The organism is Agrobacterium sp. CFBP 3001 (assembly GCF_027871605.1).
Taxonomy (GTDB): Bacteria; Pseudomonadota; Alphaproteobacteria; order Rhizobiales; family Rhizobiaceae; genus Agrobacterium; species Agrobacterium leguminum.
The window spans coordinates 1-57,671 of the sequence record NZ_JAQAHD010000021.1 but is presented as its reverse complement, the minus strand read 5'-3'; the positions used below and the strand labels follow the sequence as shown (position 1 = coordinate 57,671).

Annotated in this window: 48 protein-coding genes and 1 pseudogene (1 of these 49 running past the window's edge); 29 read left to right on the top strand and 20 right to left on the bottom strand. The window is 59.4% G+C overall.

The window, feature by feature from the left end; all coding sequences use genetic code 11:
- The 5 genes from PH605_RS21105 to PH605_RS21085 form a co-directional block, all read left to right on the top strand.
- Positions 1 to 677 carry the 3' portion of a LysR family transcriptional regulator gene (locus tag PH605_RS21105; protein ID WP_125146124.1) on the top strand. It extends 217 nt beyond the left edge of the window, so only the last 677 of its 894 coding nucleotides appear in the window; the start codon falls outside the window, past its left edge; it ends in the stop codon at positions 675 to 677.
- Positions 678 to 1,433: 756 nt separating this feature from the next.
- Entirely contained in the window at positions 1,434 to 4,403 is a 2,970-nt protein-coding gene (locus PH605_RS21100; protein ID WP_142845946.1) for a beta strand repeat-containing protein, read from the top strand.
- A 392-nt stretch (positions 4,404 to 4,795) separates the two neighbouring features.
- Positions 4,796 to 6,841, top strand: coding sequence for an O-linked N-acetylglucosamine transferase, SPINDLY family protein (locus PH605_RS21095; RefSeq protein ID WP_081308043.1), 2,046 nt, complete (start codon positions 4,796 to 4,798; stop codon positions 6,839 to 6,841).
- A 102-nt stretch (positions 6,842 to 6,943) separates the two neighbouring features.
- On the top strand, positions 6,944 to 8,101 hold the full coding sequence (glf, locus tag PH605_RS21090) for a UDP-galactopyranose mutase (protein WP_142845945.1): 1,158 nt from the start codon (positions 6,944 to 6,946) through the stop codon (positions 8,099 to 8,101).
- Between the two features lie 155 nt (positions 8,102 to 8,256).
- On the top strand, positions 8,257 to 13,443 hold the full coding sequence (locus PH605_RS21085) for a beta strand repeat-containing protein (RefSeq protein ID WP_142845944.1): 5,187 nt from the start codon (positions 8,257 to 8,259) through the stop codon (positions 13,441 to 13,443).
- A gap of 100 nt (positions 13,444 to 13,543) precedes the next feature.
- Here the strand turns inward: PH605_RS21085 and PH605_RS21080 are convergent, their stop codons facing one another.
- The 9 genes from PH605_RS21080 to PH605_RS21040 all read right to left on the bottom strand — a co-directional run bounded on the left by PH605_RS21080 (position 13,544) and on the right by PH605_RS21040 (position 23,560).
- Complete coding sequence (locus tag PH605_RS21080; RefSeq protein WP_142845943.1) at positions 13,544 to 14,971, bottom strand: FAD/NAD(P)-binding protein; 1,428 nt, start codon at positions 14,969 to 14,971, stop codon at positions 13,544 to 13,546.
- Between the two features lie 183 nt (positions 14,972 to 15,154).
- The gene (gene sfnG / locus PH605_RS21075; RefSeq protein ID WP_142845942.1) at positions 15,155 to 16,258 is read right to left on the bottom strand and encodes a dimethylsulfone monooxygenase SfnG; all 1,104 of its coding nucleotides are present in this window, start codon (positions 16,256 to 16,258) and stop codon (positions 15,155 to 15,157) included.
- 22 nt (positions 16,259 to 16,280) lie between these two features.
- Complete coding sequence (msuE, locus tag PH605_RS21070; RefSeq protein WP_142845941.1) at positions 16,281 to 16,871, bottom strand: FMN reductase; 591 nt, start codon at positions 16,869 to 16,871, stop codon at positions 16,281 to 16,283.
- Between the two features lie 294 nt (positions 16,872 to 17,165).
- Positions 17,166 to 19,109, bottom strand: a complete 1,944-nt coding sequence (locus PH605_RS21065; RefSeq protein WP_142845940.1) for a methyl-accepting chemotaxis protein — start codon at positions 19,107 to 19,109, stop codon at positions 17,166 to 17,168.
- Between the two features lie 89 nt (positions 19,110 to 19,198).
- Positions 19,199 to 19,633, bottom strand: coding sequence for a hypothetical protein (locus PH605_RS21060; RefSeq protein WP_271040159.1), 435 nt, complete (start codon positions 19,631 to 19,633; stop codon positions 19,199 to 19,201).
- A gap of 200 nt (positions 19,634 to 19,833) precedes the next feature.
- The gene (locus PH605_RS21055) at positions 19,834 to 20,610 is read right to left on the bottom strand and encodes an ABC transporter permease (RefSeq protein WP_003523941.1); all 777 of its coding nucleotides are present in this window, start codon (positions 20,608 to 20,610) and stop codon (positions 19,834 to 19,836) included.
- Positions 20,597 to 21,364 (bottom strand): ABC transporter ATP-binding protein, encoded by a 768-nt coding sequence (locus tag PH605_RS21050; protein ID WP_003510194.1) that lies wholly within the window; start codon positions 21,362 to 21,364, stop codon positions 20,597 to 20,599. Before PH605_RS21050 ends, PH605_RS21055 begins: the two co-directional genes overlap by 14 nt.
- 63 nt (positions 21,365 to 21,427) lie before the next feature.
- Complete coding sequence (locus tag PH605_RS21045) at positions 21,428 to 22,429, bottom strand: ABC transporter substrate-binding protein (RefSeq protein WP_003523942.1); 1,002 nt, start codon at positions 22,427 to 22,429, stop codon at positions 21,428 to 21,430.
- Between the two features lie 48 nt (positions 22,430 to 22,477).
- On the bottom strand, positions 22,478 to 23,560 hold the full coding sequence (locus tag PH605_RS21040) for a 4-oxalomesaconate tautomerase (RefSeq protein WP_125146116.1): 1,083 nt from the start codon (positions 23,558 to 23,560) through the stop codon (positions 22,478 to 22,480).
- Positions 23,561 to 23,665: 105 nt separating this feature from the next.
- On the opposite strand from PH605_RS21040, the gene PH605_RS21035 reads away from it, so the two are divergent.
- Positions 23,666 to 24,562 (top strand): LysR family transcriptional regulator, encoded by an 897-nt coding sequence (locus PH605_RS21035; protein WP_065657468.1) that lies wholly within the window; start codon positions 23,666 to 23,668, stop codon positions 24,560 to 24,562.
- Between the two features lie 108 nt (positions 24,563 to 24,670).
- Here the strand turns inward: PH605_RS21035 and PH605_RS21030 are convergent, their stop codons facing one another.
- Positions 24,671 to 25,216, bottom strand: a complete 546-nt coding sequence (locus PH605_RS21030) for a MarR family winged helix-turn-helix transcriptional regulator (RefSeq protein WP_142845938.1) — start codon at positions 25,214 to 25,216, stop codon at positions 24,671 to 24,673.
- 148 nt (positions 25,217 to 25,364) lie between these two features.
- On the opposite strand from PH605_RS21030, the gene PH605_RS21025 reads away from it, so the two are divergent.
- The 3 genes from PH605_RS21025 to PH605_RS21015 are packed head-to-tail and all read left to right on the top strand — an operon-like array spanning position 25,365 to position 27,527.
- The gene (locus PH605_RS21025) at positions 25,365 to 25,700 is read left to right on the top strand and encodes a cupin domain-containing protein (RefSeq protein ID WP_142845937.1); all 336 of its coding nucleotides are present in this window, start codon (positions 25,365 to 25,367) and stop codon (positions 25,698 to 25,700) included.
- A gap of 27 nt (positions 25,701 to 25,727) precedes the next feature.
- Complete coding sequence (locus tag PH605_RS21020) at positions 25,728 to 26,132, top strand: VOC family protein (protein ID WP_174037179.1); 405 nt, start codon at positions 25,728 to 25,730, stop codon at positions 26,130 to 26,132.
- A 36-nt stretch (positions 26,133 to 26,168) separates the two neighbouring features.
- The gene (locus PH605_RS21015) at positions 26,169 to 27,527 is read left to right on the top strand and encodes a peptidase S41 (RefSeq protein WP_142845936.1); all 1,359 of its coding nucleotides are present in this window, start codon (positions 26,169 to 26,171) and stop codon (positions 27,525 to 27,527) included.
- Positions 27,528 to 27,595: 68 nt separating this feature from the next.
- Here PH605_RS21015 and PH605_RS21010 read toward each other — a convergent pair whose 3' ends face one another.
- Entirely contained in the window at positions 27,596 to 28,438 is an 843-nt protein-coding gene (locus PH605_RS21010; RefSeq protein ID WP_142845935.1) for a LysR family transcriptional regulator, read from the bottom strand.
- Between the two features lie 89 nt (positions 28,439 to 28,527).
- Here PH605_RS21010 and PH605_RS21005 point away from each other — a divergent pair, with 89 nt between their 5' ends.
- On the top strand, positions 28,528 to 28,929 hold the full coding sequence (locus PH605_RS21005) for a tautomerase family protein (RefSeq protein WP_142845934.1): 402 nt from the start codon (positions 28,528 to 28,530) through the stop codon (positions 28,927 to 28,929).
- Between the two features lie 64 nt (positions 28,930 to 28,993).
- On the opposite strand, the gene PH605_RS21000 is transcribed toward PH605_RS21005, so the two are convergent.
- Positions 28,994 to 29,767: an SDR family NAD(P)-dependent oxidoreductase gene (locus tag PH605_RS21000; protein ID WP_142845933.1), complete on the bottom strand. Its 774-nt coding sequence runs from the start codon at positions 29,765 to 29,767 to the stop codon at positions 28,994 to 28,996.
- 87 nt (positions 29,768 to 29,854) lie between these two features.
- On the opposite strand from PH605_RS21000, the gene PH605_RS20995 reads away from it, so the two are divergent.
- Positions 29,855 to 30,484 carry a TetR/AcrR family transcriptional regulator gene (locus PH605_RS20995; RefSeq protein ID WP_142845932.1) on the top strand — a complete coding sequence of 210 codons (630 nt, stop codon included), beginning with the start codon at positions 29,855 to 29,857 and terminating at the stop codon, positions 30,482 to 30,484.
- A 138-nt stretch (positions 30,485 to 30,622) separates the two neighbouring features.
- Here the strand turns inward: PH605_RS20995 and PH605_RS20990 are convergent, their stop codons facing one another.
- From PH605_RS20990 to PH605_RS20975, 4 genes are read right to left on the bottom strand one after another with little or no spacing between them, the layout of a single operon-like run.
- Positions 30,623 to 31,300, bottom strand: coding sequence for a transporter substrate-binding domain-containing protein (locus PH605_RS20990; RefSeq protein WP_142845931.1), 678 nt, complete (start codon positions 31,298 to 31,300; stop codon positions 30,623 to 30,625).
- A gap of 2 nt (positions 31,301 to 31,302) precedes the next feature.
- On the bottom strand, positions 31,303 to 32,073 hold the full coding sequence (gene hpaI / locus PH605_RS20985; RefSeq protein ID WP_142845930.1) for a 4-hydroxy-2-oxoheptanedioate aldolase: 771 nt from the start codon (positions 32,071 to 32,073) through the stop codon (positions 31,303 to 31,305).
- An 8-nt stretch (positions 32,074 to 32,081) separates the two neighbouring features.
- Positions 32,082 to 32,864 (bottom strand): 2-oxo-hept-4-ene-1,7-dioate hydratase, encoded by a 783-nt coding sequence (hpaH, locus tag PH605_RS20980; protein ID WP_078053735.1) that lies wholly within the window; start codon positions 32,862 to 32,864, stop codon positions 32,082 to 32,084.
- Positions 32,865 to 32,886: 22 nt separating this feature from the next.
- Positions 32,887 to 33,780: an intradiol ring-cleavage dioxygenase gene (locus PH605_RS20975; RefSeq protein ID WP_142845929.1), complete on the bottom strand. Its 894-nt coding sequence runs from the start codon at positions 33,778 to 33,780 to the stop codon at positions 32,887 to 32,889.
- 250 nt (positions 33,781 to 34,030) lie between these two features.
- Between PH605_RS20975 and PH605_RS20970 the strand changes: the two genes are divergently transcribed.
- On the top strand, positions 34,031 to 34,762 hold the full coding sequence (locus tag PH605_RS20970; RefSeq protein ID WP_142845928.1) for a GntR family transcriptional regulator: 732 nt from the start codon (positions 34,031 to 34,033) through the stop codon (positions 34,760 to 34,762).
- Positions 34,759 to 35,643, top strand: a complete 885-nt coding sequence (locus PH605_RS20965) for a sugar phosphate isomerase/epimerase family protein (protein WP_125146107.1) — start codon at positions 34,759 to 34,761, stop codon at positions 35,641 to 35,643. Before PH605_RS20970 ends, PH605_RS20965 begins: the two co-directional genes overlap by 4 nt.
- 423 nt (positions 35,644 to 36,066) lie before the next feature.
- Here PH605_RS20965 and PH605_RS20960 read toward each other — a convergent pair whose 3' ends face one another.
- Genes PH605_RS20960 through PH605_RS20950 form a run of 3 tightly spaced genes read right to left on the bottom strand, consistent with a single transcriptional unit; the run spans position 36,067 to position 39,277 of the window.
- Complete coding sequence (locus tag PH605_RS20960) at positions 36,067 to 36,909, bottom strand: TIGR01459 family HAD-type hydrolase (protein WP_125146106.1); 843 nt, start codon at positions 36,907 to 36,909, stop codon at positions 36,067 to 36,069.
- Positions 36,906 to 38,183 (bottom strand): FGGY-family carbohydrate kinase, encoded by a 1,278-nt coding sequence (locus PH605_RS20955; protein WP_125146105.1) that lies wholly within the window; start codon positions 38,181 to 38,183, stop codon positions 36,906 to 36,908. The genes PH605_RS20960 and PH605_RS20955 overlap by 4 nt, the downstream gene beginning before the upstream one ends.
- Positions 38,180 to 39,277: a class II aldolase/adducin family protein gene (locus PH605_RS20950; protein WP_237680952.1), complete on the bottom strand. Its 1,098-nt coding sequence runs from the start codon at positions 39,275 to 39,277 to the stop codon at positions 38,180 to 38,182. The genes PH605_RS20955 and PH605_RS20950 overlap by 4 nt, the downstream gene beginning before the upstream one ends.
- A 174-nt stretch (positions 39,278 to 39,451) precedes the next feature.
- Here PH605_RS20950 and PH605_RS20945 point away from each other — a divergent pair, with 174 nt between their 5' ends.
- The 16 genes from PH605_RS20945 (at position 39,452) to PH605_RS20870 (ending at position 56,859) form a co-directional block, all read left to right on the top strand.
- A complete protein-coding gene (locus PH605_RS20945) occupies positions 39,452 to 40,231 on the top strand; it encodes a DeoR/GlpR family DNA-binding transcription regulator (RefSeq protein WP_125146103.1) in 780 nt (259 codons plus the stop codon).
- A complete protein-coding gene (locus PH605_RS20940) occupies positions 40,228 to 41,625 on the top strand; it encodes an FGGY-family carbohydrate kinase (protein ID WP_142845927.1) in 1,398 nt (465 codons plus the stop codon). Before PH605_RS20945 ends, PH605_RS20940 begins: the two co-directional genes overlap by 4 nt.
- A complete protein-coding gene (locus tag PH605_RS20935; RefSeq protein WP_162856865.1) occupies positions 41,625 to 43,133 on the top strand; it encodes a sugar ABC transporter ATP-binding protein in 1,509 nt (502 codons plus the stop codon). The genes PH605_RS20940 and PH605_RS20935 overlap by 1 nt, the downstream gene beginning before the upstream one ends.
- On the top strand, positions 43,130 to 44,134 hold the full coding sequence (locus PH605_RS20930; RefSeq protein WP_125146101.1) for an ABC transporter permease: 1,005 nt from the start codon (positions 43,130 to 43,132) through the stop codon (positions 44,132 to 44,134). Before PH605_RS20935 ends, PH605_RS20930 begins: the two co-directional genes overlap by 4 nt.
- A 5-nt stretch (positions 44,135 to 44,139) precedes the next feature.
- Positions 44,140 to 45,084 (top strand): ABC transporter permease, encoded by a 945-nt coding sequence (locus PH605_RS20925; RefSeq protein WP_125146100.1) that lies wholly within the window; start codon positions 44,140 to 44,142, stop codon positions 45,082 to 45,084.
- A gap of 60 nt (positions 45,085 to 45,144) precedes the next feature.
- Positions 45,145 to 46,251, top strand: coding sequence for a substrate-binding domain-containing protein (locus PH605_RS20920; RefSeq protein ID WP_125146099.1), 1,107 nt, complete (start codon positions 45,145 to 45,147; stop codon positions 46,249 to 46,251).
- Between the two features lie 178 nt (positions 46,252 to 46,429).
- A complete protein-coding gene (locus PH605_RS20915) occupies positions 46,430 to 47,017 on the top strand; it encodes a phosphopantetheine-binding protein (RefSeq protein WP_236781201.1) in 588 nt (195 codons plus the stop codon).
- Positions 47,014 to 47,760: a thioesterase II family protein gene (locus tag PH605_RS20910; protein ID WP_142845926.1), complete on the top strand. Its 747-nt coding sequence runs from the start codon at positions 47,014 to 47,016 to the stop codon at positions 47,758 to 47,760. The genes PH605_RS20915 and PH605_RS20910 overlap by 4 nt, the downstream gene beginning before the upstream one ends.
- Positions 47,723 to 48,619: a ferric iron reductase gene (locus tag PH605_RS20905; RefSeq protein WP_237680951.1), complete on the top strand. Its 897-nt coding sequence runs from the start codon at positions 47,723 to 47,725 to the stop codon at positions 48,617 to 48,619. Before PH605_RS20910 ends, PH605_RS20905 begins: the two co-directional genes overlap by 38 nt.
- Before the next feature lie 138 nt (positions 48,620 to 48,757).
- Positions 48,758 to 51,169 (top strand): TonB-dependent receptor domain-containing protein, encoded by a 2,412-nt coding sequence (locus PH605_RS20900; RefSeq protein ID WP_237680950.1) that lies wholly within the window; start codon positions 48,758 to 48,760, stop codon positions 51,167 to 51,169.
- A gap of 198 nt (positions 51,170 to 51,367) precedes the next feature.
- Positions 51,368 to 52,159 carry an iron-siderophore ABC transporter substrate-binding protein gene (locus PH605_RS20895; RefSeq protein WP_237680949.1) on the top strand — a complete coding sequence of 264 codons (792 nt, stop codon included), beginning with the start codon at positions 51,368 to 51,370 and terminating at the stop codon, positions 52,157 to 52,159.
- Positions 52,156 to 53,184 (top strand): FecCD family ABC transporter permease, encoded by a 1,029-nt coding sequence (locus PH605_RS20890; protein ID WP_142845925.1) that lies wholly within the window; start codon positions 52,156 to 52,158, stop codon positions 53,182 to 53,184. Before PH605_RS20895 ends, PH605_RS20890 begins: the two co-directional genes overlap by 4 nt.
- Positions 53,181 to 54,170, top strand: a complete 990-nt coding sequence (locus PH605_RS20885) for a FecCD family ABC transporter permease (RefSeq protein ID WP_125146095.1) — start codon at positions 53,181 to 53,183, stop codon at positions 54,168 to 54,170. The genes PH605_RS20890 and PH605_RS20885 overlap by 4 nt, the downstream gene beginning before the upstream one ends.
- Positions 54,157 to 54,951: an ABC transporter ATP-binding protein gene (locus PH605_RS20880; protein WP_065657504.1), complete on the top strand. Its 795-nt coding sequence runs from the start codon at positions 54,157 to 54,159 to the stop codon at positions 54,949 to 54,951. The genes PH605_RS20885 and PH605_RS20880 overlap by 14 nt, the downstream gene beginning before the upstream one ends.
- Before the next feature lie 283 nt (positions 54,952 to 55,234).
- Positions 55,235 to 55,777 (top strand): RNA polymerase sigma factor, encoded by a 543-nt coding sequence (locus tag PH605_RS20875; protein ID WP_065657505.1) that lies wholly within the window; start codon positions 55,235 to 55,237, stop codon positions 55,775 to 55,777.
- A 125-nt stretch (positions 55,778 to 55,902) separates the two neighbouring features.
- Entirely contained in the window at positions 55,903 to 56,859 is a 957-nt protein-coding gene (locus PH605_RS20870; RefSeq protein WP_142845924.1) for a FecR family protein, read from the top strand.
- A 172-nt stretch (positions 56,860 to 57,031) separates the two neighbouring features.
- On the opposite strand, the pseudogene PH605_RS20865 reads toward PH605_RS20870, so the two are convergent.
- Positions 57,032 to 57,661 (bottom strand): annotated as a pseudogene (locus PH605_RS20865) (transposase); the annotation flags it as partial.
- Positions 57,662 to 57,671 lie beyond the last annotated feature (10 nt).

The window sequence follows — 57,671 nt, the reverse complement described above, 5'->3', positions numbered from 1 at the left end:
CGCGATTTCAGGGGATCGAGGCGGATTTGGCGGACCTCGTCGCCTTTCGTGAAAAACCCTCAGGCACCGTGCGCCTCACCTTGTCCGATCACGCCCTGCAAACCACCGTCTGGCCGAAGCTGAGCCGCGTACTCACCAACTATCCTGACATCCATGTCGAACTCTATAGCGACAATGGCATGCGCAATATTGTCGAGGAACGCTTCGATGCCGGCGTGCGACTGGGCGAGAGCGTCGACAGGGACATGATTGCCGTCAGGATCGGCCCGGACTGGCGGCTCCGGGCCGTGGCTTCGCCGGACTACTTCGCCAGACACGGCATCCCTGCCACACCCCAGGATCTGGTCGGCCATGTCTGCATCAATACACGTCAGGCCACCTGGGGTGGATTTTACACCTGGGAGTTTGAAAAGGACGGGCGAGAACTGCGGGTCAGAGTTGACGGGCAACTCAGCTTCAACTCATCGATCTCCCAGATCGACGCGGCGATGAAAGGCTACGGGATCGCATATATTCCCGAAGACCTTGTCGAGGAGCACATCGCCGAAGGGAGATTGCAGGCGGTTCTGGACAATTGGAGCGCACCCTTCACCGGCTATCACCTCTATTACGCCAGCAGGCGCCAGATGTCTCCGGCGATGAAGGTAATCATCGACGCCTTGCGCCATCATGCCTGATACCGGGGATTGAAGTCTTGCCAAGGGCAGCTGGTCGCCAAATCAGCCCGTCATTGGTGGCGGGTCGTTGCGCCTTGGACACCAGTTTTCCCCATCGGCACATCGCCGAATCATCGCACGACCCGTGCCCGCCCGGCCGAAGCATTGCCGTGGCCCGGAAACCGGAAATAACAGCTTCCGCTTTAAAAAAACCAACTACACGGCACCCGAAATAAAGGCGACAAAGCAAAGCATTGGCCGATTCTGGCAGCCGTTACATAGGTGGGTCAGCGCCCGGCAAGAATCGCAGGACAGTTTTAGATGAAAATAACGGTCAAATCCTTGCGCTCTCGCCCCTCCAAACAGATACTACTTATCCGTGAGCCATCACGTCTGATTGCCCGCAGTGGAAGCTGATCGAATCGATAGTTGGCTTCGTGATTTTATACTCTACAAGACTCTAAGATACGAAAACATCAAGAATAAAATGCGACGCCTCCAAATATTAACTAGGCTTTAAATGTTGGCCTGATATGACACGCTCGTCGCGAAAATCTTAAGCGGCAGAAATTATTGAGCGGCATTCGCACAAGCTAGCGTGGAAAATCCGGGCCCCTATCTCCGGCTCGAATTGCATGAAGCGTTTCCAGCGCAGGTTCACATGAGCCATGTTCTCCACAATTTCGCTTTATTTGCGGATGTCGGACCGCTGTCATAACGGGCAGTGTCTGGCAGCAGATAGGCGTGACCATCCGCCATTCGGTAAAGGACACGTTCATGACTTCGATCCTCTCCTCATTGTCTGCTGTGCAGATTTCCAAGCTTTCGACGTCCACCATTGCCAGCCTGACGTCGGAAGACGTGAATGCTCTTGATAGCACCAAAATCAAGGCTCTTTCGTCATCTCAGATCGCGTCTTTGAGCACGGATAACCTTGCTCTTTTCAGCTCTGAGGACCTGCGCGCCATTTCCGTGACGGCAGTCAAGGGTCTGACCCTCACCCAGATGGCGAAACTGAGCTCCGCTCAGGTCAGCAGCCTGTCGTCCTCTCAGGTTACCGCCCTTTATGCCAGCCAGATTGACGCCCTTTCGACCGACCAGATCAAGGCACTCAACTCGTCTCAGGTCGCAGGCCTCAGCTTCGCTCAGGTTGCAACACTGAGCAGCGACGAACTGGCCCTCTTCTCCACCGACGAGATCAAGGCGATCAGCGCCACTGCCATCGCTGGTCTTTCCACAGCAGCCATCGCCGCCCTCAGCACCGACAATGCAGCCGCGCTGACAAAGACGCAGATCGCCGCCTTGTCTTCCACGCAGTTCAATGCGCTCAGCTCCGGCAGCCTTGCAACCTTCTCGGCAGACGAAGTCAAGGCGATCAGCACCAAGATCCTTGCTGGTCTCGATGTGACCAAGCTCAGCACCGGCAATATCGCCGCACTCAGCAAGGCGCAGGTTTCGGCGCTCTCCACTGCGCAGTTTGCGGCCATGTCGACTGATCAGATCAAGGCGCTGACATCCGAGCAGGTCTCTGGCCTCAGCTCCGCTCAGGTCGCGACGCTCAGCAGCGACGAACTGGCTCTCTTCTCGACAGACGAGATCAAAGCGATCGCCGCCAACGCCGTTGCCGGCCTTTCGTCCGCAGCCCTCGCTGTCCTTACGACCGACAATGCATCTGCCCTGACGAAGACCCAGATTGCCGGCCTTTCGTCCACGCAGCTCAACGCATTGACCTCCGCAAACCTTGCCACCTTTACGGCAGACGAGATCAAGGCGATCACCACCAAGGCGCTCTCCGGTCTCGATGTGACCAAGCTCAGCACCGACAACATCGCCGCGCTCACCAAGGCTCAGGTAACGTCGCTTTCCTCGACGCAGTTCGCCGCCATGTCGACTGATCAGATCAAGGCGCTGACATCCGAGCAGGTCTCTGGTCTGAGCTCCGCCCAGGTCGGCACACTGAGCAGCGACGAACTGGCCCTCTTCTCCACGGGAGAGATCGGCGCCTTGAGCGCCAATGCGGTCGCTGGCCTTTCCACGGCGGCTTTGGCTGCCCTTACGACCGACAACGCCACGGCCCTGACGAAGACGCAGATCGCCGGCCTCTCGTCCACGCAGCTCAACGCCCTGACCTCGGCTAGCCTCGCCACCTTCACGGCAGACGAAGTCAAGGCAATCACAACCAAGGCGCTCGCTGGCCTTGATGTCTCCAAGCTCAGCACCGGCAATATCGCCGCACTCAGCAAGGCACAGGTTTCGGCCCTCTCGACGGCACAGTTTACCGCCATGTCGACCGACCAGATCAAGGCGCTGACCTCCGATCAGGTTTCGGGTCTCAGCTCCGCTCAGGTCGCGACGCTCAGCAGCGACGAACTGGCCCTCTTCTCCACCGATGAGATCAAGGCCATCGCCGCCAACGCCGTTGCCGGCCTTTCGTCCGCAGCCCTCGCTGCCCTTACGACCGACAATGCATCTGCCCTGACGAAGACCCAGATTGCCGGCCTGTCTTCGACGCAGCTCAACGCATTGACCTCCGCAAACCTCGCCACCTTTACGGCAGACGAGATCAAGGCGATCACCACCAAGGCGCTCTCCGGTCTCGATGTGACCAAGCTCAGCACCGGCAACATCGCCGCACTGACCAAGGCTCAGGTAACGTCGCTTTCCTCGACGCAGTTCGCGGCGCTCTCGACCGACCAGATCAAGGCTCTCACCTCCGATCAGGTCGCTGGCCTCAGCTCCGCTCAGGTCGGCACGCTCAGCAGCGACGAGCTGGCTCTCTTCTCCACGGATGAGATCAAGGCTATCGCCGCCAACGCCGTTGCCGGTCTTTCTACCGCGGCCCTGGCCGCCCTCAGCACCGATAATGCAGCAGCCCTGACGAAGACCCAGATTGCGGGCCTCTCGTCCACGCAGCTCAACGCGCTAACCTCGGCTAGCCTCGCCACCTTCGCGGCAGACGAAGTCAAGGCAATCACAACCAAGGCGCTCGCTGGCCTTGATGTCTCCAAGCTCAGCACCGGCAATATCGCCGCACTCAGCAAGGCACAGGTTTCGGCCCTCTCAACGGCACAGTTTACCGCCATGTCGACCGACCAGATCAAGGCGCTGACCTCCGATCAGGTGTCCGGTCTCAGCTCCGCTCAGGTCGCGACGCTCAGCAGCGACGAACTGGCCCTCTTCTCCACCGATGAGATCAAGGCCATCGCCGCCACTGCCGTCTCCGGTCTGACGACTGCGGCTATTACGTCGCTTACCACCGACAACGCCGCAGCACTGACCAAGACCCAGATTGCGGGCCTGTCTTCGACGCAGCTCAACGCCTTCAACTCCGCGAACCTTGCCACCTTCACGGCGGACGAAGTCAAGTCGATCACCGCCAAGGCTCTCGGCGGTCTCGACGCCACCAAGCTTAGCACCGGCAATATCGCCGCACTCAGCAAGGCTCAGGCCGCAGCACTGTCCTCGACGCAGTTCGCAGCCCTCTCGACCGATCAGATCGCGGCACTGACCTCCGAACAGGTGTCTGGTCTGAATTCTGCTCAGGTCGCTACGCTCAACAGCACCGAGCTGGCGCTGTTCTCGACAGACGAGATCAAGGCTATCAGCGCCAATGCTGTCGCCGGTCTTTCCACCGCGGCTATCGGCGGCCTCAGCACCGCCCAGGCTGGAGCTCTTTCGGCCCAGCAGCTGAAAGTCATGAACGACGCACAGGTTGAAGCGGTCATCAAGGCTTACAAGGGTGTATAAAATTTAAGAAACAAGACAATCCACGACGCGGCCCGAAGCCGCGTCGTGGCACATTTGGGCTTTTCGCCGCAGAATACTTCGAAAGATTTCTGAAAAATTCGTCTGCACCGTTTATCGAAACAATGCTTTCGTCGCGCGACAGAACAATGGGCTGAGGCATTCTCGCCCGGAGAAAATATCAGCAATTGGTCCCTTGGCCTGACTGATCCGTTGCCTCCCAGGCGACCGTTTGACTGGAAGGACATTTCGCTCCTCAAAGCCCGCGGCTGATCAGCGCAAGCAACCCGGAACTCAATACATCCAGCCACAGGCAAGTTACCTGCGATAGCTAAAGACGGCCCATCAACAGGCTGCTTTATCTTAGACCCTTTGTCGCCTTGCCGCAGGATGTCATGACCGCCAACCAAGTCTCCCCATCAAATGACGACACCGCTCCGAGCGCACTCGATCTTGCGCGGAACCAGCGGCTGAGCCTCATGGATCTGCTGAGCATATCAGAGGCGCTCAATGCCGCCGGGCAACAGGCGGCGGCGGCGGAACTTTACAAGACCTGGGTCGCATTCAACGACAACAACCCGACGATCCATCTCGCCTATTTCAACTATGCCGTCATGCTCAACCAGCTGGGCGATCGGGCCGGCGCTGTACAGGCGTTCCGCGCCTGCCTGAAGGCCAACCCGGAATTCGCGCCCGGCCATATCAATCTCGGCCGCGCGCTTGAAGATGCCGGGCTGATCGGCCACGCGGTGGAGCAATGGTCGCATTATGCCGAAGCGACGAAAAGCGTCGACGCCGAGACAATCGGCCATCGGCATATGACCCTGCAGAATATGGGCAGGGTTCTAGAAGGCGCCGGAAAGCTCGAAGAGGCCGAGACCGCCTTGCTACAGGCATTCGAACTGCGGCCGGAACTGCCGGAGGCCGGCCAGCACTGGGCATCGTTGCGGCAGCGCCAGTGCAAATGGCCCATACTTGCCCCTTCGAGCCATATTCCCGTGCGCAAGATGCTCGATGCGATGTCGTCGCTGACGCTGAGCTGTTACGCCGACGACCCGATGTTCCAGCTCGCCAAGGCATATCGCCTCAGCAAGATGCTGGTCGGTGCGCGTCCAGACCTCAGCCGGTTCCCGCGCAGATCACCCAAGCAGAAATCCGGCACCGGCCAGCGTCTGCGCGTCGGCTATCTTTCGTCGGATCTTCGCGATCATGCCGTCGGCTTCGCACTCTGCGAAGTTCTGGAACTGCATGACAAAGATAGCATCGAGGTCTTCGCCTATTATTGCGGCAATGTCCGCGGCACTGACAGCACGCAGGCACGCATCAAGGCCGCGGTTCATTGCTGGCGTGATATTCACGGCATGGATGACGCCACCGCGGCATCTCAAATCATTGCCGACGAGATCGATATATTGATCGACGTGAATGGCTACACCAAGGATGCCCGCACGAAAATTTTCGCCTATCGCCCCGCACCGGTCATCGTCAGTTTCTGCGGTTACCCGGGATCGATGGGAAGTCCGTTCCATCAATATCTGATCTCAGATGGTTACATGATCCCGCCGGAGAACGAGATCTATTATTCCGAGAAGGTGCTCCGCATCGCCTGCGACCAGCCCCTCGACCGGAAGCGGTCCATCGCCCCCCGGCCGACCCGGGCAGAGGTCGGACTGCCGGAGGATGCATTCGTTTATGCCAGCTTCAACGGCATGCAGAAGATCACGGAAAACTGCTTCGCCCGCTGGATGACGATCCTGTCGGAGACGCCCGGCAGCCTGTTATGGCTGCTGGCGGGTGATGACGACGTCAATCAACGCCTGCGAGACCTTGCGGAAAAGAGCGGCGTCGCGTCCGACAGGCTCATCTTCGCACCGAAGGCCCAGAACCCGCAGCATATTGCGCGCATCGGCCTTGCCGATCTGTTTCTCGACACGTTCCCCTATGGCGCGCATTCCACGGCGTCGGATGCGATAACCTCAGGCCTGCCGGTTCTCACCATGTCCGGCAAGACCTTTGCCGCACGCTTCTGCGGCAGCATCGTCACCGCAGCAGGCGTGCCGGAGATGATCTGCTCCTCACCGGAAGATTATGTCGCCCGCGCCATCGGTTTCGAACGCGACCGTAAGAGCCTTCTGGAGGTCAGGGAATCGATCGCCCGGCAGCGCGACACCAGCGTCCTGCGCGATATTCCCGCCCTGGCGCGGCGTCTCGAAGAACTCTTCTGGCAAATGCAGGGTGAATGCGAGCGTGGCGAGACCCCTGTGCCCGACCTCAGCAATCTCGATATTTATTACGAAGCAGGTGCAGAGGCGCTGCAGGAAAACATCGAGTTCGAGGACGAACAGAGTTACCGCGAGCGCTACCTGAAGAAGCTGAGGCAATGGCACGACTATGCGCCGATCCCCTATGACCGCCGCCTCTGGCAGAAACCGGACAATTGAGCGGGGATCGAACGACACCGGCGAGGACAAGCGCCCTGCGGCGCGCCCCCCGGCAAATCTTGACCGCCCGCAAGGCGATGGATGAACAGGACTGACTTAGCAATGATTGCGGACGAAAGAATTGTCATTGTGGGTGCCGGGCTTTCCGGCGCGGTCATTGGCCGCGAGCTTGCACTGGCGGGCCACAGGGTCGATATCGTCGATGCCCGCGATCACATTGCCGGCAATTGCCACACCGAACGCGACGGTGAGACCGGCGTTATGGTGCATGTTTACGGTCCGCATATTTTCCATACCGACGACAAGGAAGTCTGGGACTATGTGAACGGCTTTCAGACATTCATGCCTTACAAGAACCGGGTCAAAACGACGAGCGGCGAGCGCGTCTATTCGCTGCCGGTCAATCTGCACACGATCAACCAGTTCTTCGGCAAGAATTTCCGGCCCGATGAAGCCAGAGCCTTTATCGAGGAAAAGGCCGACAAGTCGATTACCGATCCACAGACCTTCGAGGAGCAGGCGCTGCGCTTCGTCGGCCGCGATCTCTATGAAGCCTTCTTCAAGGGATACACCGAGAAACAATGGGGCTGCTCGCCGACGGAACTGCCGGCCTCGATCCTGAAACGCCTGCCCGTGCGCTTCAACTATGACGACAACTACTTCTTCCACAAATATCAGGGCATGCCGGAAACCGGCTATACGGACATGATCGAACGCATCCTCGATCATCCGAATATCAGCGTCAAACTTGGCACACATTTCCAGCGCGCCGAAGCGGCGGCCTCCGCACACGTCTTCTATTCCGGTCCGCTCGACGGCTATTTCGAATTCGAATTCGGCCGTCTGGCGTACCGGACGCTCAATTTCGAACGTTTCACCTATGACGGCGACTATCAGGGCTGTGCGGTGATGAATTATGGCGACGTTTCGGTGCCCTTTACTCGCATCACCGAACACAAGCACTTTTCTCCGTGGGAAGACCATGCCGGCTCCGTCTGCTACAGGGAGTTCTCCCATGAATGCGGCCCGCAGGACATTCCCTATTATCCCATCCGGCTGGTCGAGGACAAAGAACAGCTCGCCGAATATGTGGCGCGCGCCGAGCGGGAAGCGTCGGTAACCTTTGTCGGGCGGCTCGGGACCTACCGTTATCTCGACATGGATGCGACCATTCGAGAGGCGCTGGACACCGCCCGGCTCTATCTCGCCCGGCGAGCGGAGGGCGCTCCCATGCCGGCATTTCTGCATTCACCCCTTTGAGGTGACGGCGGCTGAAGCGTAGCAACTTCAGGTTCAGGCAAGCCCGATTGCGTACTCAACATCTGAAAAATGGTGGACCTGCGTAACCGATGCCCCTCTGGTGGGCTCGGGCGGAAAATCCACCTGTTGGGCCTGGACTTTAGGATTTTTCAGACATGACGTCGATCATTTCTTCCCTGAACGTCAATCAGATCAGATATCTCTCGACAGAGGCGGTCGCGGCCTGGACAACCGAGGACGTCGCGTCGCTCTCTACAACGCAGATCAAGGCGCTCTCCTCGGATCAGATCGCGGCACTGGATGTGGAGGATGTGAAAGTCCTCAACTCACAACAGTTGAGCGCCATTTCGCAGGGCGCCATCGTTGGCCTGACACTGGATCAGCTCAACATTCTCGATCAATACGCCATCAAAAGCCTGAATTCGAGCCAGATTTCTGCGCTCACCACCACCCAGCTCCATGCCCTGACGACGGAACAGGCGGAGGCTTTGACCTCATCTCAGGTGCGCGCCCTCAATGCGACGCAAATTGCCGCCCTGAGCGCTGAAGATATAGCGACGTTCTCAACCGCCGATATCGCAGCGCTCACGAGCAAAGCCATGCCGGGCTTGAGCACCGAGGTGATCGCAGGGCTGACCCCGGATCAGATCGCGGCCCTGAGCACGAGCGCCGTTGCGAGCCTGACGACCGACCAGATCGCGGTCCTGAGCCCGGAACAGGCCGAAGCCCTGTCGCCGGCGCAGGTCAAAGTGCTGAGCTCGATGCAACTCGCTGCCCTCGGCACAGACGACATAGCGACATTCTCGACCGCCGACATCGCCGCGATCACCGTCAAGGCCATGCCGGGCCTCAGCACCGAGGCAATCGCAGCGTTTAGCCCGGATCGGATCGCCGCCCTCAGCGCAAGCACGATTGCCGGCCTGACGATCGACCAGATCGAAACCCTGAGCACCGCCCAGATCGCCGCATTGACGACGGCCCAGATTGCCGCACTCAAGACGACGCACATCGCCGCCTTAAGCACCAGCCAGGTCGAAGCCCTGTCGCCGGAACAGGTGAGGTCGCTGAGCGCGGCGCAATTCGTGGCGCTGAGCGCGGAAGACATCGCGACATTCTCTACCGCCGATATAGCGGAGATCACCGGCAAAGCCATGCCCCGTCTGGGCACGGAGACGATCAGCACGCTGACCAAAGAGCAGATCGCCGCATTGACGACGGCCCAGATGAACGCCCTCGGTATAGCGCAGTTCCAGGCCTTGAGCGCGGCTCAGATCGAGGCCCTGTCAACCGCTCAGATTGCCGCCCTCAGCACCGGCGTGGTCGCCAACCTGATAGCCGACCAGATCGAAGCCTTCAGCACCCAGCAGGTCGAGGCCCTGTCCTCGGCACAGGTGAAGTTGCTGAGCTCGATCCAGCTTGCGGCCCTGAGCGCGGAGGACATAGCAACATTCTCGACCGCCGATATCGCGGCAATCACCGGCAAAGCCATGTCCGGCCTGAGCGCGGACGCAATCGCGGCGCTGTCCACCGCCCAGATCGCCGCCCTGACCACCAGCGCCATTGCCGGCCTGACGGCCGATCAGATCGAAGTTCTGAGCACCGAGCAGGTCGAGGCGCTGTCTCCGACGCAGGTGAAGTCCCTGAGTTCAGCGCAGCTTGCAGCCCTGAGCATCGAGGATCTGGCGACATTCTCGACCGCCGATATCGCAGCGATCACGAATAAAGCCATGTCGGGCTTGAACACCGATGTTATCGCGGCCTTCACCACGGCTCAGATCGGCGCCCTCACCACCAGCGCCATCACCGGCCTCACCTCCGATCAGATCGAAGCCCTGAGCGGCAATCAGGTCAGCCTTCTATCCACCGCGCAGATCAAGGCGTTGAGTTCGGTTCAGGTCGCCGCCCTGGGCAACGATGTGGCCGCCCTGTCCACCAGCCAAACCGCCGTGTTGAGCACATCGGGCATCAAGGGTCTGACCAGCGATCAGGTTGCGGCCCTCAGCATCGATCAGTTCGCGGCCCTGACCACAGCCCAGATCGCGGCTTTCGGCTCGGGACAGATTGCGGCATTGAGCACGGACAATATAGCATCGCTTTCCGTGGCCCAGCTTGCGGCAATGAGCACCTCCGGCATCCTCGGACTTTCGACCGGCCAGATCGCCGCCCTCAGCACCGATCAGGTCTCCAAGCTGTCGACCAAGCAGATGGCGCGGTTGAGCTCGGCACAAATTGCCACCCTCGGCACAGACGACATAGCCGCTCTTTCAACGGCCCAGATCGCCTCCCTGAGCGCTGCGGGCGTTACGGGACTAAGCGCGCAACAGCTGGCGACCCTCACCACCAGCCAGGCCGAAGCCTTAACGAGCGCGCAGATCGTCAATCTCGGCTCCACACAGATTTCGCAGCTGGGGACGGACGATCTGGCGAAATTCACGACCAAGGACATCGCCGCGATCACGTCCAGCGCAATCGCAGGACTGTCGGCAGAAACCCTTGCTTCCCTCACGACAGCCCAGATTGCCGCCCTGAATGTACAAAGCATCGGTGCGTTGAGCACCGCGCAGATCGCCGCCTTGAGTATCGCCCAGGTCGAGGCCTTGACCACCGCCCAGGTCGGCGCTCTCAGCTCGAAACAGATCGCCGCCTTGAGCGCGGATAACATTGCGACATTCTCGACCAAGGATATCGCCGCGATCAGTTCCAGTGCGATCTCCGGATTGTCGGCAGAGACCATCGCCTCCCTGACGACAGCCCAGATTGCCGCCCTGAACGTGCAAAGCATCGGTGCGTTGAACACCGCGCAGATCGCCGCCCTCAGCACCGCGCAGGTCGAGGCCTTGACCAGCGCTCAGGTAAGCGCTCTCAGCTCGACGCAGATAGCTGCCCTGAGCGCGGAGGATATGGCGACGTTCTCGACCAAGGACATTGCCGCCCTTAGTTCGAATGCAATCCCGGGCCTCTCCACCCAAACCATAGCGTCGCTGACGACAGCGCAGATCGCAGCGCTGAGTACGGCTGGCATTGGCGGGCTGAGCACCGGACAGGTCGCAGCGCTTACTGGCGATCAGGTGGACGTCCTGACCAGTACCCAAATCGCGGCACTCACCTCCAAACAGGTTGCGGCCTTGAGCGTGGCTGACATCGCCTCGCTTTCAGCAGCCCAGATAGCCGCCCTCAGCACGGCGGGCATAACGGGCCTGACCACTGACCAGATCGCGGCCCTCGATACCGCGCAGGTCGAGGCTTTGACCGAGACCCAGGTCGGTGCTCTCAGCTCGAAACAGATTGCGGTCTTGGGTACGGACGACATGGCAACGTTCTCGACCAAGGACATTGCCGCGATCAGTTCAAATGCCATCCCGGGCTTGTCAACGGAGACCATAGCGTCGCTGACCACGGCCCAGGTCGCAGCCTTGAGTGCGGCTGGCGTTGGAGGGTTGAACACCGGGCAGGTCGCAGTCCTGACGAGCGATCAAGTCGACGCCCTGATCAGTATCCAGGTCAGCGCCCTCACCTCCAGGCAGGTTGCCGCCCTCAGCGTGGCCAGCATCGCTTCGCTTTCGGCAACCCAGATAGCCGCTCTCAGCACGGCGGGCATAGCGGGCCTGACCACCGATCAGATCGCCGCTCTCAACACCGCTCAGGTCGAGGCCCTCACCAGTGCTCAGATCGGCGTCCTCAGCGCAAAACAGATTGCGGCCCTCAGCGCCGGTGGCCTTGATACATTCACCGCCGCCGAGCTGGCTGTCATCAGCTCGAGTGCGATCTCGGGCCTGTCGACAGCGGCAATCGCTTCGCTGACGACGGCGCAGATCGCCGCTCTGGGCGCGGCGGCAGTACCCGGCCTGACCACCGCCCAGATCGCGGCCCTCGGCACCGGTCAGGTGGATGCCCTCACCAGCGCCCAGATCGCCGCCCTCACCTCCAGACAGGTTGCGGCTCTGAGCGTGGCCAGTATCGCCTCGCTCTCGGCAGCCCAGATCGCCGCCCTCAGCACTGCGGGCACGGCGGGCCTGACCACCGATCAGATCACGGCCCTCGACACCCTTCAGGTCGAGGCCCTGACCAGTGGTCAGATCGGCACTCTCAGTTCGAAACAGATCGCGGCCCTCAGCGCCGGCGATCTCGATACATTCACTGCCGCCGAGTTGGCCGCCATCAGTTCGAATGCGGTCTCGGGCCTGTCGACAGCCACGATCGCCTCGTTGACGACCGCTCAGATCGCCGCACTCGGCGCGGCGGCAATACCGGGCCTGACCACGGATCAGATCGCGGCTCTCGGCACCGGTCAGGTAAGCGCGCTGACCAATGCCCAGATCGGCGCCCTCACCTCCAAACAGGTTGCGGCCCTGAATACGGCCGACATCGCCTCCCTTTCCGTCAGCCAGATAGCGGCTCTGGACGCCAAGGCGATTGCGGGCCTTGGCAGCGCACAGACCGGCGCGTTGAGCATTGAACAGGTCCAGACATTATCCACCCGGCAGATAGCATCGCTGAATTCGGATGCGCTCAAGGGCCTGTCCGCGGAGATGCTGGAAACCTTCTCGACGGAGGAACTCGCGGCTATCGGCTCAAGCGCGATAAAGGGACTGTCCACGGACTTTATCGCCGCTCTTTCCACCGCCGAGGTTGCGGCCCTGAGCACGGCTGGCGTCGCCGGATTGACCAGCGATCAGATCAATGCCCTCGGCAAGGACCAGATCGAAGCGCTCTCCACCAGCCAGATCGCCGCATTGAGTTCGGCCGGACTTGCGGGATTGACGGCGGACGATCTTGATACATTCTCGACCGGGGAACTCGCCGCCATCAGTTCGACGGCGATAAAGGGACTGTCCGCCACCGTCGTGGCCTCCCTGTCTTCTCAGGAGATCGCCGCTTTGACGACGGGCCAGGTGGCTGCGCTGAGCTACGGTCAGGTCGCGGCGATGGGGTCTGCGCAAATCGGAGCGCTGTCACTGTCACAGGTCAGCGTCCTCAACGCGCTGCAGGCAGCCGCGCTTGGCGGCGACGACCTGACGGCATTTTCCACCGAGCAGATCATCAGCCTGAGTTCGAGCGCGATCTCGGGATTGGGCACCGGTACGCTCGCTGCCCTGACGGCATCCCAGGCGGCAGCCTTCACGCCAGGCCAGGTCGCCGCCATGACATCGGCGCAGGTTACGGCCTTGAACAGCGCCAAGACCACCAACAGCTCTGTCCAGGATATCGCCTCCCTGATCTCAACCACCAACGAGACGACTTCGACCGAGGACAGCGCGACCAGCACATCAGTGGCGGCTTCGAGTGAAACGCAGGAGACGTCTGACGTCGCTGCAACCATTTTGTCTTATCTGGACGTCTGATTTTAGCCTGCGAACAGGAAAATAACCGGGCCGGGATAGCTGCCATCGCCTGATGGCAGCCGCCATTTCACCGCCTCACCAACCCTGCGTCAGGTTGCGATCAGACCGGGGCCGGGCTGCTCGCCGCTGGCGCAAGGTTCCGTGCGATTTCTCCGGCGACGAAGATCGCGTGCTCGGTAACCTGGGGCAGGCCCATCAGTTCACCGAAGGTTCCGCGCGCCAGCGGACCGCCGATCAGCAGCGTTTCAATGGCCTGGCCGCGGCTGTCGATGGCGCGGGATCGCTCGTCGCAGTGGATGCCCAGCCCCGTCGGGCAAAAGGTCAGAAGACCCGCCTGCTCCAGACCGGAAAGAAAAGCCTGCGATTTCAGAATTCCACCATGGGCGGGACCGGTTGTCACGACGATAGCATCGACGTCGAGCCGCGCGATTTCCCTTTTGCCGCGAAACCGCAGATCGACATGCAACGAACCGTCTTCGCCAGCCTTTGCGGACACAAGCGACCCGGCGACGATCTGTAGCTGGCCCGAAATTATGGCCTCATCCAGAAGTTTCTCCACCTGCGGCGCGATCCTGAACCGGTGCGCGTCCCAGAAGGGCCGCAGCCACCGCACCACCCTGCGCTTTTCGATCAGCGGAAGGTTCCGCCATATGTCGCGTCCCTGCAGGCGAACGGCGTCCAGAACGCCATGCCAGCTCGCACCGCCCGCTTGCGACACTCTCACAGCCTCTCGAATCCGCCGCAATAGTTCCGACGCGCTTTTGGACGGCGGATCGACAAAATCGCCGTAGGGTTCCTGCGGCAAGGCCGGATGGCCACGCGACCGCAAACCGCGGCGCGACAGCGAAACGACCCGCGCGTGATGGCCGCGCCGGTCGAGCGCGGCAAAGGCATCAGCCGCGGTCAAGCCATTGCCGACGATCAGAATGCGGTCACCCGCGGCGATATTTTCCAGCGCGGCGTCCGCATTCAAATCCGCCACCAGTTTCGGATGACCGGCAAGCGGTTTCAACACCTGCGGAAGCGCCGGCGGCGGATGGCTCGTCGCAACCACCACGATGTCCGCGAAGTGGCTCTCGCCCTCTGCGGTTTGCAGCTGCCAGCCGTCATCATGACGGGCCACATGTTCCACCGTGCTGCGCCTGTGCTCAACAATGCCCGCATCCAGCAAAGGCGCGATCTCGGCCGCGACATAGGCGCCGAAGACCCTGCGTTGCGGATAGGCCTGCCCATCAGGCAACACCGCCGCTGCATCGCCCGCAAGCGCGTTCGACCTGTCGAGATAGTGGAGGAAATTATCCGGATCATCAGGATAAAGCGTCATGCGCCCGGCCGGTACGTTGATCCGGTTGGCCGGCTCCGGTGTGGAATAGGCAAGCCCCGCGCCCAATGCCGCTCTCGGTTCGAACACCACGATCCGCACATTTTCGAACGCCCCAGCGGCTCGATGGAGATGGAGGGCAATCGCTGCCCCGCTAAATCCACCGCCTATGATGGCGACAATGGCATTCTTCCGGCTCACTGACATTTCAACTCACGCGACCTCGACGGCACGCCCCGAATAACGTCCAATTTTAGCAGCCCGGACGAAAAATTCACAGCGATGCGTGTCAGGCCGCGCAAGTTCGAACGCATGCGTCCCGTCCGGTTCGGCTGCGTCACTTTCGGCGGATGAGCGGCGAAGGCCGCCGCTCCACCTTTTCTGCCTGCGTTATTCGGCTGCAATCGCCGCGCTCTCCTCGGCCTCTTCGAGTGCGCGCACCAGCGGAATGACGTGCTTGCCGAAATACTCGACCTCCTCCTGGAAATGCAGGAAACCGAGCAGGATGAGGTCGGCGCCGGCGCGCTTCAGGCGCACGATGCGCTCCGCCACCTGTTGGGGGGTGCCGATGAGGTTTGAGCGGAAACCGTCATTGTACTGAACGAGATCCTCGAAGCTGGATTTCGCCCAGTTGCCCTGTCCTTCCGGGGAGGCCTTACCGGCATTCTTCACCTCATGGCCAAAAGCGTTGACCGCTTCCGGATTGGCCTTCTCGATGATTTCGGCAAGCACGGCCTTTGCCTCTTCCTCCGTCTCACGCACGATGGCGAAAGCATTTACGCCAACCTTGACCGAATGATTGTTCTCAGCCGCCTTGGCACGGATGTCATCGACCTGCCTTGCAATTTCTTCCGGGGTGTTGCCGTTGGTGAAATACCAGTCGGAAACGCGGGCCGCCATATCGCGGGCTGCGCGCGAAGAACCGCCCTGAAAGATTTCAGGCTGCGGATCGATCGGTTTCGGCTTCAGGGAATAATTGTTGAATCGATAGAAATCGCCGCGGAAGGTGAAGCTGTCTTCCGTCCAGATGCCGCGCAATGCACGGATGAACTCCTCCGAGCGGCGATAGCGTTCGTCGTGGTCGAGCCACGGTTCGCCGATGGCATGGAACTCGCCGCGAAACCAGCCGCTGACAATGTTGACCGCAACGCGGCCATTGGTGAGGTGGTTAATCGTGGCGATCTGTTTTGCAGCGAGCGCCGGGTTCCACGGCCCCGGCAGAATGGCGGCTATGACCTTCAGCGTCTTTGTCGACTCCAGCAGGGAATGGCTGAAAGACACGGATTCATGCTGGAACTCGGCGCCGTAACCGGCCGTGAATCGAATCTGGCTCAGCGCATAATCAAAACCGCTCGCTTCCGCGATCTGCGCGAGCTTGCGGTTATAGTCGATGGTCCAGCTGGTGCGTTGCTCGATATTCGAGATGACGAGGCCACCGGAAACATTCGGCACCCAATAGGCGAATTTAACGGGCTCGGCTGTGCGTGCGGTCATGATAAATTCCTCTCTTGCAATCTCAGTTGGCAGCCGCTTCGCGTGAAACGACGGAAAGGGTCGGATGGTGATCGCCGCCGCCAAACGCTTTGGCGGGTAAAAGCTCGAACAGATCGGCGACGGCGCGCTCAATGCGCGCTTCGACGGCCGGGTTTGAAAGCGTGTATCCCGTAAAATCCGCCTCGATGGCATAAACCGTCGTCGGCACGGTGACAGCGCCGAAGAAGCCGAACAGCGGACGGAACTGGTGTTCCAGCATCAGGCCATGCAGCGGCGAGCCGCCGGTCGCGGCAAGGATCACGCGTCGAGCCTGCAGGGCACGAAAATCGACGAGATCGAATAAATGCTTGAGCGCGCCCGTATAGGACGCGCGATAGACCGGCGAACCGACGACGAGCACATCGGCAGCCTCCACCGCATCAACAATCGCACGCCCGGCCTCGTCGAGCTCATCTGCGCGCAATGCCCGAAATAGAACCGGGGCGGCATCGGCAAGATCGATGAGGTCGGTTTCAACCTTCGCCGTCCGCCCGATCGCGGCAACAATTCGTTCAACGACGTGCGCCGTGCGGGACGGCCGCTTCACACTACCGGAAATGCCAAGGATCTTCATATCCGTTCGCCCTTCTTTTGTGTGTATTTTCTATGTTTTTAATAGGCTATCAAAGGCGCTCATTCCAAAAGCCGCATATTTTGAGAAATGCTTTCGCGTATTTGGGCCGAAGCACGACTGGTTCACACAGGGCAAGGCGGTCGCTGCAAGCGCCGGAGCGGAAAGCCGCTCATGCCCTCAACGGGCGGATATCGCCCAAAAGCAGGACACCGGGGATCTCCGATCCCCGGTGTCAATATCTAGGGCGATGCTTTCAGCGCCTCAACCGAGCGCGACGTAAAGGCAGGGCAAGGATCAAAACTCCTCCCAGTTGTCGGGGGCGGTATTCAACGCGGCATTGCCTGAAAACGCCGCCCTTATCCTGCCGCCAAGCGCACGCGCGGGAGAGGCTGCGGGCCTGTCGGCGACCGATGCCGTGCGCACGGGCGCGGAGGCCTCGCCATAACCGCCTTCGGACAGTTTGAACTGTGCGATCAGCCCGTTCAGCGAAGACGCCTCGCGTGCAAGCCCGTGGCTGGCGGCCGTGCTTTCCTCCACCATGGCGGCGTTCTTCTGGGTGTCCTGATCCATCTGGTTCACGGCCGTATTGATCTGCTGAAGGCCGGAGGATTGCTCCTGTGCTGATTCCGCGATGGCGGCAACGTGCCGGTTGATTTCCTGCACCTCCGTCACGATCAGTTCCAGCGCCTTGCCGGTTTCACCAACCAGCTGCACGCCCTGCTGAACCTGACCGTTGGAAGTCGTGATCAGGTTCTTGATCTCCTTGGCCGCACCGGCAGAGCGTTGCGCCAGTTCGCGAACTTCCTGCGCGACAACGGCAAAGCCCTTGCCCGCCTCACCCGCACGGGCAGCTTCCACGCCGGCATTCAGCGCCAGAAGGTTTGTCTGGAACGCGATCTCGTCGATCACGCCGATGATGTTGGAAATCTCATTGGCGGATGTCGCGATCTGCTCCATTGCAGCGACGGCCTGCTGCACCACCTCTCCGGATTTTTCAGCGCCGACTTTTGCACGGCCGACGAGGTGACCCGCTTCCTGCGCCCGTTTCGCGGCGTCCTTCACCGTCGTGGTGATCTCTTCCAACGCAGCCGCAGTCTCTTCAACGGCGGCAGCCTGCTGCTCCGTACGCCTCGCCAGATCGTCCGCCGCAGACCTTATCTCGTTGGCGCCGGCGTCGATGCCGCGCGCGTTCTGCGCCACCTGGCTCAAGGTCGACTGCAACTGTTCCGCAGCCCGGTTGAAATCGCCGCGGATTCCGTCAAGACCGGAGACGAACGGCTGAACGATCCGGTAAGTAACGTCGCCCTGGGCGATCTTCGAAAGGGCCGTGGCAAGATTGTCGACGGCAAACTGTACGTCGGCAGCTTCCCTGGCCTTCTGTTTCTCGCGCTCGATCCGGTCCTTTTCAGAAGTCGACCGGTTGGCCTCCGTTTCATTCTCAAGCCGGAGGCGTTCGATTGCGCTTTCGCGAAACGCCTGAACCGCAGCGGCCATCTGGCCGACTTCATCCCTGCGATCCATTCCGGAAATTTCGCTTACCGTATCACCGGCCGCGAGCGATTCCATACGCGCGCGAAGCCGCGCAATCGGGGTGGTGATGCCCCGGGAGGAAATGAGCAGGCCAAGTGCGATAACGGCCAGCGAAACGAGCGCGAGCGTAATCAGGCCCGTCCAGATCGTCGTATTGGTGCTGGCTGTAAGGCGTTCTCTCCCCTCATTCATCACCTGGATGAGCTGCTCATTGCCGGCGCTGATCTTTGGCGAGACTTCGGCAATTTTCCGAAGCACGTTGAGCGCCATCTGCTGCGCTTCGGCGCGTTGCCCTGCCTGCATGAGGGCGATGACCTGATTGCCGATCTCCTCGACTTCGACGACACCCTTGAGGATATCGCGGGCGGCATCCGTGCGCGCCGGCACCAGTTCCATGATCTTGTTCTGGCGTTCCTCGAGCTGCTTACGGTCTGCTCTGAAGGTTTTGACGGCAGCTTCGAAATCAGCGCTGGCCGGGTCGTTAAGGCTGGCGCGAAGCATCTGCATGCCAAGTGCATTGAGGTTCCCGCTGGTTCTGGCGTTCAGAACTGCAGCAAGGGCCTCATGGCCGATGAAATCGCTATAGACGCTGTCGGTGCCTTTATATTGCAGGCTGACGTAGCTTATTCCGGAAAGCGACATCAGGCTCATCAACGAGATGACAAAAACGACCTTCGTTTTTATCTTGGTATTGTTCAGGAAAGACATGAATGGCCTCAAGGCAAGCACTCCTCCAGCCGCCCTCTCAGGAGGCCGGGGAATAATAATGAAACATCGCGGGTAGCTGTTGCCCCTCCTCATAGGGCGACAAGCGGATGCCTTTTTCGAGCCGCCGCCGGGCGGGTCGTCATGGGTCCGCTTGTTCTACCGGCTCCGCCGATGAAACCTTGGAACCTGCGTATTTTAGATTTCACAAAATCACTAAATGAAGTGTTACCCGGGATAGGCAAGTGCTGACAATTCGCCGCGCCGCTGACCGGTTCGAGCTCGTCGGCAAGGGCGGGAACCTTGTCGGCCTCAAACAATATTCCATCCGAAACCGGTGGGGGCGCTACTGCCGCATAGGCTCGCAGGACCATCAGCCCGTAAAAGACCCATGACAGCGCCGGCAAGGCAAGAAGCACCAGCAACACAAGCAAAAGAGGTGACGGGATATCCACGCCGCCTTCCATCGACGTCTGCCCGCCGGGCCTTGTCGAACAGGGCTGGAAGCGAACGGTGCGCATCGACATCGATGGAGCCGGCGAATTCCAGGCAGCCCGGGTCCGAGTGTATGACGGTGGTGTCGAAATCAGCGTAGTAGATGTCCAGCATGTGCAATTTGTCCAGCGGATGGAATGATTTGGACGTCCCCATTTCGCTTGGAAGGCTCAGCCATTTTAAAAGGGGCGATCACGGACCGCCCCACGGAAATAATCTTGTTTCAGTCCGCTTACGCGGGACGCTCCTCGCCTGCATTGGGTCGCCAGGTAATCAACCTCTTCTCCGCAAAATCCAGAATGAGGTCAATAACAAGAACGAACACCGCCAGGATGATGATGCCTGCGAAGACGCCGACCGCATCGAAGTTGCCTTCCGAGCGGGCGATCAGGTAGCCGAGACCGGCGGAAGCTCCCAGATATTCACCGATGATTGCGCCGACCACTGCAAATCCGACGGAGGTGCGCAGCGACGACAGAATCCAGCTCGCCGCCGCCGGGAAATAGACGTGACGCAGCAGATCCGAACGCTTGGCGCCCAGAATGCGGGTATTGGAAAGCACGACCGGGTTCACTTCACGCACGCCCTGCATGGCGTTGAAGAAGGTGACGAAGAAGACGAGCGTAACCGCAAGCGCAACCTTAGACCACAGGCCAAGACCGAGCCAGAGCACGAAGATCGGAGCCAGAACGACACGCGGAATGGCGTTCACGGCCTTGATGAACGGATCGAGCACCCGCGCGACGAAGGGGCTGAGGCCCAGCCAGACGCCGGCGCCGACACCGAGACCTGTACCGATGAGATAGCCCAGCACCGTTTCGCTCAGCGTGATGCCGACATGTTTGTAAAAACCGGCATCGGCAACCCAGTCAATCACCTGTTTGACGATGTCATAGGGTGCCGGAAAGAAGAAGCGGTCGATGGCGCCCGAGGTCACACCGAGCTGCCACCCGCCCAAAAGCACGACCAGAAGAGCGATCTGGATGATACGAACATTAACGGCTTGCATAGCTTTTCTCCACTTCGCCACGCAGGGACGCCCATATATCGCGATAGAGCGTCATGAATTTTGGATCGAGTTTGATTTCCGCGACATTGCGGGGCCGCTCAAGATCGACAGGGAAGCTCTCGATGACGCGGCTCTTCGGGCCGGCAGCGAGAACGACAACCCGGTCTCCGAGCGCAATCGCCTCTTCCAGATCATGGGTGATCATGACCACCGCACGGCGGTCCTCCTGCCACAGGCGAAGCAACTCGTTCTGCATGAGGTGGCGGGTGTGGATATCCAATGCGGAGAAGGGTTCATCCATCAGGATGACCTTCGGCTCGGTGATGAGCGCCTGCGCCATCTGCACGCGTTTGCGCTGTCCGCCGGAGAGCTGATGCGGAAAGCGGTCTCCGAAGCCCTTGAGGCCGACCTTTTCAAGCCAGGCCTGAACCTTGGCGCGCCGCTCATTTTCGGGAACGCCCCGGAACATCAAGCCAAGCTCGACATTCTGAAACGCGGTCTTCCAGGGAAGAAGCGCGTCCTGCTGGAACAGATATCCGATGTTGTTCTGTACGCCCTTAACGAGCGAACCGTCGATGGAAACCTTGCCCTGCGCTGGCTTCAATAGGCCTGCGATGGCGTTGAGAATGGTGGACTTTCCGCATCCCGTCGGCCCAACGATGGAGAGAAACTCGCCATCGCCGACCTTGAGATTGACGTTTTGAACCGCAACAAACGAACCGAACGCCATGGTCACGTCGTCGATTGCCACCATCGGCTGGGGTTCGAGTTGCGTCACGGGTTCTAGCTTTCTGGCTGGCGAAGACATGGCGGCCTCTCAGTTTGCGGCCTTCGAGGCCGCAGCCTCGACGAACTTGTTGGTGTAGGTGGTGTTGAGATCGATCGTCGCCTTGGCGACCGCATCATTGAAGCTTTTCAGAACAGCGAGCGGTGTTTCGAGATCCGCAGGCTCAAACTTGCCATCTTCGGAGAAGATCGCCTTGGCCGCTTCAACGGCCTTGATGTAGGTCTGCTTGTCGCCGGACACGAAATCATCGGGCAGCTTTGCGACGATTTCCTCCGCAGAATGCTGCTTCATCCAGTGCAGCGCCCGAACCGTCGCATTGGTGACCTTCTGGATCACTTCCGGATTGGCGTTGATATAGTCCTGCGTGGCGTAAAGGACCGAGGTGGGATAGATGCCGCCATAGACATCCCTTGCGCCCTGATCGCTACGGGCATCGATGAGGATCTTGCCCAGCCCGCGCTCCACGACGATGGTTGCGGCAGGGTCGTAATTGACGAGCAGATCGATCTTGCCCTGCTGCAGGGCTGCAACGGCCGCAGCGCCCGAACCGACGCCGATGATGGAGATGTCGTTGTCGCTGAGATTATGCTGCTTCATGTAATAGCGAATGAAGAAGTCCGAAGAGGAGCCGGGCGACGTGATGCCGACCTTCTTGCCCTTGATCGTCTCGGGCTTGGCCGGATCGAAATCCGTGTCGTTCTTGCCGGCGAGAACGAGGCCCGAGTTGCGGGCAAGCTGCACAAAGCCTACCACGTGCTTGTTCTGTGACTGCATCTGGATCGTATGATCGTAGAAGCCCACGGCAACGTCCGTGGAACCCGCGACAAGCGCCTGCAGAACCTTCGATCCGCCCTGGGCAAAGTTCTCGGTCGTTACATCAAGGCCCTCCTCCTTGTAGAAGCCAAGGCTCGCCGCCACGGGGAAAGGCAGGTTGTTGAGGTTGTACGAGCCAACGCTCATCCTGACGGATTCGGCATTGGCAGATGCCGCCAGCGCACAGAGCGCCGCGGTTGCAAGCAGATATTTACGCATAAGGGTCTCCTCCCGGTTTGACTATATTTTGCGCCACTATGGCCGCGTCTAGGCTGCGTCTTCAATCGCAGCGGTTGGTTTGGCGAAGGCAAAGCCTTCAAAAAGCCTGCGCGCCGTTCTTACGAGGCCGGCCGTTATTGCGCCGTTTCGCATCTCCAGCTGCACGTCGAGGCGGCCGGCGGGATGTTCGATGCGGATCTGGGTCGGCACCGAAAGGCCTCCGGCCACATCATAAGCGATGGAGCCTTTGGTGACAGCCGCGGTTGCGATGCCAACGGCACCGGTCGTCGCCAGTGCAGGATGACACTCGTTGGGCATGAAATACCGTACCGAAAGAGTGCCGCCTCTGCGGGCAGGTGCAATGAGCACCGGTTTCGGAATGACCATGTCTTTCACATCACCCATTCCCATCAACTTTCCGGCCTCGATGCGGATGCGGGTCATTCGTGCGATGAGATCCTCGTTAGCGCTCAGGGTTTGCGGATCCTCGTACCCCGTCACGCCGAGATCGGCTGCGCGGATGAGAACCATCGGAATGGCGCAGTCTATGGCCGTCACGTTGACGCCATCGATCAGATCGACCGGCTTTCCGGTGGGCAGAAGCTTGCCGGTTTTCGCACCTGCCGCATCCATGAATGTCAATGCGATGGGCGCCGCCAGACCCGGAACTCCGTCGATCGAGGCGTCGCCGAGATAAATAACCTCGCGGCCGCGTGTCGGAACCTTCGCCTCGATCAGCTTGCCGGTATTCACGTTATGGATTCGCACAAGAGTATCCTTGCCCTGCGCTTCGACAAGCCCCGCTTCGATGGCAAAGGGCCCAACGGCGGCCAGCATGTTTCCGCAGTTGGGCGAATAGTCGACATACTGCCTGTCGGTCCGAACCTGCGCAAACAGATAGTCGATGTCAGCGCCCCTGACCGTGGAAGGGCCGATAATCGCAACTTTGGACGTGACCGGATTGCCCCCGCCAATGCCGTCGATCTGCAACGGATGGCCAGACCCCATGATGGAAAGAAGGGCCGCGTCCCGGTCTGCTCGATCACGGGGAAGATCGGATGCGAGAAAGAACGGTCCACGCGACGTTCCACCGCGCATCAGCACACAGGGTATCTTCAGCAGATCGTTCATGGGTTGCCTCAATATTGCATTTGTCGGATCAATGCGCCGTGTTGTTGCAATATGAGCAAAAGAGTCTAATCTGTTAAATGCAATGTTTTGGAGTTTTATTGCGGTATGAGCATCAATTGTGAAATTCTGGATTTGCGGGCGTTTCAAGCGGTGGTTGAACTGGCCAGTTTCCACAGGGCCGCCGAGGCGCTGCATATCTCGCAACCGGCGCTTACCCGCCGTATCCAGAAGCTGGAGCAGGCCATCGGCGCGCCACTTCTGGAAAGAACGACGCGCCACGTTGCCCCCACCGCCATGGGACAGGAAGTCATGCCGCTCGTTCGGCGCATGCTCGAGGAGTTTGACGGATCGCTTTTTGCCATGAAGGACGGCGCGCAACGGCGCGGGCTTATCACCATGGCCTGCGTTCCCACCGCCGCCTTTTACTTTCTTCCCACCGTCATCAAGACCTTCAGCCAGCAGTATCCCCATATAAGGCTGCGGATCAGGGATCTGACAGCCAATGAAGGTCTGCAGGCGGTCGCCAGAGGCGAGGTGGAATTCGGCATCAACCTGATGGGCAATTCTGATCCCGAGCTTTCATTCGAGCCGCTCATCGATGACCCCTTCGTGCTGGCAATGAGGAAAGACCACCCTCTGGCAGCCTTCGAAACGATTGAGTGGGGCCAGCTGGAGGCCTATCCACTGGTCGTCGTGGACCGTTCGAGCGGCAACAGGACGCTTCTCGACAGCGCGCTTGCACGACACAATCTAAAATTGAACTGGTTTTATGAGGTGACGCACCTCAACACGTCGCTCGGTCTCGTCGAAGCCGGACTTGGCATTTCCGTCCTGCCGCGGCTGGCAACACCGCAGGACGATCACCCATTCCTTATCACCCGGCCAATCGTCAACCCGGTGGTCTCCCGTACGATAGGCATCGTGCAAAGGCGAAGCAGCGCTCTTTCCCCAGCCGCCGAAAAATTTGTGCGGATGCTGCTCGAGACCTGGAAAACACAGTGATCGCGCGAAAAAAATGGGCCTGCTACGGCCGGCAGCGGCGCGAACCGCAGGTGCCGGCAAACAGCCTTTGATTTGCAGATCGCTCGAATAAAAGAACTGCGTCAGAAGCTAAAGACGGGCCTCGATATCCAGCACCAGCTTTTTCAGCAGCGCCGCGAGGTTGTCGCGCTCGTCCGGAGTGAGCCCTTGCAGGAAACTCAGTTCGCTTTTCATGTCCTTACGAAACGCCTTTTCCGCCAGCTCTATGCCCGCCGGCATGAGGCAGACAACGACACTGCGCCCATCAAGCTTCGATTTTCTGCGCTCGATAAGCCCGGCCTTTTCCAATCGATCAAGCCGGTGCGTCAGGCCGCCTGAGGAGAGCATCAGCGTCGTATACATTTCCGTCGGCGTCAGCTGGTAGGGCGGTCCTGACCGGCGCAATGTTGCGATGACATCGAACTCGCCGCGGTCGAGACCGAAACCGGCAAATGTCTCCTCGATTGATGGCGCCAGAAGGTTGCTGAGCCGCTTGGCGCGCCCGAAGATGGCCATCGGTTCTGTGTCGATATCAGGCAGTTCCCGCACCCACTGGCCACGGAGACGGTCGACATGATCTTCCCCGTCAGCTTCCATCGTCCGATCGGTCGTTGTCTCCGGCATCGCCTGCTTCATCTCATCACCCCATTGCCACGTCGAAAACCATATACGGCTTTGCCTGCTTCGTGAATATATCTTTGCGAGAAGATAGATATCTTGACAGGAAGATAAATTGCACATATATCTTCTCGCGAAGATAGTTTTGTCTCAGGGAGGAGACCAGATGTTTTTCATACGCCGCCATCAGGAACCGAACCCCGGCCAGAGCCGGACGGTGCGTTATGAAGGATGCGAATACGGAAGCGCCGTATCCATCTTTCTCGTCAATGCCGATCCGGGTCGCGGCCCTGATCTGCATGTTCATCCCTATGCCGAAACCTGGGTGGTGCGCAAAGGCGAGGCCGAGTTCACAATCGGCGATCAACGGGCGCGCGGCTCGTCGGGAGACATCGTCGTTGGGCCTGCCAATATCCCCCATCGCTTCGAAAATATCGGCACTGACCGGCTGGAGATCATCTGCATCCATCCGAGCGAGACCTTTCAGCAGACTTTTCTGTAACCCCGTTCCACCATGAGGAGAAAGACAATGGCCAAGATGATTTTCCTGAACCTGCCGGTGAAAGACCTGACCGTTTCGACCGCCTTCTATGAGGCAATCGGCTGCGTGAAGAACGAAGAGTTTTCCAACGAAGACGCAAGCTCGATGGTGTGGTCGGAGACCATCACCTTCCAGCTTCTGCGGCACGATTATTACAAGACCTTCACCGCCAAACCGCTCGCCGATGCCCATACAACAAGCGGCATGCTGATCGCTCTTTCGCGCGACAGCCGCGAAGAGGTCGACGCCATGGTTGACGCCGCGGCAAAAGCGGGTGGGCAAGCGGATGTCCGCGAACCCCAGGATCTGGGTTTCATGTATCTCCGCACCTTCGCCGATCCCGATGGCCACGAATTTGAACCCGCTTACATGGATTTAAGCAATGCGGGCTGACGTCATCATTCACGCACGTGGCGAGGGGTTGTTCCCATGAGAACGGCCTCCCGTCACAAGCTTGTCCTTGGCTTTCTCGCGATCCTGCCGCTTACGGGATATGCAAACGAGAATTCACTGACGGCCCGGCAGATGCGGGAGGATTTGTCGGCGCTTAAACAACAATGGGCGCCCCTCGATAAAAGCTTCAGCCCGGATCAACGGCAGGCATTCGAGCGCCATGTCAGCTCTATCGAAAGCGAAGTTGATCGCTTGAGCCCGGAAGCTTTCGCAATGGAGATCATGCGATCTGTCGCGATTGCCCGGAACGGCCATACGAACGCCAATATCGGCGCTTTTCTGGGCGGCGACCTGCCCATTCGCCTGTGGTGGTTCGCCGACGGCCTCTATGTCGTAAAGGCCCATCCGTACTATGCGCATCTGCTCGGTGCACGTATAGAAAAGATCGGCTCGCTCACGGCAGCAGAGGCGGAAAACCGACTCAAGCCCTATCTTGCGGGCACAGATCAGAGAATCCACTTTCTCAGTCCCGGTTATCTGGTAACGCCGAGGGTGCTGCGGCATATAGGCGCCATTGACGACACCGCGAAAACACCGCTGACGCTGAATCTGGGCTCCGGAACGCTGGAGACGGTGGATTTGCCTGTTGTAGCGAAAGACCCGGGCGATGAGCGCAGCACCGGGCTAAACAGAGGCTATGCGGTTCTCGTCCCGGATGCGGAAGGGACCGCAGGACGCTGGCCGCATGTGCTCGATCAGCTAAAAGAAAGGCCTCGCTTATACAGCAAACGAAGCGATGTAACCGCGTCTTTTCTCGATGACGGAAAAACCACGCTCTACATTCGAAACGATACGGCGCGGAGTGTCGACGATAAGCCGCTCGTCGAAAAATTCGGCGGCATCATTCACAAAGACATCCTGCCTTTCCAGCCGAGGCACATCGTCGTCGATCTCCGTTTCAACAACGGCGGCGACTTCTTCAACAGCATTCTCTTTGCACAGGCACTGCCACGACTTCTCCCTGATAAGGGGCGGATTTCTGTCCTTGTGGGACGCGCGACCTTCTCCGCCGGCATCGTCACCGCAGCCTTGATAAAGGGAAGCGGAGGCGAGCGGGTATCTCTGATCGGCGAAAAAATGGGGGATGGCGGCAGGTTCTGGGCGGAAGGCAATAAAATAACGCTGCCAAACTCAGGGATAAGCGTCCGATATAGCTCCGAATTCGAAGACTACGAGCAAGGCTGCAGCGATGTCCGAACCTGCTACTGGGCGACCGTCGCATTTGGGCCCCGCAATATCTCCCTTTCACCCGAAATCTCTGTTGATCTCAGCTTCGACGATTATATGCGCGGTCGTGATCCGGTGCTGGAAAAGGCATTGGAGCCAACGCGATAGGTAGCCGGCGAACTTAATGACGGGCTGGAGCGGAAATACCTAAAAGCGGCGGAGAACCGCTCCTCAACCTAGTCGCCGGTGCCCGATACGGCTGCGGCCAGGGCTCTGATCGCCGATGCATGCGCGGGCGTTCTTGCGCGGGAAAGAAGAACGATATCGGAAGGCGGCAACGAAGGCAGCCCCAGTTCCACGCCCCTGTCAGGCAGGCCACGGGCGCTAATATCGCCCATCGGCGCGACGCCCGCACCTGCAAGAATTCCTTCATGGAGCACCGAACAGCTTCCGGCGGTGAAAGCATCGCGCCACTCCACGCCGGCTCTTCTAAGCTCCGACACCGCAATTTCCCGGACACCACACCCGGACCCCAGCGACACGAGCGGAATGGCGCTGTTTGAGCGTGGCCGCCAGCCCGGGGCGACCCGCCATCCCAGCCTGTCGGTCCGCAGGATTTCGCCGTCTGAGCCGCCGCCGTTACGCCGGATAATGGCCGCGTCAGCCTGTCCGGACGCGAAACTTTCCTTCACGTGAAGGGAAAAGCCAATATTCACGTCAATCACCGCATTGGCGGGGAGTGCCGCCCGCATCGCCCGTATGGCCGTCGAAAGGCGGCCCCCGATCGCGTGGTCACTGGCGGCCAGGCTAAAGTGCAGCGGCGATTCATGACCGAAGGTCAGTGCTTCCTCGTGTTTGGCGAGTAGCTCGCGAGCCTTCGGTAGGAACACCTGGCCATCCTCCGTGAGCCGCAGATGCCGTGGCGAACGGTCGATCAGCCGCCGGCCGACACGCTGCTCCAGCATCTTCAATTTTTGGCTGACGACCGGTTGCACGGTTCCTGCCGCCTCCGCCGCCTTTGTCAGGCTGCCGAGCTCTACGGAGAAAATGAACAGGCGAACGCTTTCGAGATCAATCATATAAAATCGCTATGTATGGAATATTCAATACCATATTCTCATTATGAATAAATTTGCGCAAGGTGTCTCGGCAACAAGGAGACAAGACCATGCCCATGATCAAAGCGCGCTACACCAAACCCCGGAATGGACGCGACCCAAAGCTGGAAGTCGCGGCTCTTCTTTCTCGCCTCACGGCGGAAATCCTGCAAAAGGACCCGGCTGTCACCGCGGTTCTCGTCGAGAGCGCCGATCCCAATGACTGGATCATCGCCGGATCGAGCGTCGCCGACCAGAAGATCGGAAGCTTCTATGTCGAGGTTTCGATTACGGAACACACCAACATAAAGGACGAGACGACCGAATGGGTCCGGCGGGTCTATAACGATATGAACGCTCTGCTGGGCCCCGTGCACGAGGCGAGCTATGTGCTGGTTCACGCCGTCGATGGCGATGCCTATGGTTATGGCGGGCAAACCCAGAATCTGCGGTGGGCGCGCAAGCACGGCTAGTATCGGCAGGCGTCAGGCGAAACCGCCCGACGCCGCTCGCCCAGGGATATTTGCTATGCCTGGATCAAATCCGCGCACCGCCTGTCGCATCAATCATCTGTCCAGTCGTCCAGCGGGCATCGTTCGAGGCAAGGAATGTGATGACGTCCGCAATATCGTCGGCGCGTCCGACGCGCGAGAAGACAGAGAGGGCTTCAGCACCGGCACGGGCCTCCGGCGCTGCCAGCCATTCGGCGTTCATGTCGGTTTCAGTGACACCCGGCAGCACCGAATTGACCGTAATTCCGCGTCGGCCGAATTCCGGGGCGAGCGCCAGCGTCAATGTTTCAAGCGCACCTTTTGAAGCCGCATAGGCGGGGTGCGTTGGCGCCGCGATGCGCGTGAAACCGGTCGAGACATTGATGATGCGGCCATTGTCGCGGAGATGATCGGCAACGGCTTGAATGAGAAAGAATGGCGCCTTGAAGTTGATCGTCATCAACGCGTCGAACGCGGCTTCCGTTGTTTCTTTCAACGGTGTCGCCGGGGCAATGCCCGCATTATTGACGAGAATATCAAGCGATGGCGAGCCGGTGAAAGCGACAGCGGCTTCCCTGAACTGCTCCCACAAGCTGTCCGTCGCCGCTTTCCCGGCCCGCAGATCGGCATTGAGAGCGACCGCCTTCGAACCGAGAGCCTCGATCTCGCGGATCGTTGCCTGCGCCGCATCGGGGTTCGCACCATAATGGACGCCGATAAGACCGGCACCCTCTTTCGCAAACGCCAGGGCCGCCGCACGGCCGATACCGCGGGAACTGCCCGTTATGAGGGCGACTTTGTTCGATAGTTTCTGAGACATGGATCACTCCGTTGCGATTTAACTAGTGATCGTTATAATAAAATCCGGCCATGGTCTGTCAATATTTTTATAGTGATCGATACAAAAATGTCTGAAACGACGGGAAAACAACGCGGTAGACCGCGCCTGCTTGATCGGAATGCCGGGCTCGATGTCGCAGCCCGGCTGTTCTGGGAACACGGCTATGAGGGAACCTCGATAGCGGACCTCACCCAGGCGATGGGCATCACCCCGCCGTCCCTCTACGCGACCTTCGGTTCAAAGGAAGAATTATTCCGGCTGGCGCTCGATCATAGCATTGCACAGCAAAGCGAACTCCGCGCCGAGGTGCTGCAGGCGCAAATACCCGCCTACGAGGCGCTCGCCTCTTACCTTTACGATATTGCTGAAGGACATACCCAGCCCGACAAACCGCGCGGATGCATCGTGTCCACCGCCGTTCTCCAGCATTCGGAAGCAAACGCCTCCGTCGCCCGCACAACGGCAGGACTGCGCGAGGCGGCAATACAGATTCTCAAGACGCGGTTCGACCGCGCCGTCAGCGAGGGCGAACTACCCACGCAAACCGACACGGATACGCTCGCCCGCTTTTACGGCGCCATCATTCAAGGCATGTCTGCGCAGGCTTGCGACGGCGCATGTACGGCCAGGTTAAAGGCTTTGGTCGACGTCGCGCTGACAGCCTGGCCCGGAAAGCGTGGGGCCGCCGGCCCTTAAGGTTAAATCGGAATCTCTTGAACAGGGCCGTCCGAGGACCGCCTGCCCGGCAAGCTTCAAGGAACGAAGGGCCGGGCGCGTAAAACTCTTGACTGAACTGGCGACCGCCAACTGCCGTCACAATCTATCTCATGGTGGTTATGGGACGAAAGAATTCTTGACGTACGTGCCCACAAAATCCGACACGAACGGCGCTGCTTTTGTCCCTTTCCGGATAGCAACAGTTTGCGGAATCTCGAGAAACGTGTCCTCTAATGTGCGCAATCGCTCACCTTGCGCTGCAGCGTCCTGGAGGAAATCTCTTAATCCCGCGGTCGCATCGCATCCTCCAGTCTTCAGCATTTCAATCGCAGCCGTTGGGCTTTCAGTATAAAAGATTGCGGCATGCTTAAGCAGTCTTTCAAGCTGCTTGGTATACGCCGCCTCCCCTGCCGCCGAGATTCGGCAGCCGGGAACGTCGACTTCAGCGACCGAGTAAATATGAGAATCTCGTAGGACAAGATAGGTTGCGGCGACGAACGCGTACGGCGGCGAGAAATCAAAGCGGTCTGCGCGCGATGGATCAGCCGCAATGAATGCTATATCCCAGTCATTCCGTTCGTATGCCGCCATGATCGCCGCGGCAGACGGGTACGCTTTGACCAAAAGCTGGCAGCCGATTTCGGCCGCCAACGATTTCGCAAGATCGACGCTTGGTCCTGTCAGTTCGCCGGTTCGCTCCTCGAAACGAACCAGAGCGGCATTTGCGATGTTCACAGCCGCGCGTATCGACCCCGTCGGCGCGATTTCACCGATATCGAAGGCGAGAGCGGGCATGTTTACGTTGGCCCCACAAACCGGCCCGCCAGCTTCTCCGCACCGCGAGCAAGGAGGGCGACGTCGACCCCGACTGCGGTGAACAGCGTTCCCAACTCGATGCAGCGGGCTGCAAAGGTCTCATCAGGCGTGAGAATACCGGCCGGGACCCCGAGGCGCTTCAGCTTGGCGATCGTCGCTTCGATCGCAGCGACCACTTCCGGGTGACCGGGTTGGCCCGGGTACCCAAAGCTCGCCGCGAGATCGGCCGGGCCGATGAATACGCCATCGACGCCGTCAACCGAGGCTATGGCCTCGACGTGCGCCAAGGCTTCCCGTGTTTCAACCTGCACAAGAACACACAGCTCCTGGACGGCATTCTGCGCGTAATTCTTGACCCGCCCAAAACGCGTTGCTCGCGTTAGAGCCGAGACGCCACGAATACCCGCAGGCGGATAGCGCGTGCTATCCACGGCGGCCCTAGCTTCCTCCGCGTTCTGAATATAAGGGATCAGGAGCGTCTGGACGCCGATATCGAGGAAGCGCTTGATCAGCACCGGATCGTTGACCGCGGGCCGCACCACCGGCGACACCTGATAGGGTGCCACCGCCTGCAACTGGGGAAGCACCGTCAGTACGTCGCTGGGGGAGTGCTCGGTATCGAAGAGGAGCCAGTCGAAGCCGGCCGGTGCGACGATCTCTGCCGCGTAGCTTCCTGGGAGCCCGCACCACAGTCCGATTTGACTTTTGCCTGCGCGCAGCTTCGCTTTAAACTGATTGACAGGAAGTTCCATTTTCAACCTCACACGAAAGAAACACCGATTGAGCCAACAGGACCATAGTCGGCCTGGATGACATCACCCTTGAGGATATCGACCGGCCGGGTAAACGAACCCGCAAGGACGATTTGCCCCTTTTTCAAGCCGCCGCCAACGGCGTGCAATTTGTTGACCAGCCAAGCGACACCCGCGGCAGGGTGACCCATGATCGCCGCCGACACTCCGGACTCTTCAATGATCCCGTTTTTTGAAAGCGTTGCCCCGACCCAACGGATATCGATATCCATGGGGCGTATCACGCGCCCGCCGACGACAATTGCTCCAAAGGCGGCATTGTCGGCGATCGTATCGGTGATGGCGCGCGGCACCTCAGTCCGGTAGTCGATAATCTCAAGCGCCGGCACGATGAACTCCGTTGCCCGCATGACGTCGTAGATACGGGTGCCCGTGCCTTCAAGGTCTTCACCCATGATGAACGCCAGCTCGACCTCCAGACGCGGCTTAATGAACAGGTCGGACCTGATTTGAGATCCGTCGTTGTAAAGCGCGTCGTCTAGAATGACACCATAATCGGGTTCGGTCATCTTCGACGCCATCTGCATGGCGCGCGAAGTCAGACCTATCTTATGGCCAATAATGCGTGCGCCGCGAGAGACACGCGACTGCGCCCAGAGCGCCTGGATGCGATAAGCATCTTCCAGATCGAGGTCAGGATAGGTCTTGCTCGGCTGGACGATCGGCTTGCGATCGGTCTCTGCCTTCAATATGGCATCTGCCGCCGCCTGGCGCAGGTCTTCGCTGATCATGATGAGACTCCAGAAACAATATCTATTTGATCGGTGGGCGCGGCAAGACAGCTTCACCGGGCTCCATCACATAGGTGTAGTCGAGCGAGAACCACGGCCTCTCAATGTCTTCATCCGTGGGATGCGGTTCGTCATGGCGGACGAAATCACCTGTCAGCGCCGAGGTGACCCCGAACTGAACGTCGGACTCGATGTTGGGGTCGCTCGGATCGAAGACCTGCGAGATCAGCGTTTTGTAACCGTGCTTGAAAATCAGTGCATGCAGATGCGCCGGTCGATAAGGATGGCGACCCTGAGCCTTGAGAAGACGCCCGACGACGCCGTCCACCGGGATCGGATAACCGACCATCTTCACGGTTCTGAACCAGAACCGTCCTCGTTCGTCGGTCATAAACTTTCCGCGAAGATTCATCTCCGCCTGGTCGGGATCCTGGTTTTCATAGAGGCCGACTGGAGACGCATGCCACACATCGACCTCCGCTCCCGGAATCGGCCTGCCTTCGCGATCAAACACGTTCGCTCTGACAAACAGCGGTGCGCCGGGCGTGTCGGAGCGAATAATGGTCCCGCCATTTTCGACCCGAGGAGAATTAAGGCGCCAGAACGGGCCGAGAAGCGATTGCGAGGTTTCGGTCTGCCCCCTGTCGCCGTTGTTAAGAAGGCAAACAAGAGAAGACACGCCAAGAGAGCCGGACATCAAAACGAATTCGTTATGGCTATCGGTCTGCAGCTGGCCAATCTCGTTCAGGATGGCGGTTGCCTCCCGGAATTCAACTTCGGTCAGCCGCACTTCCCGCACAAACGCATGGAGATGTTTCACCAGCGCCGTCAGAATTTCCCGGGCCCGCGGATTGGATGTCTGTTCCATTACTGCCAGCACGGCAGGAGTCACGTCGCTCTCAGTCTTGATTACCATTGGCGCACCTCCACGACGGCATCGATACTTTGATAATCGATTATCCGTCAAGACCCTTTTGTCTTTGGTGAAAGATCTCCACCAATCTGAATGAGATGAGTATATGTAACTATATGGTATAGCAGATAAAAAATTTCGACATCGCCTCACTTCCGAGGCGTAGGCAGAAATACAGCTCGCTATCGTTGACATAAATAATCGTTTATCATAACGATCGTCGATGAGGCGCGAATGTGTTCTGGGAGGTTTTATGACTCAGGCTGAGGCCCCAAATTCACTAAACGAGCAGTCTGGAAACGGTGGCTTTTCCGATGACGGGAAGAACACGATCGGCAGCCAGCTGGCATTTCGATTGCGGGAAGCGATCATCTCAGGTGAACTTGAAGCCGGCAGCAAGATCCATCTCGACAGGGCTCGACAGTCGTTCAATGTCAGTCTTAGCCCTCTGCGCGAAGGTCTTGCCCGGTTGATTTCCGACGGCCTTGTCGAGTTCGAGGACAATCGCGGTTATCGCGTGTCGCCGATTTCGCTGGCCAATCTCGAGGAGATCACCAGCCTGCGCGAAGAGCTGGAGGTGTTCGCCCTGAGGGAATCAATCCGGGTCGGCGACGTGGAGTGGGAAAGCAATGTCATGCGTGTGCTCCACAAGCTCAACCGCACGGAACGAGATGCCAGCAGACCGGAGACGCTGGAGCATTGGGAGGCGGCCCATCGCGATTTCCACCTCGCCCTTATTTCAGGGTGCGGGAAGCCTCTTCTGCTGCACTTCTGCAAAACGCTCCTCAACCTTAACGACCGCTATCGCCGAATATTCCTGACGCAGACGTCGGGCGACCGAAACGTCGGCCAGGAACACAGCGAAATCGCCCAGGGCGCGGTCGCGAGGGACCTGGATTATGCCACGGACAAGCTCCGCCAGCACATCCATCGCACCGGTAAAAACCTGCTTGAGCATCTCGCGCGGACGGGGGTCGTGCGATGAAAAATCTTTCCGACATGGAAAGAGCTCCAATCGGGGTCGCGCACTTTTCCGCGATTCAACTGCCTCCGGTGCAATTCGTGGAGCAGGCTGCAGCAGCAGGTTTCAACGCGGTCGGGCTTCGGCTTCACCCCGCCTTTCCCGGGGCACCTTTTTATGAATTGCCGCAAGGCAGTAGGGCCGCATCAGAATTTCGGGCCGTACTCGACGGCGAAGGCATGAAAGTCTTCGATATCGAATTCTTTATTCTCGGGGCGGATTTTAACGCGGCCTCGGTCGAACACATCGTTGCGGCTGCGGCCGATATCGGAGCCAAGCGCTTGAGTGCTTGTGGCGACGATGATGACCACGAACGTTTGATCGGCAACCTCGTCGCGTTGTGCCAACTGGCCGCCCGTTACGGCATGGGGGTCGATATCGAAAACATGGGCTGGCGCACGATCAATACATATGCTCGCAGCGCTGCACTGGTCGACGGTTGCGAGCAAGCAAACGCAGGTGTTTTAGTTGATGCCATCCACTTTTTCCGGAACGGTGGGAACGTCAGCGAAATCAATGCTGACATCGTGAACCACCTGCAGCTCTGCGACGTGACGGGTCCAGTCCCCTCGCGGCCCGAAGACATGGTGAATGAAGCACGGGCAGGTCGGTTGGCCCCAGGCGACGGCATTCTTGCGCTCAAAGACCTGCTTGCCAAACTTGCCGGCAAAGCTGCGATATCAGTGGAGGTTCCGCTCGTGGGCGACGTCACTCCGCTGGCACATCTGAGAGATCTGAACTTGAAGACGCGGAGAGTTCTGCAGTCGGCAAGTGGTTGTCGTGATGCTGGTCGGCGGGCCCGAGCAAAGAACGCTTCCCCGCGAAATGTTTTCCGCCGTTCGTGAGAACTTGTCGCCCACGATTGCAGCCGCCGCAACTGTCATGACCGTACTTGCGATCATACTTGTAATTTGGGTCCAAATTCTTCGCCGTAAACATGAATAGAAATTCTGTTCAACCGAAGCAATGATCCGTTATCAATGGTCTTTTTTGAACCCTATTGAACCTGTAATAAGTAGTCTTCCTACACCCAATCCAAGGCAAAGTTCCGACGGCAACCTTCACCAGCGCGAGCAATTGGTTGATGCTGGCAAACTTGCCCACTTCGCGACGAAGTGGCCTACGGCCTCACGACATGAGGTCATGTACAAAGGCCTTCTGTTCGAGCGTAACAAGGCCGAGCAGTACGGACTCATAAAACTCCAGTGATCCACCACCTCATTCCCGGTCACGCATCCGGGGATACGGCAAGCCGTGTCTTTAATTGCTCACACCATGAACCGATCCATCAGCAAATCGGGACGAACACCATATCCGGCGGCAATCTCAGCCAGATCGACCTCGGAGTTTTCTGCCAGGATGCCGGTCCTGACAAGGCAAGAGGTAAGGCTCGCACCGGAGGCTCCGGCAATGTCGTGTTCAAGGCTGTCACCAATACACACAATGCGACCAGGAGACAGGTCACCTAGAAGCCCCTGCGCATGTTCGTAAATCGTGGGATAAGGCTTGCCGAACCAGCGAACTGAACCGCCAAGCTCCTGATAGGCAAGCGCGATACTACCGGCGCCCGGCGCAACACGTCCGCCAGCCGTGAGCTTGTGGCGATCAGGATTGGTGCAGTAGCACGGCACATCGCGCCGTGCGGCCGGTTCGAGCCTTGCGCGGTAAGCCGAAAGCGGGATCGTTTCGGCTTCGCTTCCGGAAATAACCACAATGTCGGCGATTTCAGCATCCTCGACACTTTCGAAACCGAGACGGTCAGCGAGATTGCGGTCGAAGCCACTGGAAATGGTAAGGCAGCTTATGCGCCCGGACCGCCCCGCGGCTTCCCGGGCCAGAACATTATGGGCGACATCGCCAGAGGTCAGGAAATGATCGAAACCCGCGCGATCAAAACCAAGTCTGACCAGCCGCTCCGCGTTGTAATCTCCGCTCCGGCCGGAATTCGAAAGAATGACGACGGCCTTCCCCAAAGATTTCAGGTAAAGCAGTGCATCGTTGGCACCCGGATAAGCGCGCTCGTCATCCCGCAACACGCCGAACTGATCGATGAGGAATGCATCGTAGCGGGCAGCCAGTGCAGCGAGAGTCGTATATGGCGCAATGCTCATGACCAGCGGGCCTTTCCGGCGAGGACCAGCGAAGCGGTGCCGACGGCAGCCTCCGCCGAGCGAGAGGGGAGAAAGGGCACGCCGAGCGCATTTTCCCGCAGGCGGGTCCAAGCCGGGTTTACCGCGCCGCCGCCAACCGAGCGCACGGATCGCACGGCGGGGCCGCCAAGCGCCGCCAGCCGATCGTAGCCCGACTTTTCGATGGCGGTGATGCCTTCCAGGATAGCCTGAAAGAAAACGAGATCATCGCCCGGGCGCGGTTCCAGTCTTGGCGGATGGGCGGCATCGTTTACCGGGAAACGTTCCCCCGGCTTCAAAAGCGGATAGTAACCGAGACCCGTCGGCTCATCCGGCCGAAGATGCGGCGTCATCACTTTCAGCTGCGCATTATCGAAGAAGCTTCTGATGACCGCACCACCGGAATTGGAAGCGCCGCCCGCAAGCCAGAAGTCGAGAATGCGATGCGAATAGATGCCATACTCCGCAGCATTGATGGGCCGGGAGGAGGCAAGCTTGACAACCAGGGTCGAACCGAGCGCGGTGACACCATCGCCCGTTGCGGCAGCACCCGTCGCAAGGAAGGAAGCACAACCGTCCGTCGTGCCCGCATGATAACGGCAGCCAGAGGGTAGACCGAGGGATCGCCCCGTCGCGCCGACCTCCGACAGCACCGCGCCCGCGCGCCGGACCGTCGGCAGAAGGGCGATATCCATACCACAGGCTTCCAGCCATTGAGGCCAGACCTCGGCAGTGAGGTCGTAACCGGTTTTGAGCGCATTGTTCTCGTCGCTCGATGGCACATGGAGGCCGAGTTGCATGAGAATCCAGTCGGCTTGATGCACGATCGCGCACGCGCCCGGTCGCCGCGAAAGGTGAATGGCGCGAGCAAGCGCCGATGTCGCTCCCCGCGCAGGGCTGTCGTCCGGCGCATACCTTGCAATTCTGTCCACGATACTAGCATCCGGACAAGCGTCGTTATACATCAGGACATCGCCGACAGGCGCGCCCCTGGCATCCACCGCAAGCACTGTGCCCGAGGTGCCGTCAACCGCAATTCCCTCCACATCAACAAGGGAGAGGCGTGAAACAAGTTCGGTCAGACAGGTCCTTACGCCGTACCACCAGACAGACGGCAAGCGGGCAGCCACGGCGTCGGGAAAGGCAAAGGTAACCATCTCCAACGGCGTTCCATCGGCTGCGAGCGCCGCAACGCGCACCCCGGATGTGCCGATGTCGATCCCCAGAGCAACGGCGGATTTCAGCGCTCGGATCATGCCGTCCGACTCGCCTTGCGGTCGAGCGCCTGACGGTACTGCTCGGCCTCCCAGTGGGTCAGTTCATGCTCCTGGGCGGAATCCAGATACACGACAGGCGCACCCTCAGGGATACGGGAAACCACTTCGGCGAGACAACGCGCCATCACACGTCCGCCATTCGTCAACGCGTTGGATAGCAACACCCCCTGCCCCGGCGCGAGCAACATCTTGGGAACGGCAAGGCCCCGCAAACGGCGTTGACCGACATAGATAGCGACGGTCTCACTCTCGGCAAGAACGCCAATTTCCGTACCGAGAAAAATGATATGGTCAGGGTAAAGCGAGCCGGCGGTCGCGATCGTCACGCTTGCCGGATTGAGCGCCGTCTTGTGGCTCCCGGCATCCTCGGCCGCGTGAAAATCAGACCCGGCGGCCATTGCTTCAAGTCTCACCGTGTCGACTGGCGTCGAGGGTCGCTCTTCCACGCGAAGCGCCGCCATCACCCTTTCGACGCGATCCCGCACCTCCGCCACCGTCTCTCCCGTGACGATAATGCCATGGTTGAACAGGATCAGTACATCCGGCCTGCTTGCGGCAACACGGTCGATCTCATGGGCGAGCGGAGTGCCTGGGCGGCGGTAGGGTATTGTGACGAAGGTGAGATCGGGCAAGGCCGCCATCCGCTCCGCAACAACACGCTCGCGGTCCTCCAGCACGGAAAGCGCAATCGCCTCTACGCAATGATAATGGGCAATCACTGTCTGCGGCAGCACAGCGTGAAAACTCGTCTCGATCGATGGACGCAGGCCCGATGTATTGAGTTCCGCCACAACAAAATCGGTTGCCTTCTCGGCGGCCGGATTGCCTGACCGTAGTGCTTCCACCAGGGGGGCTACCCTGACAGGCACCATGATATCCCGCTGCCCTGCTTGGGCGAGCCACGTACCGGAAGCCTTAACCCACATCACCCCATCGCGTTTGAAGGACGTGTTGCCGCCGGCCCCTTGCGTTTTCAAAATATCGCTGCCTATCGCCCTTGAAAGCGCGAGAAATGCTTCAAAGGCAGAAACATCTCCCGGCGATATATCGGAATCCATGGCTGCATCCTCCAAATGCCTCTTCAGCTCGCTACATTTCGCGAAAGAGATGAGCTAACTTTTACAAAAAATGTATTACCATGATTAAATTACGTCAATAATGAAAATTTATTCTCGTTATATTGACATAAATTGCGCATCATGAGCATTCTTCCTCATCGGCACGGGAGAGCCGGAAGAGGAGCAGAGATGAACGACACCGAGCGCCAGAAGGCCATTGTCGAGCTTTTGCGCGAAACGCCATTCGCATCGGTTCGCGATCTTCAGCAGCGCCTCGAGGCATCTCCGGCCACCATTCGCCGTGATATCGAAAAGCTGCATGAGTTCGGCCAGGCCAGAAAGGTCTATGGCGGCGTTTCGGCGCTCGAGACTGGCGACAGCGCGCGGCTTTCAGCGCGCCCCTATGACGAGAACCGCGACATCGCCGTCGAGGCCAAACGGGCGATTGCCGCGAGGGCGGCTGAACTGGTGCGGGACGGCGACGCCATCATCGTCAATGGCGGCTCCACCTGCTACCAGCTCGGCACGCTGCTGGCCCGGCGAAATGTTCGCATCTGGACCAACTCCATGCCGCTCGCCGCCTATCTTGGCGAACACGGCACCTGTCAGCTTTCATTGGCCGGTGGCGCGCTCCATCGCGAGCCCGGCATCATTCACGATATTGCGGCCAGTTCGCCCGGCTTCTTTGCCTCGCGCTTCTTTGTCGGTACGCAGGGCATCAGCGGCAAGGGACTGCTCGAGTCCCATCCCCTGCTCGTCAAGGTCATCGGTGAACTTGCGGCCTGCGCCGACGAAATTGTGCTGTTGGCCGATAGCCGGAAGTTTTCCATCCAGCCGCGCAATATTGCCCTGACGTTGTCACGCGTCGGTACCATTATCACCGATGACGGGTTGACCGACGCCAACGCCAGGATGCTGGAAGAGGCAGGCGTCACCATCACCATCGCCACCGTGGGAGGAGAAAAATGACTCACTCCCCGATTGCCGTCTTCGATCTCGGCAAGACCAATTCAAAACTCTTTGTTCTTTCGCCGGAAGGCAGGCTCATCGACGAAGCGCGAACCCGGCCGGCATGGCTGTGGAATGGGGACCTTCAGGTTCTCAACGATGAAGCCCTCTTTGCGTGGACGAAGGCCGAACTCGTTCGCGTGGTGTCAGCGCACAGCGTCGGTCGCATCGTTTTTTCCGGACATGGCTGCACCTTCGCACTGACGGCCGGCGACACCCTCGTTCATCCGATTCTGGACTACGAACAGGAACCACCTGCCGAAATCGCCGCCCGCATTGACCTTCTGGCGCCCGACTTTCGCGAGACCTTTTCGCCGCCGCTCCCATTCGGATTCAACTACGGTCGCCATCTTCTTTGGCTGAACGAGCGCGATCCGGCACTTCTCGGGCGGACCGAGGCCATCCTCGCCTATCCGCAATTCTGGAGCTGGAGGTTCTCAGGCCGCAAGGTTTCCGAAGTTTCCTATCTCGGCTGCCATTCTCATCTCTGGGCGCCAGTGGATGACGACTATAGCAGTCTTGTCGATCGTATGGGTTGGCGCAACAAGATGCCGGCGTTCGAGCGGGCAGGCAGCGTGATCGGGACGCACGGCATGTCGCTTGCCGACGGACGGACCGTGGATATCGCCGTTCACAATGGCGTGCACGATAGCAATGCCGCTCTCTATTTCTACCGCTCGCTCGGGTTCTCCGATTTCACGCTTATCTCGACTGGCACCTGGGTGATCATCTTCAATCCTGCAAGCCCGCTTGGAAGCCTCGATGCCGGACGCGACATGCTGGCCAACGTCACCGTAGATCGCCAGCCGGTCGCGACCATCCGCTTCATGGGCGGCCGGGAATACGACCTTGCAAGCGGCGACTGGAGCATGCCCGTTTCCGCACAGGCGATTGCTGCAGTCATCGCCAAAGGCAGCTTTGCCTTACCATCCTTCGCCGCGGGCGGCCCGATGCAAGGCTATGTAGGGCGTTTCGTCGGACCGATGGTCACCGGCGAGGAGCGTGCCGCAGTGGCCCTGCTTTATGTTACATTGATGACCGATTTCTCACTCGACCTCATCGGCTCGCAAAACACGATCGTCATCGATGGTGGCCTGGTGAAGACAGGCTTTTATGCCTCGATACTCGCAGCGCTGCGACCCAGCCAGACGATCCATACCAGCGCCAATGCCGAAGGCAGCGCCTTCGGTGCTGCGGCACTCGTTTTCGATGAAACGGGTGGCAACCCGTTTGTCAACGATTGCTCGATAGCGCAACCGGCAATCATTGCCGGGCTAGATACCTACAGGAACGCGTGGCGACAACAGGTGGACACGATGGCATCAACAAATAGCGAATATGGGGAGGCGGTTTGATGCAGCCGGTTGTTCAGCTCAGCGGTCTTGGCAAGTCTTTCGGTGGCGTCAGGGCATTGAAAAATGTGGGCCTGGAAATCTACCCGGGCGAGGTGCACGCGCTGATGGGGGAAAACGGTGCCGGCAAATCGACGCTGATCAAAATTCTCTCCGGCCTCTACGCCCCGGACGAGGGCACGATCACCGTCAACGGCGGAGCAGTCACGTTTTCCTCGACGCGAGACGCCAATGCCGCCGGCATCGCGACCGTTTACCAGGAGCTTCTGCTGTTCCCGGAGCTTACCGTCGCCGAAAACATTTTTCTCGGCAATTATCCCCGGCGGGCAGGCGGCATGATCGACTGGCCGGCAGTCCGCGCGGGCAGCCGCAAGCTTCTCAAAGAACTCGACACGCATGACCTCGATGTCGATGAGAAAGTGGCCAACCTGTCGGTCGCGCAGCGCCAGTGCGTGGAGATCGCCAAGGCACTGTCAAAAAACGCCAAGGTTCTGATCATGGACGAGCCGACCGCGTCGCTGGTCGAATCGGATGTGCAGCGCCTGCTCGATATCGTCAGGCAATTGCGCGCGCGCGGCGTCGGCATTCTCTATGTCAGCCATCGCATGCCGGAGATTTTCGCTGTATGCGACCGCGTGACCGTTTTGCGCGATGGAGCCTACATCGCAACCAAAAACATCGATGAGGTCGATGAAGCCGCCTTGGTATCCCTGATGGTAGGTCGCGCCATCGAGAATCTTTTTCCCAAGGTTGACGTACCGATCGGCAAACCTGTCCTTGAGGTTGCAGGTTTGAACCACGGCAAGCGCGTCAGGGACATTTCATTTACCGTACGGCAGGGCGAAATTCTCGGCATTGCCGGGCTTGTCGGCAGCGGGCGAACCGAACTTGCGCTCACACTTTTCGGCATGACGCCGGCCACATCTGGCGAAATCCGCATCGACGGCAAGGCGGTTGCAATCACATCGCCTTCGCAGGCGCGCAACCTCGGCATTGCCTATGTGCCCGAAGATCGCGGGTTGCAAGGCCTCATCAAATCGATGGCCATCCGCAAAAACGTCACCATGGCCACGCTCGGCAAGGTATCGAACGGCATCTTTATTCGCGCTGCGGCAGAAATGAGCCGGGCGACCGACGCAATCAAACGTTTTGGCGTGCGCTGCCGCGATCCCGACCAGCCGATCGGCCAGCTTTCCGGCGGGAACCAGCAGAAGGTGGTGATCGCCAAATGGCTCGAAATCAAACCCCGCGTGCTGATCCTCGACGAGCCGACACGCGGTGTCGATGTCGGCGCGAAATCGGAAATCCACGCGATCATGGGCGAGCTTGCCCGCGAGGGCGTCGCCATCATCATGATTTCGAGCGAACTGCCTGAGGTGCTGGGTATGAGCGACCGGGTGATGGTCATGGCAGAAGGCCGGATCACCGAAATTGTCGAGCGTAGTGACGCGACACCCGAGCGGGTCGGTGCGGCGATGACGGCACATCGCAGAGAGGAGAACGCGGCATGAGCAACCTCGGCAATGCACCGGCGCTACGCACGACAAGCGCGCACCTTATCCAAAGCGGCTACCGCAGATTCCTTTCGGATTATGGGCAGGAAATATTCGTCCTTGCGGCAATCGTTGCGCTTTTCGTTTGCGTGACCCTGGTCAATCCGCGTTTCATCGCCGTCAACAATCTCAACACGATTCTTTCCGGAAATGCCTATATTGCCGTCGCGGCAATCGGCATGGCGATGGTGATAATCACCGGCAATATCGACGTTTCCGTTGGCGCGCTGATCGGTGTGCTGGCAACGGTTGCGGGAACATTGGCGACATCAGGCTATCCGGTATGGGTCGCCTGGACGGTCCCTATTCTCGTCGGCATGTCAATCAACACCGTCATCGGCCTGCTCGTCGCCTATGCCCGCATTCCGTCGATCGTCGTGACGCTGGGCGCTCTCTCGATCCTGCGCGGCGGCCTCATCAGCGTCACCGGCGGAGCCTGGATCTCTAACCTGCCACCTAACTTCCTGCTCGCGCAGCAGAAACTGCTCGGCCTTCCGGTTCCGTTGGTCGCGATGATCATTCTCACTGTGCTGACCGCCTTCTGGATGCGCAATTCGGCCTTTGGACGTTCGCTTTATGCGCTCGGCGGCAACCCCGAAGCAGCCGTTGCCAGCGGCATTCCCGCCGAGCGGCGCATCGTTCAGGTTTTTGCCATCCACGGCATGTTCGCCGGACTTGCCGCCATCTTGTTCGCAACCCAGTTGCAGGTCATCCAGTCGACGGTTCCGCCCAATCTGGAGCTCACGATCATCACGGCCGCAGTCATTGGCGGCGTATCGATCCTGGGCGGCACAGGCACAGTGATCGGCTCGACGCTGGCGACAATCCTGTTTGCTACCATCGGCTCGGCCCTGATCTTCATCAATGTCTCCGCCTACTGGCTGAGGGCGGTCATCGGTTTGCTGATCCTCATCACGGTGCTTGCCGATATGCTGCGTCGCCGCCGCAGGAGTGTTTGAAAACCATGATTACGAAGTCACTCATCCGGCACGAAACATTTCTGGCCGCGCTGCTGGTCATCATTCTGGCGGTATTGTCCTTCCAGTCGGACAAGTTCCTCACTGTCTCCAACCTGCTCAATCAGGGCCGCCTGATGACGGAAATCGGCCTCGTCGCTTTGGCGATGACCTTTGTCATCGCCACCGGCGGGATCGACCTTTCCGTCGGCTCGATCCTCGGCCTCACAGCCATTCTGCTCGGCGTGTTCTGGCAAAAGCTCGGCATGCCGCTGCCACTGGCAATGGCGGCGGCTGTGGCCGCAGGCACCTTCGCGGGCTTCGTCAACGGGCTTATCATCACCCGTTTCAACGTTCCGCCGCTGATTGCGACCCTTGGGACACTCGCTCTTTATCGCGGCCTCGCCGAAGGCATCAGCCAGGCACGATCCGTGCGCGGCTATCCGGAATGGTTCTTCATCTTCGGTCAGGGTGCGGTTCTCGGCATACCAACCCAGCTCTGGATTTTCCTTGTCAGCGCCGTCATCGCCGCCGTCATTCTGGCCTATACGACCTGGGGTCGCAGCACCTATGCAATCGGCGCCAACGAGACCGGGGCGCGGTTCTCCGGCCTTGCCGTCGAGAAGACCAAGCTTGCCGTCTACACGGCCTCGGGTCTTGCCGCAGCCCTCGCCGCCGTGATCTTCGTCTCCCGTGTTTCAACGACGCGCTCGGACATGGGGACGGGCATCGAACTCGACGCCATTACGGCAGTCGTTCTCGGGGGCACATCCATTTTCGGCGGTCGCGGCACGATCGTCGGCACCATTCTCGGTCTTTGCGTCATTCAGGCGCTGAAAAACGGACTTTCGCTCGCTGGCGTCACCGGTGACGGCACGATCATGCTGATCGGCATCGTGCTTATCCTCGCCATCCTTGCGAGCAATCTCTTCGAGAAGAGCGGCTCTCGATAGTTCGATGTCTCGTCCCGCACCGCCGCTTAAAGGTTTCTGGACGATTTGGAGGAGAAAGACATGCGCAAATATCTACTGCCCGCCCTGCTGACGCTCTCGTTTTCGACCAGCCTCAGCCACGCGGCATCACCCTGGACCGGCGGCGACGACCTGCCGACCAATCCGCTCGCCTGCGACGCCACGCCCGCCAAAATCGAGGCCAAGGCCTATGACGGCGGTTCGCCAACCAATGCCCCGGATCGCAAGGGCAAACCCATAACGGTCGTTGACGTGCCCAAACTGGTCGGCATCGGCTACTTCGCGGCGACCGCCAAAGGCATTGCAGACGCGGCGACCGAACTGGGCAATGTCAAGGCAAAGACCGACGGCCCGAGCAAGGCCAATATCGATGATCAGATCACATTGATCGATAATTACATCACATCCGGTGTGGACGGCATTCTCTATGCCGCCAACGATCCGGTTGCGATTGCCCCGGTGCTGAAGAAGGCTCTCGCAGCCGGCATCAATGTTGTCGGCTATGATGCGAATTCCACGCCGGATTCCCGCCAATGGTTCGTCAACCAGGCGGAGTTTAACGGCATCGCCAAAGCGACAATTGACGCGCTTGCCGCCGAAGCGGGCGCAGAGGGCAAATTCGCAATCGTAACCTCCACATTCACCACGCCAAACCAGGCGCGCTGGATCGCCGAGATGGCAGCCTATCAGGCAAAATGCCACCCGAAGATGGAATGGCTGGAAACCGTCGAGGCGCAGGAAGACAACATTCTCTCATTCAACCAGGCCAACACGCTGATCAACAAATATGGCGACGACCTGAAGGGGATCGTCGGCATGACATCGGTCGCTACTCCTGCCGCGGCCGACGCCGTTACACAGGCCGGCAAATGCGGCCAAGTCGCGGTCGTGGGCCTTGCGACGCCGAATGCCATGAAGCCTTATGTCGGGGCCGGCTGCGTCAAGTCGGTGGTTCTGTGGAACCCGGTTGATCTCGGCTATGCAGCAATGCATGTTCTGCGTTCGGTGGCCGATGGCACGCTTCAGCCTGGCGCCGCCTCCGTCAGGGCTGGCAAACTTGGCGACCTTAAGGTGATCAACGGTTCGGAAATCCTGCTTGGCGCCCCGACGGTCTTCACCAAGGACACCATCAACAACTTCGATTTCTGATCGGAAACGAATACGAGGGAAGGTCGTTGCCATCTTCCCTCATATTGCGAGCATCGGCGATGTTGCCGTTGCGCGTTGATGGGCCAACGCAGGATGCGCGAACTGGCGAGCGTTCGATACGCTGCTCGTCGTAGAGAATTTCGCGACGCAGATAAAGCAGCCAGACGCAGGCGCGACATTGAGGACGGAGGGCATCGACTTCGATGAGCGAACGCATTTCCCCCTCACGCTGTGGGCGACACCGCACTCGGCTGGCCTGACGCTGATGGCGGGCTTCAGCCGCGATGTCCTCTCACCAGAAACCGCCATGGCCCTGCTTGAACGCTTGGGTAACATTGTCTCCATCGTGATCCGTTCGTCCTCTTCCGATATGTGCGCACTTCTCGAGGAACTTCCTTCGCCCGTGATAAGTGACGGATTGCTCGGGCACGGTTCCAATGAAACGCCGCATTCGGAAGCGCCGGAAAAGGCGCCCTTGAACACGCCGCGATCCGGGACGCACCCCGAGACGGAAGCAACGCTTACGCGCATCTGGGCAGAGGTGCTCAAACGCACGCCCCTTGACGGCCGCGCCAATTTCTTCGAACTTGGCGGCCATTCGCTGCTTGCCGCGCGTGTCGTCAGCCGGCTTCGCGCAGAGCTTGGCGTGCCGCTGCCGGTGCGCGCCCTTTTCGAACGCCCCGTCCTTGCAGAGCTTGCCGCCCATATTGATGGGATGCGCGTGCGGGAAACCCCAGCCCCTGGCCATGTAGAGATCGAAATATGAATGCAACGCCATCCCGACCCGTTCTTCTCTGCCTGCCGCCGGCCGGCACCGGAGCAGGTCTTTTCCGCAACTGGGCGCGGATTGTGCCCAACACGATGACGGTGCATCCGGTCGCGCTGCCGGGCCGCGAAAAGCGTTACTACGAACCGCCGCCGCGATCGATCGACGCGCTTGCCGACCAGCTTGCAATAGAACTGGAACCCTATGTCGGCAGTCGGTACGCGATCTTCGGTTACTCGATGGGCGCCCTCCTCGGCTATGAAATCGCCCGTCGCTTTTCGGGCGCTGGTCTGCGACAACCGGACGCGTTTTTCGTGCTCGGCTGCAATGCGCCGGATCGCATGGTCTATGAGCGCGAGCCCTTTCACACGATGGAGCCCGCCGCCTTTCACCAGGCGCTTGTCGATCTCGGTGGAACAGATGCCGAAATCCTCAACAATCCCGAGGCGATGGAGCTTTTCGAGCCGGTGCTGCGCAATGATTTCCGCATCTGTGAGACCCATGTGCACGACGCCGCACGCGGCACACTGGATTGTCCCGCGCACGTCTTTCTCTCCGATGCGGACGCTTTCGTGAACGAATACGCAGCCGCCGCCTGGTCCGATTTCGTGACGGGTGGCACGAGCCTGCATCGGGTCTCGGGACCGCATATGCTTGAACGCCCCGTTCTGGACACTCTGCCGGCAAGACTTGAGGCGCTCTGGTTTGGAGCGGCCGAAAGCCGCCCGCGTCGTCAGGCTTGAAGCGATGACCGCTAGGACAGAAATGCCAAGGGCGGAGGAAGAAGCGATCCAGCGCGCGCTCGAAGGGCAGGCGGCCTACATGCCGGATGTGCGCGCGGACGTCGGCCCAGCCGAGGAGGATTGGACGACAGTTCAGGATTTCTTTTCCAGCGAGGCGGCCACTGGCGAATTTCTTGCATTTGAGCAATCACTGAACAAAGGCACTGATCTCAAGACCGCTGGGGCCTTGATGATGACCGACTATGGCTACATCCTGGCTGCAGCGGCCGTTCCGTTGTTTGCCGGTTTTGGCATCATTACGGAACTGTCGCCAGCCTCCCTCGCGCTTTCCTTCTATGTGACCGAGGAGCTGCATGACGGGAAGATGCACCGAGTGAGGCGCGCCCATGTCCGTTTTCTGGAACCGGTATTCTGGCAAGGCCAACTGGACGATGCCGCCGCCGGAGAACGGTTTCGAACCGAAATCGAGCAGCATTTCCACCCCGTCATCGATACGATCCACGCACAAACACGTCTCTCCCGCGCAGCGCTCTGGAGACTGGCGGCCGATGCGATCGCCAGCCGCTTTCTGGATTCCGGCCGCCGGTTCGGCACGGTCGAGGCGGCAAAGGCGGCGGCGATGCGGATTCTCAAAGTTGCCGGCTCGCCGCTTGCCAATCGCGAACTTCACTATTTCGACCTGATGGTTCTCGACAAACATCGGAAGGAGTTTTCCTACACCTTCCGCCAGCGCGGCGGCTGCTGCCGGTTTTATCTGGTCGAAGGCGGCGAATACTGTCCCACCTGTGTGCTGGAGTCGCCCGCAGACAGGGATGAAAAACTCCGTCTCGCCATGCGCAAACACCTCGACGTTGCCTGAGCGATCTTTTCATTAAATTTTTCTGAAGACCGGAGTCCCAAATCCGAACAATCAATCGTCTAGATCAGGAGTTGAATGTGTTGCCATTCCTCATGGTGAACTTGCGGCTCCTTGAACGCCGTACGATTGGGGGTTTTTATGACTAAGACTAAATCCGTCTCGCGCGGGGCTGGGGCGAGCCTCAAGGCGGCATTTCTGGCGGGGACAGCGCTCATAATGCTGAGCCCCATGTTGCCGGTGATGGTGCGGCAGGCTGCAGCACAGACGTCCGAGCGGGCGATCTCGGTGCGACCGGGCCCGCTAACGACGGCGCTGAACAACCTTGCAGCCCAGACCGGCCTGCAAATCCTGTTCGATGCATCGGTCGCCGAGGCGAAGACGACCCGGGGGGTGAACGGGACGCTGACGCCAGAACAGGCGCTGAGGACCGTGCTTGCCGGCACCGGTGTTAACGCCCGCTTCGCAGGAAGTAACCAGGTGACGCTTCAGAACGGCCCTGCCGCTTCCGGCGCGACAGCTGACGGCACCACGCAACTTGAGGCTATAACGATTTACGGCGCCCGCAACGCGTCGACGTTGGGCGCCACGACGAGCAGTGTTGCCATCGTGAACGCCGAAACCCTCGCAGAAAGCCAGATCCGCACGACGCAAGACACCTACCGCCGCATGGCAAACGTGCTGGATAGCGCCACAGTCAATGCCGGTTTCGTCATCCGCGGCATGAGTTCCGAGGGCCTTGTCCCGTCCGGCGGGCCCGCCGGCTCGGTGTATGTCGACGGCATCGTCCAGACACGTTACAATGCCCGCTTCGGCGCACGCAATCTCTGGGACGTAGAACAAGTCGAGGTGTATCGCGGCCCGCAATCGACGCTTTCCGGCCGTGCGGCCATGACGGGCGCCATCTATATCAAGTCGAAAGATCCGACCTTCGACAAGGAAGTCGAACTTTCCGGCACCGTCGGCAGCGACGATCTCGCCGGCACGGCCTTCATGGTGAATACGCCTGTCGTTGAGGATCAGATTGCATTGCGCCTCTCAGGCGCTTTCGAGCGCTCGCATGCCCAGCCCAATTATTCAAATTTCGGTATTTTTGACAATTTTGATGACCTGACAACTGACATTAGCGGCGTGCTTCGCGCCAAGGTGCTGATCACGCCTTCGGAAATGCCGGACACCCGCGCACTGCTCACCTACTCCTACTCGAAGGACCGGCCCAACGACGCGCTTGTCGGCCTCGACACACTCCGCGGCGACTTCAACAATTCCCCGGTTACCTATACGGAATATCGCTGGACGGAAGCTCACAATGTAGGCCTGGAGATCACACATGATTTCTCCAATGCGTTGCGCTTCACCTCGCAGACCGGTTATCAATATGGCATCAATAACCGGCGCTCTATCGACTACGGCACGCCCGGCACCATCTATGGAAGCGCTGGCGAAGACGACAATTCTATCTTCACGCAGGAGTTCCGACTCAATTACGAGGAGGACCGCTGGAAATGGGTTGCCGGCCTTTATGGCAGCCGTGAGGTCTGGGACGGCGCGACAACCTTTATCGTGGACTATCCTGGCTACGGACCGGTGCAACTTAGCGACACCCAGAATCGCAAAACCTCAAACTTTGCCATCTTCGGTGAGGCGACCTATGAATTTGCACCTACGTGGTTCGCAACGGCCGGTGGTCGTCTCGACTACCTTAAAGACAGAGACGACCAGCGAAACTATTTTGGCCTGATCGATCCGTCTGCCGTCCTGACGGGCGACCCGACATCTTTGAGCGAATTGAACTTCGTACCCAAGCTTGCTCTTTCCAAGGAGCTCAGCGATACCCAGACGGTCGCCCTGACCTATACGCAGGGATTCCGCTCAGGAGGTTCTTATATAGACCGTCTGGACCCCAAGAATTACAAGGTGGCCACATACGACCCGGAGTTTTCACAGAACGTAGAATTATCCTACAAGGGTACGCTGCTCGACGACCGGCTGACGCTCAATGCAAATGTGTTTTATACAAAATATGACGATCAACAGATAGAAATTCGGCCGATCGCGACCATTCCAGGCTATCGCATCACCTCTAATGCTGCAACGTCGAGAGCCTGGGGTTTCGAGATCGAACCTACCTTCCAGGTTACGGATCAATTCACCGCGTTCACGTCTATCGGGTACCTCAATACGCGGTTCTTGGAATTCAACCACGCCGCTATCGGCGATCAGTCAGGCAAAGCCTTCCCTGAAGCACCGGAATTGAGCTGGGCCTTTGGTGGACGCTACGAGTTTGACAACGGCGTCTTCGTCGGCGCCGACGCAAAATATACGACAAGCTACAATTCGCGCTTCGGTACGAAGGGTATGTACAATATCGACCCACGCTTCATCGTGAATGCGCAGACGGGCTTCAAAAAGGACAACTGGGAAGTGACCGCTTTCGTGGAAAATCTGACGGACGAGCAGTATTTCACGATCGTGGATCGCGACGCGGCAAAGCCGTTTGGCCAGCTGGGCAAAGGTCGGTCCTACGGCCTGAACGTCCGTGTGAAGTTCTGACAAACTCGGCTGTGCGGTGTCCTTCCGCACAGCTTTTTCCACCTCAACGACGAAATGATATCTCTCTTGCGCTTCTGTCTCGCTCTTCTCGCTTTCCTTCTTCCAGCATCTTTTTCGCAGGCCGCCTGCGAAGGAAAGGCTATAACCGAGGGGGTCTACAATCCGCCCTTCTGTATTCCGGCAAAAGCAAAACGGATCGTGACCCTCGATCCGCTGATCACGCTTGGATTGCTGATCGAACTCAAGGCGCCCGTCGTTGCGACGCCCTATATGGCGATTACGGAGGACGAGGTACTCAGCGTGGTGAAGGCCCAGAAGATGGTCGATCTCGGCAATCCCAAGGAACCAAGCCTCGAGCGCGTGGCGGCACTGAAGCCGGATCTCATCATCGGATCGGCGGAAGTTCATTCGGCGATTTACGAGCAAGCTGCACAGATCGCGCCGACTGTGCTCTTCAAGCATATGGACTGGAAGGCATATCTTCAGCGCCTATCAGAAGTGACCGGCAAGGAAGGCGTGGCAAACGATGCACTCAAGGCTTACGACAGCCGCGTCGCCGGGATCCGCGCGCGGATGAAGGACCAGAACCTGACGGTCTCGACCGTCCGTTTCGCCCCAGATCGTTTTGTCGTCTTTGTGGATGGCCCCAACGCCTATGCCCCCTTTTCCGTGCTGCGCGAGGCAGGTGTGAAGCGCTCCGCTTACGAGACTGTCACCGACGGAACGATCGTCAAACGGCCGGACTGGGAGGAACTCGCCAATCTCGATGGTAACGTGCTGCTCTACGTTTCCGCCAGCGGTTTTGAAAGCGGCCCGGACGATGCGCTCGAAAAGCAGGTGACCGAGAACCCGCTATGGCAATTGCTGCCAGCCGTTCAGGCCGGACGCGCCCATCGGGTCGATCGCGGTCACTGGCAGAGCTTCCACGGTATCGGTTCGGCAAATCGCATACTCGACGACGTCGAACGTTACGTGCTGGCAGGGCAATGATCGACCGAAACGCCGCCCGGCCATCCACGGCCTATAGCCTGCGGCCGCTCGCGCTCGCTGTACTCCTCTGTCTGCTCGTTCTTGCCGCCATGAACGCGGTTGCACTCGGCACATCTGCCATATCGTTTTCCACGATAACGGCCGCGATCTTCCAGTTCGATGGCTCTCGCGACCATCTTCTCGTCACCACCCTCCGTCTGCCCCGCGTCATTGCCGCACTGCTTTCCGGTGGTGCACTCGCTGTTTCCGGTGCCATCATGCAGGCGGTCACCAACAACCCGCTCGCCTCTCCCGGCCTGCTCGGCATCAACGCCGGCGCGTCATTTGCCGTCGTTTTGGTGATGACACTCTTCGGCACGGGCGTCGGCGATCTCTATGTCTGGTTCGCCTTTATCGGCGCAGGTATCGCCGCGATCGTGGTCTATGGGCTGGGTTCAATTGGCGCTGTCAGACACTCCCCGCTCGGGCTCGTGCTGGCGGGGGCGATCGTTGCAACCTTCCTGACCTCGCTCACCACCGCGATCCTGATCTTCGACCAGAGCACGCTCGATGCAGTTCGCTTGTGGACCGCAGGCTCGCTGACGGGGAGAACCATGGCGCAGGCCAAAACCGTTGCGCCCTATATCCTCACCGGCCTCGTCGCCGCTCTCTTTCTTGGCCGGCATCTCACGACGCTCAGCCTCGGCGCGGGTGCCTCGCGTGCACTCGGGCAGAACCCGGTGATTTGGCGCGGCGCATCTGTGGTCACTGTCATCCTGCTTGCGGGCGGTGCCGTGGCACTTGCCGGACCGATTGGGTTCGTCGGCCTCGTCGTTCCGCATATGGTGCGAATGATTGCCGGTGTTGACTATCGCTGGGTTATCCCTTTTTCGGCGCTCGGCGGCGCGCTATTGGTTGTCGTCTCCGATACGGCCGGACGGCTTGTGTTCGGAAGCCAAAGTTTTCCCGTTGGCGTGACGATCGCGCTCATCGGTGCGCCGTTCTTCCTGTATCTCGCCCGAACGCGGCTGAGAGGCGCGGCATGATCCGGCTTCTCATCATCCTCACCCTTCTGCTCGCCATCCTCGTCGCAGCAAGTCTCGCTTTTGGCGATGTTCCTTTGACCTGGCAGGAACTCTACAATGTCATCGCCGGAATGGGCGAGCCTGCTCCACAGAGCACGATGATCGTCTTCGATCTGCGTTTGCCGCGCGCACTTCTCGCGCTTCTCGTCGGCGTGGCGCTTGCGACCGCAGGCACGATCACGCTCGCAATAATGCGCAATCCTTTGGCCGAGCCCGGCGTTCTCGGCATAAACAGTGGCGCTGCAGCGGCGGCCATGGCCATCATCGTTCTGGTGCAGGACCCGTCTATCGCGCTTATACAGACAGCCAGTTTCCTGGGCGCCGCGGTGATGGCGCTGGCGGTCTATGCTCTTTCATGGCGCGGCGGAACCTCCTCTCTCCGCATCATCCTCATCGGCATCGGCCTCTCCTCGCTCGCAACGGCGGGAACGACCTTTCTATCCGCATTCGGCGACATCGGCGATGTACAGCGCGCCATGATCTGGCTTGCCGGAAGCGTCTACGATGCCAACATGATGAAGGTACAATTTCTGGGCTTCTCACTCGTCGTTCCCATTGCACTTGCCTTTCTCGCCGTGCGCGAACTCGATCTGATCCGCTTCGGCGATCACTCTGCTAAGAGCCTTGGCCAGCCGGTCGATCGCATCCGAGGCCTGATGATCGTCCTCGTTACTGTGCTTTCGGGTGCAGCCGTGGCCGCCTCCGGCCTCATCGGCTTCGTCGGCCTCGTCGCGCCGCACATCGCCCGGCGGCTGACCGGGGCGTCGTCGCATGCCCGGATATTGCCTGTCGCTGTACTCGTCGGCGCATGCCTCGTCGTTGCCGCCGATCTCATTGGTCGCATCATCCTGCCGCCGGCGCAACTTCCGGCCGGCATTGTGACCAGTCTCATTGGTGCACCTTTCTTTGCCTATCTTCTCTGGGGACGCCGCCATGACCGAGGATAATCAACGGCCTGCCAAGATCGCGGGCAAGGGCATAGACATCGCCTACGGCCAGCGCCGCATCATAGAGCGGCTCGACCTCGCCATCCCCGAACGATGCTTCACGGCCCTGATCGGCCCGAACGGCAGCGGCAAATCCACGCTCCTGCGCACTTTCGCCGGACTTATGAAGCCCTCCGGCGGCAGCATTCTTCTCGACGGCAAGGATCTGAACGGCCTCTCGCCCCGTGATGTCGCCCGCAAGGTAGGCGTTCTGCTCCAGGGTCCCGTTGCGCCAGAGGGTCTAACGGTCGGCGATCTCGTGCGGCAGGGCCGCTATCCGCATCGCTCGCTTTTCAGCCGCTGGTCGGCGCAGGATCAGGAGGCATGCGACGAGGCGCTCATGCTGACAGGCACGACGGATCTTTCCGACCGGGCGCTGGACAGCCTTTCCGGCGGTCAGCGCCAGCGCGCGTGGATCGCAATGACGCTGGCGCAGCAAGGCGAAGCGATCCTTCTTGATGAGCCCACGACATATCTCGATCTGGAACACCAGGTCGAACTGATGAACCTTATCACCACGTTGGTCTCCAGGCACGGAAAGACGGTCGTCGCCGTCCTGCACGATATCAACCAGGCGGCGCGCTACGCCCAGCATATCGTTATACTCCATGACGGCAGGGTGACGGCGGCCGGGACGCCCGATATGGTGATCTCCTCGCAGACGATCGCTGATGTCTTCAAGGTGAAGACGGTCGTGATCCGCGATCCCGTAGCCGGAACGCCGCTCTGCATTCCGCTTTAAGGCGCCCGCAGCCGTTACTGAAATATCACACGTCGGCTCCATCTGAACATGCGGCCTGCCTAATGCGCACTCCCTAGCCGAAACAGGGAAAACGGAATCGGGCAACGAAATCAGACATAAAGATGAGTTTTTAACTCTTGATTTATCAAGGAGCTGTGCATCAGTTTTGAATCTTTCTAACTTATTGCACTTGCATGGGTTTTATAGATTCGCTAGCCATCGGTCATCGCGGTTCCGCCGTCCTGGTGCTGAACCTGACTGTTGGTTTGGAAACTGTTTGCCAATGTCGAGCTCTTCGCCCTCACCCCTTGTATGGGACAGTCTTGACAGCAACGAATTGCTGAACCGGGCTATGGAAGCGCACTACGCCGACATTACGAGCGCGGTGCGCAGGCGCGGCCATCCATCCTCCACCGCCCGGGATGTGGTGCACGATCTCTATCTGAAACTTGCTTCCAAGCCTGAGGTACTGCAGAAAAAGCGTTCGATAAAATCGTTTCTCTGCCGGGCCGCCATCAATCTAGGCATTGACCGGCAGCGCCGGGAGACGAAAGAAGCTCGGCTTTTCTCCGGCTCGGAGCGTGAAGCCCTCTGCGTGGCAAGCAGCGGGCCCGCGCCGGATCAGGCGTTGGAAATCGAGGCGCGGCTTGCGGCCCTGCGCGAGGCGATCGCCGAACTACCGGAACGGCGTCGTCTCGTTTTCATCCTGCACCGTCTGCACGGTCTGACACCGGACCAGATCTGCGTCAGGCTCAACATCTCCAGGAACATGGTGGACCGGCACCTGCGTCGCGCCTTCGCCCACTGCCTTGATCGTATTCTCTAGAACGACAAGAGATTCTCGCGTTCCATCCGGAAAAGCGCTACCGACTTTTGCTTGAATTAGTCTAAAAGGTCCTAAATTAGCGGCGTCGAACGTCTAAGGGTCAAGGGACAAATCTGGAGATGCCTATGTCGGCCCAAGGAGCGGGGAACGCTCAGAAAAAACGCAACCGCGAAGCGGCCAACTGGATTCTGCGCAATAGGGACCCAAACCAATCACCGAGCGACAAGGCACGCTTTCAGGAGTGGCTTGACCGCGACCCGGAAAACCGTCGGACCTACACGGCCGCAGAACGCCTGTTGGATGATGCCAGCCGCGCTATACAATCCGATTCCGTGCTCTCCGACATCAAGGTCAGGCCCAGGAGCCTAGTCAAACCAGTCATCGCAACTTTAATGGTCTTAGCGCTCGCAACGGGCAGCTTCTTTGCGCTAGACGGCCCAATGCGCCTGCAGGCTGATGTCATAGCCGGAACTGGCGAGATGCGAACGATTTCGCTTGAGGACGGATCCGAGGTGCAACTGAATTCGTCTTCAGCAATCGCTGTGGACTTTACCGACAGCCACCGCACTATCCGCCTTCTTCAAGGCCAAGCTTTTTTTCAGGTCGCTCACGACGCCGAACGACACTTCACGGTTGTTGCGGGGGCGGCCAAGGTTACCGCACTCGGCACGGCATTCGCTATTCGCTACGGCAATGACAACACTGAAGTGGCCGTCAACGAAAATGCGGTCCAGATCGACATCGACGGAAGCCGCACAGGCCCTGTCCGCGTCAGTGAAGGAGAGCAAGCAATCTATGACTACGCGAAAGGGCAAATGGCCATCGCGCCGGTCGATAGTCTCGTCGCATTTGCTTGGAGGCGCGGCCAGATCGTCCTCGACAATACACCGCTTTCCTACGTTATCGAGGAGATGAACAGGCATTTTTACGGCCGCATCATGGTTGCGGATTCTCGTATCGCCAATCGAAGGGTCAGCGGCACGATGAAGATCACCGATACCGATGTTGCGCTTGCTTTCGTAACGCAGGCCCTACATGTGAAAGCAATGCACTTCGGCCCACTGATCGTCATTCGCGAGTGACGATACCAGCCTCTCGCTTGCTTGCTTTCGAAGAAACCTCTCGCTCTGACCTCAAAAGTGCAGAGCGCCAAGGTCTTAAGCTCTGCGTTTTGTTTGTTCTGCTCTGGTTGCTCTGAGCCCCAAAATGGAGGGAAATTGGGTCTCGGGCCATCATGTTGGCATTCATCGACTACCCGACGACACGGCGTGTGAACAGGTCAATGACGACTACGACATACAGCCAGCCTTCTGCGGTCCAGATGTAAGTGAAGTCGGCCACCCATTTCTGGTTCGGACGGTCTGCCATGAACTGGCGGTCGAGGACGTTCGGCATGATGACTGCACGGTCACCGGCATCCTTTGGCAAACCACGCCGTCTTGGCCTGGCCCTGAGCGCATTCAGGCGCATCAGTCGCTCGATACGATGGAGACCACACGCTTCGCAGAGCCATGCCACCCTCTGCCCGGCAGTCGTTGCAAAGCAACGACGATAGGGGCCAGATCGAACGGTGCTTTGCAATGAATGCGAACTTCATATCGCGTCCCTGGCAAAGTAGGCTGTGGCCTTTTTTAGGATATCGCGCTCCGCTTTCAGCTTGGCGACTTCACGGCGTAACCGCTAAATCTCAAGCTGCTCCGGCTTCATCTGGCCTTTTCCAGGAAACGACTGGCTGGGATCGTCGCCGTATTACCGAACCCATTTGCGCAGGACATTCTCGGGAACATCAAGATCACGAGCAGCCTGCGCAACAATGACCCCACGTTCCCTGACCAACTTCACTGCTTCAAGCTTATACTCGCGGCTGAATATTCGTCTTTGCATTCATGCTCTC

What these genes read in the sequence shown, in the direction of transcription:
- PH605_RS20960 (WP_125146106.1), bottom strand. Translation starts at nt 36,909, where the DNA reads ATGAGCATTGCGCCATATACGACTCTCGCTGCACTGGCTGCCCGCTAC.
- PH605_RS20920 (WP_125146099.1), top strand. Translation starts at nt 45,145, where the DNA reads ATGCGCAAATATCTACTGCCCGCCCTGCTGACGCTCTCGTTTTCGACC.
- PH605_RS21005 (WP_142845934.1), top strand. Translation starts at nt 28,528, where the DNA reads ATGCCCATGATCAAAGCGCGCTACACCAAACCCCGGAATGGACGCGAC.
- PH605_RS20945 (WP_125146103.1), top strand. Translation starts at nt 39,452, where the DNA reads ATGAACGACACCGAGCGCCAGAAGGCCATTGTCGAGCTTTTGCGCGAA.
- PH605_RS20890 (WP_142845925.1), top strand. Translation starts at nt 52,156, where the DNA reads ATGATCGACCGAAACGCCGCCCGGCCATCCACGGCCTATAGCCTGCGG.
- PH605_RS20925 (WP_125146100.1), top strand. Translation starts at nt 44,140, where the DNA reads ATGATTACGAAGTCACTCATCCGGCACGAAACATTTCTGGCCGCGCTG.
- PH605_RS20885 (WP_125146095.1), top strand. Translation starts at nt 53,181, where the DNA reads ATGATCCGGCTTCTCATCATCCTCACCCTTCTGCTCGCCATCCTCGTC.
- PH605_RS21010 (WP_142845935.1), bottom strand. Translation starts at nt 28,438, where the DNA reads ATGATTGATCTCGAAAGCGTTCGCCTGTTCATTTTCTCCGTAGAGCTC.
- PH605_RS20870 (WP_142845924.1), top strand. Translation starts at nt 55,903, where the DNA reads ATGTCGGCCCAAGGAGCGGGGAACGCTCAGAAAAAACGCAACCGCGAA.
- PH605_RS21080 (WP_142845943.1), bottom strand. Translation starts at nt 14,971, where the DNA reads ATGTCAGTGAGCCGGAAGAATGCCATTGTCGCCATCATAGGCGGTGGA.
- PH605_RS20910 (WP_142845926.1), top strand. Translation starts at nt 47,014, where the DNA reads ATGAATGCAACGCCATCCCGACCCGTTCTTCTCTGCCTGCCGCCGGCC.
- PH605_RS20990 (WP_142845931.1), bottom strand. Translation starts at nt 31,300, where the DNA reads ATGCCCGCTCTCGCCTTCGATATCGGTGAAATCGCGCCGACGGGGTCG.
- PH605_RS20930 (WP_125146101.1), top strand. Translation starts at nt 43,130, where the DNA reads ATGAGCAACCTCGGCAATGCACCGGCGCTACGCACGACAAGCGCGCAC.
- PH605_RS21095 (WP_081308043.1), top strand. Translation starts at nt 4,796, where the DNA reads ATGACCGCCAACCAAGTCTCCCCATCAAATGACGACACCGCTCCGAGC.
- PH605_RS21040 (WP_125146116.1), bottom strand. Translation starts at nt 23,560, where the DNA reads ATGAACGATCTGCTGAAGATACCCTGTGTGCTGATGCGCGGTGGAACG.
- PH605_RS20955 (WP_125146105.1), bottom strand. Translation starts at nt 38,183, where the DNA reads ATGATCCGAGCGCTGAAATCCGCCGTTGCTCTGGGGATCGACATCGGC.
- PH605_RS21065 (WP_142845940.1), bottom strand. Translation starts at nt 19,109, where the DNA reads ATGTCTTTCCTGAACAATACCAAGATAAAAACGAAGGTCGTTTTTGTC.
- hpaH (WP_078053735.1), bottom strand. Translation starts at nt 32,864, where the DNA reads ATGATCAGCGAAGACCTGCGCCAGGCGGCGGCAGATGCCATATTGAAG.
- hpaI (WP_142845930.1), bottom strand. Translation starts at nt 32,073, where the DNA reads ATGGAACTTCCTGTCAATCAGTTTAAAGCGAAGCTGCGCGCAGGCAAA.
- glf (WP_142845945.1), top strand. Translation starts at nt 6,944, where the DNA reads ATGATTGCGGACGAAAGAATTGTCATTGTGGGTGCCGGGCTTTCCGGC.
- PH605_RS21050 (WP_003510194.1), bottom strand. Translation starts at nt 21,364, where the DNA reads ATGGTGGCAATCGACGACGTGACCATGGCGTTCGGTTCGTTTGTTGCG.
- PH605_RS20880 (WP_065657504.1), top strand. Translation starts at nt 54,157, where the DNA reads ATGACCGAGGATAATCAACGGCCTGCCAAGATCGCGGGCAAGGGCATA.
- PH605_RS21000 (WP_142845933.1), bottom strand. Translation starts at nt 29,767, where the DNA reads ATGTCTCAGAAACTATCGAACAAAGTCGCCCTCATAACGGGCAGTTCC.
- PH605_RS21030 (WP_142845938.1), bottom strand. Translation starts at nt 25,216, where the DNA reads ATGAAGCAGGCGATGCCGGAGACAACGACCGATCGGACGATGGAAGCT.
- PH605_RS21025 (WP_142845937.1), top strand. Translation starts at nt 25,365, where the DNA reads ATGTTTTTCATACGCCGCCATCAGGAACCGAACCCCGGCCAGAGCCGG.
- PH605_RS21020 (WP_174037179.1), top strand. Translation starts at nt 25,728, where the DNA reads ATGGCCAAGATGATTTTCCTGAACCTGCCGGTGAAAGACCTGACCGTT.
- PH605_RS20900 (WP_237680950.1), top strand. Translation starts at nt 48,758, where the DNA reads ATGACTAAGACTAAATCCGTCTCGCGCGGGGCTGGGGCGAGCCTCAAG.
- PH605_RS21035 (WP_065657468.1), top strand. Translation starts at nt 23,666, where the DNA reads ATGAGCATCAATTGTGAAATTCTGGATTTGCGGGCGTTTCAAGCGGTG.
- PH605_RS21085 (WP_142845944.1), top strand. Translation starts at nt 8,257, where the DNA reads ATGACGTCGATCATTTCTTCCCTGAACGTCAATCAGATCAGATATCTC.
- PH605_RS20940 (WP_142845927.1), top strand. Translation starts at nt 40,228, where the DNA reads ATGACTCACTCCCCGATTGCCGTCTTCGATCTCGGCAAGACCAATTCA.
- PH605_RS20935 (WP_162856865.1), top strand. Translation starts at nt 41,625, where the DNA reads ATGCAGCCGGTTGTTCAGCTCAGCGGTCTTGGCAAGTCTTTCGGTGGC.
- sfnG (WP_142845942.1), bottom strand. Translation starts at nt 16,258, where the DNA reads ATGACCGCACGCACAGCCGAGCCCGTTAAATTCGCCTATTGGGTGCCG.
- PH605_RS20975 (WP_142845929.1), bottom strand. Translation starts at nt 33,780, where the DNA reads ATGGTAATCAAGACTGAGAGCGACGTGACTCCTGCCGTGCTGGCAGTA.
- PH605_RS21015 (WP_142845936.1), top strand. Translation starts at nt 26,169, where the DNA reads ATGAGAACGGCCTCCCGTCACAAGCTTGTCCTTGGCTTTCTCGCGATC.
- PH605_RS20965 (WP_125146107.1), top strand. Translation starts at nt 34,759, where the DNA reads ATGAAAAATCTTTCCGACATGGAAAGAGCTCCAATCGGGGTCGCGCAC.
- PH605_RS21100 (WP_142845946.1), top strand. Translation starts at nt 1,434, where the DNA reads ATGACTTCGATCCTCTCCTCATTGTCTGCTGTGCAGATTTCCAAGCTT.
- PH605_RS20995 (WP_142845932.1), top strand. Translation starts at nt 29,855, where the DNA reads ATGTCTGAAACGACGGGAAAACAACGCGGTAGACCGCGCCTGCTTGAT.
- PH605_RS21055 (WP_003523941.1), bottom strand. Translation starts at nt 20,610, where the DNA reads ATGCAAGCCGTTAATGTTCGTATCATCCAGATCGCTCTTCTGGTCGTG.
- PH605_RS21060 (WP_271040159.1), bottom strand. Translation starts at nt 19,633, where the DNA reads ATGTCGATGCGCACCGTTCGCTTCCAGCCCTGTTCGACAAGGCCCGGC.
- PH605_RS21045 (WP_003523942.1), bottom strand. Translation starts at nt 22,429, where the DNA reads ATGCGTAAATATCTGCTTGCAACCGCGGCGCTCTGTGCGCTGGCGGCA.
- msuE (WP_142845941.1), bottom strand. Translation starts at nt 16,871, where the DNA reads ATGAAGATCCTTGGCATTTCCGGTAGTGTGAAGCGGCCGTCCCGCACG.
- PH605_RS20875 (WP_065657505.1), top strand. Translation starts at nt 55,235, where the DNA reads ATGTCGAGCTCTTCGCCCTCACCCCTTGTATGGGACAGTCTTGACAGC.
- PH605_RS20970 (WP_142845928.1), top strand. Translation starts at nt 34,031, where the DNA reads ATGACTCAGGCTGAGGCCCCAAATTCACTAAACGAGCAGTCTGGAAAC.